Origin of the sequence: Pseudomonas sp. TNT2022 ID1044 (assembly GCF_028656895.1) — a bacterium.
Classification (GTDB): Bacteria; Pseudomonadota; Gammaproteobacteria; order Pseudomonadales; family Pseudomonadaceae; genus Aquipseudomonas; species Aquipseudomonas reinekei.
Window position 1 is genome coordinate 1 of the sequence record NZ_JAMDHB010000014.1, and the last position, 56,695, is coordinate 56,695.

General features: G+C 60.6%; 52 protein-coding genes and 3 pseudogenes. 29 read left to right on the plus strand and 26 right to left on the minus strand.

Annotated elements, in window-relative coordinates; all coding sequences use genetic code 11:
• Positions 1–204 (minus strand): annotated as a pseudogene (locus M5G20_RS17975) (hypothetical protein); the annotation flags it as partial.
• 777 nt (positions 205–981) lie between these two features.
• Here M5G20_RS17975 and M5G20_RS17980 point away from each other — a divergent pair.
• Positions 982–1,455 carry a helix-turn-helix domain-containing protein gene (locus M5G20_RS17980; protein WP_273920181.1) on the plus strand — a complete coding sequence of 158 codons (474 nt, stop codon included), beginning with the start codon at positions 982–984 and terminating at the stop codon, positions 1,453–1,455.
• Positions 1,456–1,522: 67 nt separating this feature from the next.
• On the opposite strand, the gene M5G20_RS17985 is transcribed toward M5G20_RS17980, so the two are convergent.
• Positions 1,523–2,443 carry a DUF808 domain-containing protein gene (locus M5G20_RS17985; RefSeq protein ID WP_273920182.1) on the minus strand — a complete coding sequence of 307 codons (921 nt, stop codon included), beginning with the start codon at positions 2,441–2,443 and terminating at the stop codon, positions 1,523–1,525.
• A gap of 399 nt (positions 2,444–2,842) precedes the next feature.
• Positions 2,843–3,166, minus strand: a pseudogene (locus M5G20_RS17990) (calcium:proton antiporter); the annotation flags it as partial.
• Positions 3,167–3,452: 286 nt separating this feature from the next.
• On the opposite strand from M5G20_RS17990, the gene M5G20_RS17995 reads away from it, so the two are divergent.
• The 3 genes from M5G20_RS17995 to M5G20_RS18005 all read left to right on the plus strand — a co-directional run bounded on the left by M5G20_RS17995 (position 3,453) and on the right by M5G20_RS18005 (position 6,608).
• Positions 3,453–4,535 (plus strand): BMP family ABC transporter substrate-binding protein, encoded by a 1,083-nt coding sequence (locus M5G20_RS17995; RefSeq protein WP_273920183.1) that lies wholly within the window; start codon positions 3,453–3,455, stop codon positions 4,533–4,535.
• Positions 4,536–4,605: 70 nt separating this feature from the next.
• Positions 4,606–5,571, plus strand: coding sequence for a 2-oxoglutarate and iron-dependent oxygenase domain-containing protein (locus M5G20_RS18000; protein WP_150735663.1), 966 nt, complete (start codon positions 4,606–4,608; stop codon positions 5,569–5,571).
• An 83-nt stretch (positions 5,572–5,654) separates the two neighbouring features.
• Complete coding sequence (locus tag M5G20_RS18005; protein ID WP_273920185.1) at positions 5,655–6,608, plus strand: adenosine deaminase; 954 nt, start codon at positions 5,655–5,657, stop codon at positions 6,606–6,608.
• Between the two features lie 63 nt (positions 6,609–6,671).
• Here M5G20_RS18005 and M5G20_RS18010 read toward each other — a convergent pair whose 3' ends face one another.
• Together M5G20_RS18010 and M5G20_RS18015 are read right to left on the minus strand one after the other, a co-directional pair.
• The gene (locus M5G20_RS18010; protein WP_273920186.1) at positions 6,672–7,406 is read right to left on the minus strand and encodes an ArsR/SmtB family transcription factor; all 735 of its coding nucleotides are present in this window, start codon (positions 7,404–7,406) and stop codon (positions 6,672–6,674) included.
• A gap of 315 nt (positions 7,407–7,721) precedes the next feature.
• Positions 7,722–8,651 carry a LysR family transcriptional regulator gene (locus M5G20_RS18015; protein ID WP_075947872.1) on the minus strand — a complete coding sequence of 310 codons (930 nt, stop codon included), beginning with the start codon at positions 8,649–8,651 and terminating at the stop codon, positions 7,722–7,724.
• A 114-nt stretch (positions 8,652–8,765) separates the two neighbouring features.
• Here M5G20_RS18015 and M5G20_RS18020 point away from each other — a divergent pair, with 114 nt between their 5' ends.
• From M5G20_RS18020 to M5G20_RS18030, 3 genes are all read left to right on the plus strand, one after another.
• The gene (locus tag M5G20_RS18020) at positions 8,766–9,059 is read left to right on the plus strand and encodes a putative quinol monooxygenase (RefSeq protein WP_273920187.1); all 294 of its coding nucleotides are present in this window, start codon (positions 8,766–8,768) and stop codon (positions 9,057–9,059) included.
• Positions 9,060–9,091: 32 nt separating this feature from the next.
• Entirely contained in the window at positions 9,092–10,105 is a 1,014-nt protein-coding gene (locus M5G20_RS18025) for a zinc-binding alcohol dehydrogenase family protein (RefSeq protein ID WP_273920188.1), read from the plus strand.
• A 169-nt stretch (positions 10,106–10,274) separates the two neighbouring features.
• Positions 10,275–10,448, plus strand: coding sequence for a hypothetical protein (locus M5G20_RS18030; RefSeq protein WP_273920189.1), 174 nt, complete (start codon positions 10,275–10,277; stop codon positions 10,446–10,448).
• Between the two features lie 7 nt (positions 10,449–10,455).
• Here the strand turns inward: M5G20_RS18030 and M5G20_RS18035 are convergent, their stop codons facing one another.
• Positions 10,456–11,652: a multidrug effflux MFS transporter gene (locus M5G20_RS18035; RefSeq protein WP_273920190.1), complete on the minus strand. Its 1,197-nt coding sequence runs from the start codon at positions 11,650–11,652 to the stop codon at positions 10,456–10,458.
• A gap of 90 nt (positions 11,653–11,742) precedes the next feature.
• Positions 11,743–11,940, minus strand: a complete 198-nt coding sequence (locus M5G20_RS18040) for a heavy-metal-associated domain-containing protein (protein WP_150735670.1) — start codon at positions 11,938–11,940, stop codon at positions 11,743–11,745.
• Between the two features lie 160 nt (positions 11,941–12,100).
• Between M5G20_RS18040 and M5G20_RS18045 the strand changes: the two genes are divergently transcribed.
• From M5G20_RS18045 to cueR, 3 genes are all read left to right on the plus strand, one after another.
• Positions 12,101–12,484: a hypothetical protein gene (locus M5G20_RS18045; RefSeq protein ID WP_273920191.1), complete on the plus strand. Its 384-nt coding sequence runs from the start codon at positions 12,101–12,103 to the stop codon at positions 12,482–12,484.
• A gap of 117 nt (positions 12,485–12,601) precedes the next feature.
• Positions 12,602–14,995, plus strand: coding sequence for a heavy metal translocating P-type ATPase (locus tag M5G20_RS18050; RefSeq protein WP_273920192.1), 2,394 nt, complete (start codon positions 12,602–12,604; stop codon positions 14,993–14,995).
• Positions 14,992–15,405, plus strand: a complete 414-nt coding sequence (cueR, locus tag M5G20_RS18055) for a Cu(I)-responsive transcriptional regulator (RefSeq protein ID WP_150735672.1) — start codon at positions 14,992–14,994, stop codon at positions 15,403–15,405. Before M5G20_RS18050 ends, cueR begins: the two co-directional genes overlap by 4 nt.
• A gap of 150 nt (positions 15,406–15,555) precedes the next feature.
• Here the strand turns inward: cueR and M5G20_RS18060 are convergent, their stop codons facing one another.
• A complete protein-coding gene (locus M5G20_RS18060) occupies positions 15,556–16,449 on the minus strand; it encodes a PA4780 family RIO1-like protein kinase (protein WP_075947864.1) in 894 nt (297 codons plus the stop codon).
• Positions 16,450–16,905: 456 nt separating this feature from the next.
• On the opposite strand from M5G20_RS18060, the pseudogene M5G20_RS30305 reads away from it, so the two are divergent.
• Positions 16,906–17,994: pseudogene (locus M5G20_RS30305) on the plus strand (cache domain-containing protein); the annotation flags it as partial.
• Between the two features lie 129 nt (positions 17,995–18,123).
• Positions 18,124–18,852 carry a methyl-accepting chemotaxis protein gene (locus M5G20_RS30310; protein ID WP_408002978.1) on the plus strand — a complete coding sequence of 243 codons (729 nt, stop codon included), beginning with the start codon at positions 18,124–18,126 and terminating at the stop codon, positions 18,850–18,852.
• A 119-nt stretch (positions 18,853–18,971) separates the two neighbouring features.
• Here the strand turns inward: M5G20_RS30310 and M5G20_RS18070 are convergent, their stop codons facing one another.
• Together M5G20_RS18070 and M5G20_RS18075 are read right to left on the minus strand one after the other, a co-directional pair.
• Positions 18,972–19,763 carry an AraC family transcriptional regulator gene (locus M5G20_RS18070; protein WP_273920194.1) on the minus strand — a complete coding sequence of 264 codons (792 nt, stop codon included), beginning with the start codon at positions 19,761–19,763 and terminating at the stop codon, positions 18,972–18,974.
• A 190-nt stretch (positions 19,764–19,953) separates the two neighbouring features.
• Positions 19,954–21,231, minus strand: a complete 1,278-nt coding sequence (locus M5G20_RS18075; protein WP_273920195.1) for an acetyl-CoA C-acetyltransferase — start codon at positions 21,229–21,231, stop codon at positions 19,954–19,956.
• 194 nt (positions 21,232–21,425) lie between these two features.
• On the opposite strand from M5G20_RS18075, the gene M5G20_RS18080 reads away from it, so the two are divergent.
• The 4 genes from M5G20_RS18080 (at position 21,426) to M5G20_RS18095 (ending at position 27,323) form a co-directional block, all read left to right on the plus strand.
• Complete coding sequence (locus M5G20_RS18080) at positions 21,426–22,778, plus strand: 3-oxoacyl-ACP reductase (protein ID WP_273920196.1); 1,353 nt, start codon at positions 21,426–21,428, stop codon at positions 22,776–22,778.
• 2 nt (positions 22,779–22,780) lie between these two features.
• Positions 22,781–23,635, plus strand: a complete 855-nt coding sequence (locus tag M5G20_RS18085; protein WP_273920197.1) for a MaoC family dehydratase — start codon at positions 22,781–22,783, stop codon at positions 23,633–23,635.
• A gap of 355 nt (positions 23,636–23,990) precedes the next feature.
• Positions 23,991–25,514: a collagen-like triple helix repeat-containing protein gene (locus M5G20_RS18090; RefSeq protein WP_273920199.1), complete on the plus strand. Its 1,524-nt coding sequence runs from the start codon at positions 23,991–23,993 to the stop codon at positions 25,512–25,514.
• A gap of 138 nt (positions 25,515–25,652) precedes the next feature.
• Positions 25,653–27,323: a ShlB/FhaC/HecB family hemolysin secretion/activation protein gene (locus tag M5G20_RS18095; protein WP_273920200.1), complete on the plus strand. Its 1,671-nt coding sequence runs from the start codon at positions 25,653–25,655 to the stop codon at positions 27,321–27,323.
• A 522-nt stretch (positions 27,324–27,845) separates the two neighbouring features.
• Here M5G20_RS18095 and M5G20_RS18100 read toward each other — a convergent pair.
• Both M5G20_RS18100 and M5G20_RS18105 read right to left on the minus strand, forming a co-directional pair.
• Positions 27,846–28,259 carry a response regulator gene (locus M5G20_RS18100; protein ID WP_150735680.1) on the minus strand — a complete coding sequence of 138 codons (414 nt, stop codon included), beginning with the start codon at positions 28,257–28,259 and terminating at the stop codon, positions 27,846–27,848.
• 85 nt (positions 28,260–28,344) lie between these two features.
• Complete coding sequence (locus tag M5G20_RS18105; protein WP_273920201.1) at positions 28,345–28,542, minus strand: Flp family type IVb pilin; 198 nt, start codon at positions 28,540–28,542, stop codon at positions 28,345–28,347.
• A gap of 324 nt (positions 28,543–28,866) precedes the next feature.
• Between M5G20_RS18105 and cpaB the strand changes: the two genes are divergently transcribed.
• From cpaB to M5G20_RS18145, 8 genes are read left to right on the plus strand one after another with little or no spacing between them, the layout of a single operon-like run.
• Positions 28,867–29,814, plus strand: a complete 948-nt coding sequence (gene cpaB, locus M5G20_RS18110; RefSeq protein WP_273920202.1) for a Flp pilus assembly protein CpaB — start codon at positions 28,867–28,869, stop codon at positions 29,812–29,814.
• 21 nt (positions 29,815–29,835) lie between these two features.
• Positions 29,836–31,107 carry a type II and III secretion system protein family protein gene (locus tag M5G20_RS18115; protein WP_273920203.1) on the plus strand — a complete coding sequence of 424 codons (1,272 nt, stop codon included), beginning with the start codon at positions 29,836–29,838 and terminating at the stop codon, positions 31,105–31,107.
• On the plus strand, positions 31,104–32,291 hold the full coding sequence (locus M5G20_RS18120; RefSeq protein ID WP_273920204.1) for an AAA family ATPase: 1,188 nt from the start codon (positions 31,104–31,106) through the stop codon (positions 32,289–32,291). Before M5G20_RS18115 ends, M5G20_RS18120 begins: the two co-directional genes overlap by 4 nt.
• A complete protein-coding gene (locus M5G20_RS18125) occupies positions 32,288–33,568 on the plus strand; it encodes a CpaF family protein (RefSeq protein ID WP_150735685.1) in 1,281 nt (426 codons plus the stop codon). Before M5G20_RS18120 ends, M5G20_RS18125 begins: the two co-directional genes overlap by 4 nt.
• A 10-nt stretch (positions 33,569–33,578) precedes the next feature.
• A complete protein-coding gene (locus tag M5G20_RS18130) occupies positions 33,579–34,463 on the plus strand; it encodes a type II secretion system F family protein (protein ID WP_273920205.1) in 885 nt (294 codons plus the stop codon).
• 8 nt (positions 34,464–34,471) lie between these two features.
• The gene (locus M5G20_RS18135; protein ID WP_443218307.1) at positions 34,472–35,350 is read left to right on the plus strand and encodes a type II secretion system F family protein; all 879 of its coding nucleotides are present in this window, start codon (positions 34,472–34,474) and stop codon (positions 35,348–35,350) included.
• Between the two features lie 10 nt (positions 35,351–35,360).
• Positions 35,361–36,074: a hypothetical protein gene (locus M5G20_RS18140; RefSeq protein ID WP_273920208.1), complete on the plus strand. Its 714-nt coding sequence runs from the start codon at positions 35,361–35,363 to the stop codon at positions 36,072–36,074.
• A 12-nt stretch (positions 36,075–36,086) separates the two neighbouring features.
• The gene (locus tag M5G20_RS18145) at positions 36,087–36,362 is read left to right on the plus strand and encodes a DUF3613 domain-containing protein (protein WP_273920209.1); all 276 of its coding nucleotides are present in this window, start codon (positions 36,087–36,089) and stop codon (positions 36,360–36,362) included.
• 77 nt (positions 36,363–36,439) lie between these two features.
• On the opposite strand, the gene M5G20_RS18150 is transcribed toward M5G20_RS18145, so the two are convergent.
• A complete protein-coding gene (locus tag M5G20_RS18150; RefSeq protein WP_273920210.1) occupies positions 36,440–37,231 on the minus strand; it encodes a response regulator transcription factor in 792 nt (263 codons plus the stop codon).
• 116 nt (positions 37,232–37,347) lie between these two features.
• Positions 37,348–37,818 carry a prepilin peptidase gene (locus M5G20_RS18155; RefSeq protein WP_273920211.1) on the minus strand — a complete coding sequence of 157 codons (471 nt, stop codon included), beginning with the start codon at positions 37,816–37,818 and terminating at the stop codon, positions 37,348–37,350.
• Positions 37,819–37,893: 75 nt separating this feature from the next.
• On the opposite strand from M5G20_RS18155, the gene M5G20_RS18160 reads away from it, so the two are divergent.
• Both M5G20_RS18160 and M5G20_RS18165 read left to right on the plus strand, forming a co-directional pair.
• Positions 37,894–38,334 (plus strand): TadE/TadG family type IV pilus assembly protein, encoded by a 441-nt coding sequence (locus M5G20_RS18160; RefSeq protein ID WP_273920213.1) that lies wholly within the window; start codon positions 37,894–37,896, stop codon positions 38,332–38,334.
• Complete coding sequence (locus M5G20_RS18165; RefSeq protein WP_273920214.1) at positions 38,331–41,084, plus strand: ATP-binding protein; 2,754 nt, start codon at positions 38,331–38,333, stop codon at positions 41,082–41,084. Before M5G20_RS18160 ends, M5G20_RS18165 begins: the two co-directional genes overlap by 4 nt.
• Here the strand turns inward: M5G20_RS18165 and M5G20_RS18170 are convergent.
• The 5 genes from M5G20_RS18170 to M5G20_RS18190 form a co-directional block, all read right to left on the minus strand.
• The gene (locus tag M5G20_RS18170) at positions 41,069–42,994 is read right to left on the minus strand and encodes a pilus assembly protein TadG-related protein (protein WP_273920215.1); all 1,926 of its coding nucleotides are present in this window, start codon (positions 42,992–42,994) and stop codon (positions 41,069–41,071) included. The two genes, M5G20_RS18165 and M5G20_RS18170, sit on opposite strands and share 16 nt — an antisense overlap.
• Before the next feature lie 158 nt (positions 42,995–43,152).
• On the minus strand, positions 43,153–43,710 hold the full coding sequence (locus M5G20_RS18175) for a DUF4136 domain-containing protein (RefSeq protein WP_273920216.1): 558 nt from the start codon (positions 43,708–43,710) through the stop codon (positions 43,153–43,155).
• 54 nt (positions 43,711–43,764) lie between these two features.
• A complete protein-coding gene (locus tag M5G20_RS18180) occupies positions 43,765–44,388 on the minus strand; it encodes a DUF4136 domain-containing protein (protein WP_273920217.1) in 624 nt (207 codons plus the stop codon).
• A gap of 12 nt (positions 44,389–44,400) precedes the next feature.
• On the minus strand, positions 44,401–45,150 hold the full coding sequence (locus M5G20_RS18185) for a methyltransferase (RefSeq protein ID WP_273920218.1): 750 nt from the start codon (positions 45,148–45,150) through the stop codon (positions 44,401–44,403).
• Positions 45,150–45,452, minus strand: coding sequence for a MazG-like family protein (locus M5G20_RS18190; RefSeq protein WP_056852476.1), 303 nt, complete (start codon positions 45,450–45,452; stop codon positions 45,150–45,152). Before M5G20_RS18190 ends, M5G20_RS18185 begins: the two co-directional genes overlap by 1 nt.
• Positions 45,453–45,621: 169 nt before the next feature.
• On the opposite strand from M5G20_RS18190, the gene M5G20_RS18195 reads away from it, so the two are divergent.
• Positions 45,622–45,915 carry a hypothetical protein gene (locus M5G20_RS18195; protein ID WP_273920219.1) on the plus strand — a complete coding sequence of 98 codons (294 nt, stop codon included), beginning with the start codon at positions 45,622–45,624 and terminating at the stop codon, positions 45,913–45,915.
• A gap of 160 nt (positions 45,916–46,075) precedes the next feature.
• Positions 46,076–47,422, plus strand: coding sequence for an MATE family efflux transporter (locus tag M5G20_RS18200; RefSeq protein ID WP_273920220.1), 1,347 nt, complete (start codon positions 46,076–46,078; stop codon positions 47,420–47,422).
• Positions 47,423–47,465: 43 nt separating this feature from the next.
• On the opposite strand, the gene M5G20_RS18205 is transcribed toward M5G20_RS18200, so the two are convergent.
• From M5G20_RS18205 to M5G20_RS18235, 7 genes are all read right to left on the minus strand, one after another.
• Positions 47,466–48,269 (minus strand): DUF4123 domain-containing protein, encoded by an 804-nt coding sequence (locus M5G20_RS18205; RefSeq protein WP_273920221.1) that lies wholly within the window; start codon positions 48,267–48,269, stop codon positions 47,466–47,468.
• A complete protein-coding gene (locus M5G20_RS18210) occupies positions 48,266–49,588 on the minus strand; it encodes a type VI secretion system Vgr family protein (protein WP_273920222.1) in 1,323 nt (440 codons plus the stop codon). The genes M5G20_RS18205 and M5G20_RS18210 overlap by 4 nt, the downstream gene beginning before the upstream one ends.
• A gap of 232 nt (positions 49,589–49,820) precedes the next feature.
• A complete protein-coding gene (gene speA / locus M5G20_RS18215; protein WP_273920223.1) occupies positions 49,821–51,734 on the minus strand; it encodes an arginine decarboxylase in 1,914 nt (637 codons plus the stop codon).
• 219 nt (positions 51,735–51,953) lie between these two features.
• Entirely contained in the window at positions 51,954–52,325 is a 372-nt protein-coding gene (locus M5G20_RS18220) for a translation initiation factor Sui1 (RefSeq protein WP_007914613.1), read from the minus strand.
• 176 nt (positions 52,326–52,501) lie between these two features.
• Positions 52,502–53,059: an NUDIX hydrolase gene (locus M5G20_RS18225; protein ID WP_273920224.1), complete on the minus strand. Its 558-nt coding sequence runs from the start codon at positions 53,057–53,059 to the stop codon at positions 52,502–52,504.
• A gap of 3 nt (positions 53,060–53,062) precedes the next feature.
• Positions 53,063–54,130 (minus strand): DUF2333 family protein, encoded by a 1,068-nt coding sequence (locus M5G20_RS18230; RefSeq protein WP_273920225.1) that lies wholly within the window; start codon positions 54,128–54,130, stop codon positions 53,063–53,065.
• Between the two features lie 26 nt (positions 54,131–54,156).
• On the minus strand, positions 54,157–54,492 hold the full coding sequence (locus tag M5G20_RS18235; protein WP_273920226.1) for a hypothetical protein: 336 nt from the start codon (positions 54,490–54,492) through the stop codon (positions 54,157–54,159).
• A gap of 74 nt (positions 54,493–54,566) precedes the next feature.
• Here M5G20_RS18235 and gcbA point away from each other — a divergent pair, with 74 nt between their 5' ends.
• The gene (gene gcbA, locus M5G20_RS18240) at positions 54,567–56,237 is read left to right on the plus strand and encodes a diguanylate cyclase GcbA (protein ID WP_273920227.1); all 1,671 of its coding nucleotides are present in this window, start codon (positions 54,567–54,569) and stop codon (positions 56,235–56,237) included.
• The last annotated feature ends 458 nt before the right edge of the window (positions 56,238–56,695 follow it).

The window sequence follows — 56,695 nt, forward strand, 5'->3', positions numbered from 1 at the left end:
GTTTTCGGTCAGCGGCAACACACCGTAGAATTCATGATTGCCGCACACGTAGATCACAGGACATTGGAATACCTCGTTCGCCCATTTCACTCCACGCGATTTGATATCAACGTCACCCGCAAGAATGACTACGTCCGCATCGGTTGGGGTGGGATCGAATTGAGCAAACTCGAGGTGCAAATCTGAGTAGATTCGAAGCTTCATCGAAGTCACCTGCTATTCAGTGCTCGGCACATTCCTGAACTGGTGAATGAGCACTCTTCGTATCCTCGTAGATTGTTCGAGTGTTGGTGAGCAAACTGACATCGAGACAATTGTGAGCGCTGCTGTACACAGCTCCGCTAGCGACCTTGTGAAGCAGAACGCGCCCTCTATTTTGGTGGTAACCAACCACCAGACTGGTCAACGTCTCCATGCGGTCAGAAGTAGTTCCATTCACATGGGGCGCGGTCACAACCTGCACCTCTTCGATCATGTGATCTGGACTCCGCAGCGAAAGTAAGTGCTCCAGAACGGAGGCGTCTGCTGGCATACACCATTTAGGCCAAGATCGGCCTCCGTCACGAATCCGCCAGCGGACGTGGTACCAAGGAACCTCCAATTCTCGCTCGACCATTCGCCAAGCCGACTGGCCTGGCCCTGGGAATCCGGGCGGGCCAATCGAAAAAGTTTTATCTGAAATAAACATGTGCGTTTTCCTTACCGTGCAGAGATCAACCCCAGTCGACCCCTTGCGAATTTTCATGCCTTGGCTTTCCGTAGACTCCTTCGATATCCAACCAAAGAGCGCCTGACAATACATGTGATATGTTTGAAGCTCAGGTCTCCAAAACTGCCTGATCCCTATCTGCATAAGACCCTAAATCTATGGTTTTGCGACTTGGCTCTGAGAAGGCGTCGCCGCATATTTCCAATACTACCACCAAACGTGGTTTATCGGAAATAAGGCGATATGGCTCTATCCTCGTTTTTGGGTAGATTATGTCGCTTAAGAATGAGATCGCCGGGGCGCTCAGGGCAATCAGGACAATCCGAGGCTTTGACTACGGTGATTTGGCAGACGTCAGTGCAAAAGCAAACATAGGAAAGCTGGAGCAAGGGAAGAGCAACATCACGGTTGCGAAACTGATCGAGCTAGCGGAGGCTCTCCAGTTCGATCCTATTGCCTTAATGGCCCTCTGCGTCGCTATCCAGAAGGATGAATCTACCGACACCACTCTAGAGCGAGCACGTGCAGAACTTGACTCATTCAAAGCAGAAGGAGGAGAGCAGCTTGTTCGGAGTCAGTTTGTGGGCAAAGAGCTGAAAAAGAGACCTTCAGGTAAACCTGGCAAAACCGAGAATGCCGATGCCGTGAGAGAACTGAAAGCGTTAGGATTGAGTCAGGCTGAGGTGGCGCGGAGGCTTGGGTTGGCGAGCTCAACGGTATATCGGTACTGGCAGCAAACTACGTAACGTATTTACAGGAGCAAGACTTGCGTGATCTCTGAAATTGGAGATCATGCAACGGTCAGCGCACCTGCTAGCGTGTTGCTTTATCGGAAATGGTCGAGACGATTTTGACCAGCGCAACAGCTGTCATACCAACCAAAGCTCCAATTACACAGTGAACTCCCAAAGTCACAACTAGCTCCCAATCTCGCGCCCCCTCAACGAAACCATCCACAAAACTCTTGAGAGGCTCGATGCCGTCGGTTACGAACGCACCACCGACTAAGAACATCGCAATAGTCCCGATCCAGCTCAATGACTTCATCAGCTTGGGTGCAGCGGAAAGAAGCACTCCACCTAACCCTCTGACAATTGTTCCCCATGCTCCTTGCACTAGTGATTTTTCAAGAACAAGCCCTGCATCATCCATCCTGACAATACCCGCGACTAAGCCGTACACCCCAATCGTCATCACGACCGCGATGATGATCAATGTCAGGATCTGCTGCAGTAGAGATGCATCGGCGACGATATTCAGGGTTATGACAATAATTTCAGCGCTGAGGATAAAATCAGTACGAATTGCCCCACTGATCTTTCTCTTCTCAAACGCAGCTACTTCTTCAGGGGTTTTGGGCTTAGTCGGCTTTTTCGTTCCTCCCCCATCGTAACGATCACGAGTGAGCTTCTCTTTTATGGCCTCGAATCCTTCGTAGCAAAGGTAGGCACCACCGGCCATCAGCAACCAATGAACAGCTCCTGGCAGCACAGCATTTAGTATCAGAGCACATGGGACAAGGATGGCTTTGTTCCTCATCGACCCTTTGAATACAGCCCATACCACCGGCAGCTCTCGATCAGCCCTCATCCCAATGACCTGCTCAGCATTCACCGCTAAGTCATCACTAAGAACGCTCGCTGATTTTTTCGCAGCGACCTTACTCATAAGAGAAATGTCATCGAGCAGAGTAGCGATGTCGTCCAATAGTGCGAAAAGACTACTACCAGCCATTTACGGCTCCTTAACCCTTGCAAAAGTCACCGATGTATTTGACGCATGTTGGCATCAAATTAGGATGTGGTAGCAACCCGTCACAAAGCAGGACGGCGTCCTCGAACATCTCTCAAAATTTTTTTGGATTGCTAACTAGACCATCAGTGACCCTAGCTGTTCGATTTAAGATCACCAGTCGATGCCGGTCGCAGGGATAGGCATTTAAGCCGAGGCGTCCGGGGTAGGCCTTAGATAGGGGTGTGTCAGGGATATCAAGCCTAGAGCACTCCCAATCAAAAGCTCTTTTTAAGCTTTCAAGGGCAAGGGCAAGGGCAAGGGCAAGGGCAAGGGCAAGGGCAAGGGCAAGGGCAAGTCAAAGCCTAAGGGCTTTGACACCAAGGCGGTGTCTGTCTAGAAAATCACCGCCGAGTAAATCGTGTCGCGCACCAACGTCGCAGAGGCTTCGTTGCTCATCATGATCGCCAGGATCACCACTTCCACCAGCACGGCGGCCAGGGTCAGGATCATGGTGCCGTAGGGGTCGCCGACTTTTTCGGCGAGCAGTTCCGCCTGATGGGCGACACGCATGGACGCGGCGACGATGAAGCCAATCAATACCAGCCCGCCGATCAGCGCGACGGTCTGGCCGCTGTGCAGCAGCCAGTGCTCCAGCGCATAGGCCACGCACGCGGCGATCAACGCCAATAGCAGGAAGCTTTCTTGTTTGAGGACGGTGAGCATGTCGGGCCTTGAGCAGTGGGGAGCGGATAAGCGACTGACTGCGGCGCGGCGCTAACGTTTCGTTACACCTTAGCGCACCAAGAGCATGCAGCCGGTTTGGCCGCTGCCCTTTTATCGGCCTTACCGATCCCATCGCTAGCAAGCCAGCGCCTGCAGGATTGGCGCAACGCCTGTAGGCGCTGGCTTGCCAGCGATGGCCTCACTCCGATTTCAGAGCGTTTGTTGTCTTGTTGGTCAGCAATTTGCATTGCCCCTGCCCACACACAACAAAATGGAGTTCGAATTCATGCACAAACGTCCGTTGAAGAAGCTGCTTTGCGCCGTTGTCGCGGCTATCGGTCTTGGCGCCAGCCTGGCCGCCAGTGCTGCCGATCCGCTGAAAGTCGGCTTCGTCTATATCGGTCCGATCGGTGACCACGGCTGGACGTATCAGCATGAACAGGGGCGCAAGGCACTGGCGGAAAAACTCGGTTCGCAAATCACCACCAACTATGTGGAAAACGTCGCTGAGGGCGCCGACGCCGAGCGGGTGATCCGCAACATGGCCAAGGACAAGTACGACCTGATTTTCACCACGTCTTTCGGCTACATGAACCCGACACTGAAAGTCGCCAAGCAGTTTCCCAATGTGATTTTCGAACACGCCACCGGCTACAAGCAGGACAAGAATCTGGGCACCTACCTGGCGCGCACTTATGAAGGTCGCTACGTTGGCGGTTTCCTCGCGGCGAAGATGACCAAGACCAAGAAAATCGGCTACGTCGCTTCGTTCCCGATCCCGGAAGTGATCCGCGACATCAACGCCATTCAACTGGCCTTGAACAAGTACAACCCCGGCACCGAGATCAAGGTGGTGTGGGTCAACTCGTGGTTCGATCCGGGCAAAGAGGCGGATGCCGCCAACGCGCTGATCGACCAGGGCGTGGACGTGGTATTCCAGCACACCGACAGCCCGGCGCCGATCCAGGCTGCCGAGCGTCGCGGCGTGTATGCCGTGGGCTACGCTTCGGACATGGCGCACTTCGGGCCGAAAGCGGTGCTGACGTCCATCGTCAACGATTGGGCGCCGCACTACATTCAGGCGACCCAAAGCGTGATCGACCGCACCTGGAAGTCCCAGGATTATTGGGGCGGTCTGAAGGAAGGCACGGTTGAACTGCCAATCAGCGACCTGGTGCCGGCCGCGGTAAAAACCGAAGCCGAGCAGATCATCGCCGACATCAAGAGCGGCGCGCTGCATCCGTTCACCGGGCCGATCAAGGATCAGGCCGGGGTCGAGAAAATCCCCGCCGGTGTGAGCGCGACCAATGCGGAACTGGCCTCGATGAACTATTACGTGGAAGGCATGAAGGCCGACATGCCGAAGTAAAACACCGCACCCTGCAGGCGCTGCCGCAGCTTGCTCCTGCAGGGACTCTCTGCGTTTTCAAGGATTGTGTATGAACAGCCTTCCCATCATCGACATCGCCCCGCTCTACAGCGATGATCAATCCGCCTGGCCCGCCGTGGCGCAACAAATCGACCGCGCCTGCCGCGAGTGGGGATTTTTCTACATCAAGGGTCACCCGATCAGCGCCGGACGTATCGATGCGCTGCTCGACAGTGCCAAGCGCTTCTTCGCCCAACCCGGCGCCGAAAAGCTCAAGATCGACATCACCCAGACCCGCCATCATCGCGGATACGGCGCCATTGCCACCGAGCAACTGGACCCGAGCAAACCCAGCGACCTGAAAGAAACCTTCGACATGGGCCTGCACCTGCCCGCCGACCACCCGGACGTGCTGGCGGAAAAACCCTTGCGCGGGCCGAACCGTCATCCGTCGCTGCCCGGTTGGGAAGCGCTGATGGAGCAGCACTACGTCGACATGCAAGCCCTGGCGCAAACCTTGTTGCGGGCAATGACCCTGGCACTGGGCATCGAGCGGGACTTTTTCGATTCACGCTTCAATGAGCCAGTCAGCGTGTTGCGCATGATTCACTACCCGCCGCGCCACACCGCCAGCTCTGAAGAACAGCAAGGTGCCGGTGCCCATACCGATTACGGCTGCATCACCCTGCTCTACCAGGATGCCGCCGGCGGCCTGCAAGTGCGCAATGTCAAAGGCGAGTGGATCGATGCGCCGCCGATCGAAGGCACGTTCGTGGTCAACCTGGGCGACATGATGGCGCGCTGGAGCAACGACCGTTACCTGTCGACGCCCCACCGGGTGATCAGTCCCCTCGGCGTGGACCGCTATTCGATGCCGTTCTTCGCCGAACCGCACCCGGACACGCGTATCGAATGCCTCCCGGGTTGCCAGGATGAGCTACATCCAGCGAAATATCCGACGACCACCTGTGCACAATTTCTGCTGTCGCGCTTCGCCGACACCTACGCTTATCGACGGGAGCAAGAAGCGGTGTAGTGAACCGTCTGGTCAGGTTTTGCCAATTGTTTCCACCAGCACCTGTAGAATGTCCGCCATCTGCACCTGATGAGAAAAGAATTATGTACGACTGGCTGAACGCCCTGCCCAAGGCAGAACTGCACTTGCACCTCGAAGGCTCGCTCGAACCCGAGTTGCTGTTCGCCCTGGCTGACCGCAACAAGATCGCCCTGCCGTGGAGCGATGTCGAAACCTTGCGCAAGGCCTACGCCTTCAACAACCTGCAAGAATTCCTCGACCTGTATTACCGGGGTGCCGATGTGCTGCGCACCTCCCAGGATTTCTACGACCTGACCTGGGCCTACCTGCTGCGCTGCAAACAACAGAACGTGATTCACACCGAACCGTTCTTCGACCCGCAGACCCACACCGACCGGGGTATCCCGTTCGAAGTGGTGCTCAACGGCATCGCCGCCGCGCTCAAGGATGGCGAGCAGCAACTGGGCATCACCAGCGGTTTGATCCTGAGCTTCCTGCGCCACCTGAGCGAAGACGAAGCGCAGAAAACCCTCGACCAGGCACTGCCATTCCGCGATGCCTTCGTCGCCGTGGGTCTGGACAGTTCAGAGATGGGCCACCCGCCGAGCAAGTTCAAGCGCGTGTTCGACCGTGCCCGTGACGAAGGCTTCCTGACCGTCGCCCACGCCGGTGAAGAAGGCCCGCCCGAGTACATCTGGGAAGCCCTCGACCTGCTGAAAATCCAGCGCATCGACCATGGCGTGCGCGCCATCGAAGACGAGCGCCTGATGCAGCGGATCATCGACGAGCAGATTCCACTGACCGTGTGCCCGCTGTCGAATACCAAGCTCTGCGTGTTCGATCACATGTCGCAGCACAATATTCTCGACATGCTCGAGCGTGGCGTGAAGGTGACTGTGAACTCCGATGACCCGGCGTACTTCGGCGGATATGTCACCGAAAACTTCCATGCGCTGTATACCGATCTGGGTATGACCCAGGATCAGGCCAAGCGTCTGGCGCAGAACAGCCTCGATGCGCGTTTGGTAAAACCGTAAGCATCACACTTCCCGGCAGGAGCAGGCGTGCCAGCGCCTGCCGGGTTTTGTGTCAAGTGAGCTCTACAGTGCCATTTCCAGTTCGGTTTGTTCGGCGAAACGGTGGATTTCACGCTGCCCCGCGGCGGTGACCTGCAAGGCACGCGAATCGTTGGGCAGACTCAACCAGCCTGACTGCATGAACAGCTGCAACAACGCTGCGCCCAATGCCCCGCCCATGTGGGGACGTCTTTCGCTCCAGTCCGGGCAGGCACACGTCGCCTTGCCTCGACGATGGGCAAGCGCCTGGATGTAGACGCCACGTGTCGCCAGTTCAGTGGAGCCCTTGAGGGTGATGGTCACTCGCTGATCTAACTGCTCGATCCACCCCGCATCCAGCAACCGCTGATAAAGATCCGCCGCCAGGGTTCCGCCCAGATGGTCGTCGCACAGTCGTGCGCGCAACATGGATGAGCGCAGTGCCTGCGGTTTGGCCAGGGGTACCGGGCGTTTGAAAATGTCTGGAATGTCTTGCGGCGCGCTGGCCAGCGTTGCACTGGCCAGAGCCTCGATCGCGGCGCCGACTTCAGGGGCTGACAGACGGAAAAACCGCTTGCGCCCGCGGGACTCGACTTTCAATAGCCCCCCGGCGGACAGACGTCCCAAGTGTGCACTGGCCGAAGACGGTGACAGGCCGGCCAGCAAGGCCAACTCTTCGGTTTGGCGCGCCGAGCCATCCATCAAGGCCCACATCATTGCGCTGCGCTTTGGGTCAGCCAGCAAGGTGGCTATCTGGCTGATGCAAGGTGCATGTTCCATGTATTCACTCCCTGTTGAATCGTTTCGTCTACTGCTCAGAGACATCTTGACCAGTAATGTGTCGTCGGCCAAGACGCAGAAACCGCCATGAACCGGGCAAAGTCTTTGCTCACCCATGCCATCACCGGGGCGTCTGTCGCAGAGGGCAGGCGTAGGCACACGGGAGCAGAACGACGCCAGCGGGGCCTCGCCATTGCGATCGACGGTGGGTATTTCGGGCGAGCGCTAGTATAGGCGGGTTAACCGCCGGTTCCTGCCCTTCGCAAACCGTTGGTGGTGATAGTTCCTGAGGGAAATTTCGCTTTTTAACTGCGACTAATCATCGATACCCGCCAACCCCGGAAAATGACTGCTCAATCGAGCGCATCGGCTGGCAAGCATTTCCCGCAACAGGTTCACAGGCTTACTCAATTGTGCGCGATGGGCGCACAACAGATTCAGCGGTGCGCGCTCACAAAGCAGTTCAGGCATCAGGACTTTCAATCGACCGGCGAGCACATCCCCGGCCACATCCAGCCACGACTTGTAGGCGATGCCCGCCCCGGCGACCGCCCAAAGCCGCACGACATCGGCATCGTCGCTGAAACGGTCGCCGCTGACGGTCAGGCTGACCTCCCGCTTGCCGTCGTGAAAACTCCAATGGTCGTGAACGCGGCTGCCGAGCATGAACAGCAGGCAATTGTGCTGCGCCAATTGCTCCAGCTGCCGCGGCTCGCCATGCCGGGCGAGGTAACCCGGCGCGGCACACAGCACGCGGCGGTTCTGCGCGGCGATGGGCAGCGCCACCAGGCTGGAGTCCTCCGGCTCGCCGTAACGCAGGGCGATGTCCACCGGTTGCCGAAACAGATCGGCGATGCGGTCACCCAGCAGCAAGCGCACGGTGAGTTTCGGGTGCTCGCGCTGAAATTCGTCCAGCCACGGCAGCAGCAGGTTGCGACCGAAGTCCGACGGCGCCGAAAGCTGCAGCACGCCGCTGACCTGATCCTGACCGCTGGCCAACAAACGCCGACCCTCGTCGAGGTTGCTCAGGGCCGCACGGGCGTATTCGAGAAAGCCTTCACCTTCAGCGGTCAGGCGCAGGCTGCGGGTCGAGCGGGCGAGCAAGCGAGCGCCGAGTTGCTGCTCGATGCGCTTCAAAGCCGCACTGGCTACCGCCGCCGACATGTCCATCCCCCGTGCTGCTGCCGACAGACTGCCCAGGTCCGCCGCCCGAACAAACAACTGCAAGTCATCGAAACGCAGCATTCCACACCCGATTATCAAAAAAATATTGAAAGAGACTGCTCTTTTAACGGGTTTTATCTTCAAGAGAAATAGCCAATCATCTGCCCATCGAAATCACCCGCTCCGGAGTCGCCGATGTCCCAGCCCTTTACCGCTATCGCCACCCTCATCGCCAAGCCTGGCCAACAGGGAGCCCTTGAGCGACACCTGCGGGCATTGGTGGAACCGACCCGAGCCGAGGCCGGTTGCGGGCAATATGACCTGCATCAGGACCTGGCCAATCCGCTGGCCTTCTACATGATCGAACAGTGGAGCAGCGACGAAGCCCTGCAAGCCCATGACGACAGCGTGCACATCCAGAACTTTCGCGCCAAGGCTCCTGACTTTCTCGAACACTTCGAACTCACGCGCCTGCGCTCCATCGCCTGATTCCTTCTTCTATAACCGTTGCGGAGCCCTACATGAAAGCCATCGCCTATTACGCGTCCCTGCCGATCAGCGACGAAAAATCCCTGCAAGACATCGAACTGCCTGAGCCGGTCGCCGGACCGCGGGATCTGTTGGTGGAGGTCAAAGCCATTTCGGTCAACCCGGTGGACACCAAGGTCCGTCAGAACGTCCAGCCCGAAGGCGGCGCAGCCAAGGTGCTGGGCTGGGATGTGGCCGGTGTGGTCAAGGCGGTCGGCAGCGAAGTGACGCTGTTCAAGGCCGGCGACAACGTGTTCTACGCCGGGTCCATCGCCCGCGCTGGCGGCAACAGCGAACTGCATGTTGTCGATGAGCGGATTGTCGGCCACATGCCTAAAACCCTGGGTTTCGCCGAAGCGGCTGCCCTGCCGCTGACCGCAATCACCGCGTGGGAATTGCTCTTCGAGCGCCTGCAAGTGCGCGAAGGCAAAACCGATGAAGGCCAGAGCCTGCTGATCGTCGGCGCGGCCGGTGGCGTAGGTTCGATCCTCACGCAATTGGCCACGCAGCTCACAGGACTGAATGTGATCGGCACCGCCTCACGCCCACAAACCCAGCGCTGGGTGAAGGACCTGGGCGCTCACCATGTGATCGACCACAGCCAGCCGCTGAGCGAAGCACTCAAACGTGCGGGCCTTGATCAGGTCACCCACGTCGCCAGCCTGACCCAAACCGATCATCACCTGGATCAATTGGTCGAGGCATTGGCGCCGCAAGGCAAGCTGGCGCTGATCGATGACCCCAAATCCCTCGACGTGACCAAGCTCAAGCGCAAGAGCCTGTCGCTGCACTGGGAGTTCATGTACACCCGCTCGCTGTTTGAAACGGCGGACATGATAGAGCAGCACCATTTGCTCAACCGCGTGGCGCAGTTGATCGATGCCGGCACGTTGAAAACCACGGTTGGCGAGCATTTCGGCCGCATCAATGCGGCGAATCTGCGTCGTGCACATGCGCTGCTGGAAAGCGGAAAATCCAAGGGCAAGATCGTGCTTGAAGGGTTTTGAAATCCTGAAAAAAACATCGCAGGCCGCGCTAGAGCCTGCGATGTTTTTTGTTACACGCCGTCAGTCCGACAGTTTCCCCTTGTCACATCAGCGATCGTATTCGGGTCTACAATCGAATCTCCTGCGAGGCTTCCTTCTACGAAACATCTTTTACGAGAGGCGTTCGACGATGAAGATCCTGATAAAAGAACTGGCAAAATCCCAGTGGCAAGTCCGCCTGGACCAGCATGCCGTAACGTTCCGTAGCGAAGCCGAAGCCTTGGCCTTCACGCGCATCCTTGAAGGGCGTATTCAGGCCCCTCACCAAATCCCGGTCCATCATCCGCAGCGCGCTGCCGGCTGATACGCCGTCAGGCCTGGGTGTTCGCCAGTGCCCGGGCATTTTGCAAGCGCCGGGTGAGCATCGCCACGCTCACGACCAGAACTGCACACAGGCTGATAACCATGGCCATCGGCATGGCACTGCCGTCGTGCAAAACACCCACCAGCGCGGCAGCACCGGCGGCCACGCTGAATTGCAGGCACCCGAGCATCGCCGAAGCGCTGCCTGCCCGAGCACCCTGGCCGTTCATGGCACAGGCCGATGCATTGGGAAGGATGCAGCCCAAGCTGGAAATGCAGACGAACAGCGGAATCAATAACGGCCACAGTTGCGCCGTGTGCAATGCGCTCACGCCCAGCAGGACAAGGCCGGCCCCCAGGTATACCCACACGGCACGCGCCAGCAGGAATGCCGGCCCGCGCTTGGCCAGCAAACGCGCGTTGACCTGCGCCACCAGAATGAAACCCGCCGCATTGGCACCGAAGAACCAGCCGAAGTGCTCGGCCGGCACGCCGTAGAGCTTGATGAAGACGAACGGTGAACCGGCGATGTAGGAAAACATCCCGGCGATAGCGATACCACCGGTCAGCGCGTGGCCGAGGTAAATCGGTTCTTTCACCAGTCGAGCGTACTGACGCAACGCCCCCGACAACGGTTGGCGCGGCACATGCGCAGGCATGCTTTCCGGCAAGCCGAGTGCCACGGCCAGGCCAGCCAATGCGCTGAAACCGGTCAGTGTCAGAAAAATCGACTGCCAGCCTGTGGTGTTGACCAACAGGCCGCCGAGCATCGGCGCCAGAATCGGCGCCAGGCCCATCACCAGCATCAGCTGCGAAAAGACTTTCGCTGAACCCACCGCATCGCATTTGTCGCTGACGATTGCCCGGGAAATCACCATTCCCGCGCACCCGCCCAACGCCTGGATGAAACGTGCGCCGATCAGCCAGTCGAGGTTTGGCGCATAGGCACACGCCAGCGACGCGGCGGTGAACAGACCCACGCCAATGAGCAACGGAATGCGCCGCCCAAAACGATCCGCCACCGGCCCGTAGGCCAGCTGACCGATGGACAGGCCGAGGAAATACGCCGCCAATGTCAGCTGAACATGTTTTTCGTCCGTACCGAACGCAAGCGCCATGGCCGGGAACGCCGGCAGGTAGAAATCGATCGCCAGCGGACCGAAAGCGCTCAACGCGCCAAGAATCAGAATGGTACGGAAGTTCATCAGGCATCCAGGAGCATAGTCGGCAGCCCGACAGTCTAGCCGCGCATGGACGCCTTGAACATTACGATAGCTCGCTAACTATTAAAAAGGTCAAGCCAGCTTGACGCCATAGCCCTCTTCGCTGATGGCCTCGATCACCTGCTGCTCAGTCAGTGAACTCTCGACGCCCACTTCTCTGGCAGCCAGATCGACGCGCACGCTGGCCGCCGGGTCTTTGGCCTGAACGGCCTGTGTGATGGCTCTGACGCAGTGACCGCAGGACATACCTTCAACATTGAACACTTGCATGGACAGACTCCTTTGATGAGGCTCTTGAATGAGGTTGAGTACAGTCTTGAGCTTGCCACCATGGCAAGGTCAAGTTCTGAAGTGTTCTGCCGGGCTGGCAATCGGCGCCGCGCTCGGCCAAGCTGCGATCATCAATGACTCGATCTCAGGAGATTCAGCCATGCGCTGGTCAGTTTTCAGCCTGTTTGGCTTCCTCAGCCTTTTCGCCGCCATGCCGTCGGCCAGTGCCGCCGGGGAGGACTATGGCGTGCTGATCATTTCCCGCGAGCGGCTGGAAGTCGCGACCAACTGCGAAATCGGCGTGTACATCCAGGACCAGTTGGCGGCGCGGCTGTTCCAGGAACAAAGCACCTCGTTCAATTTGCCGCCGGGCAATGTGTCCCTGCGCCTGAAACTGCTGCCGGGTCAGGTGCCGGGCTGCAACCCGGGCATGTTGGCGCCGGGCTCGCAGGACATCCAGCTCCGGGCGGGCGATGTGCTCAAGTACCGGATTGCGATGACGCAGGAAGGGATGTACCTGAAGCGCGCAGGCCTCGGCTACTGACACAAATCCCCCTGCTCGCTCCTGCAATCGGATTTTCGGTGAGTTTCAAAATGGCGCTTGACCTTGCCAACATGGCAAGGTTGATCCTGTAGGCATCTACTACAGGGAGTGCGACCGATGTCCGATTCCACCACGTTCGATCTGCCGATTGCCGGCATGACCTGCGCCAGTTGCGCTGGCCGTGTCGAGCGCGCCTTGAGCAAAGTCATCGGTGCCAGCGCCGTCAGCGTCAACCTCGCCACCGAACAGGCGCGGGTCCAGGCGCCGGCCGATAGCCTGCCGGCCTTGATGGAGGCCGTGGCAAAGGCCGGTTACAGCGTGCCGCAGCAGACCCTTGAATTGAGTATCGACGGCATGACCTGCGCGTCCTGCGTCGGCCGCGTCGAGCGTGCGCTGAATAAAGTACCGGGGGTGAAGAGCGTCAGCGTCAACCTGGCGAACGAACGCGCTCACCTTGAATTGCTCGGGCAAGTCGACCCGCAAACCTTGATCGCCGCCGTGACCAAGGCCGGCTACGCCGCCAGCGTCTGGGAAGCCGAACACCCGCAAACCGACAGTCAACAGACCCGCCTGCAACGCGAACGCTGGGCCTTGATCGCGGCCATTGCCCTCGCCTTTCCGCTGGTGCTGCCGATGCTGCTGCAACCGTTCGGTGTGCACTGGATGCTCCCGGCGTGGGCGCAATTTGCCTTGGCCACTCCAGTGCAATTCATCTTCGGCGCGCGGTTTTATGTGGCCGCGTGGAAAGCCGTGCGCGCCGGCGCCGGCAACATGGATTTGCTGGTCGCGCTCGGCACCAGCGCCGGTTATGGCTTGAGTGTCTATGAGTGGGCCACCGCTGCCGGACGCATGCCGCACCTGTATTTCGAAGCCTCGGCGGTCGTCATCGCCTTGGTGTTGCTCGGTAAATACCTGGAAAGCCGTGCCAAGCGCCAGACCGCCAGCGCCATCCGCGCCCTCGAGGCGCTGCGCCCGGAGCGGGCGATTCAAGTGATAGACGGTCGTGAACAGGACGTCGCCATCAGCGCCCTGCGTCTCAATGATCAGGTGCTGGTCAAACCCGGCGAACGCTTCCCGGTGGACGGTGAAGTGATCGAGGGCCAGAGCCACGCCGATGAAGCGTTGATCAGCGGAGAAAGCCTGCCGGTGCCGAAACAACCCGGTGACAAAGTGACCGGCGGCGCGATCAATGGTGAAGGTAGGCTGTTGGTGCGCACCCAGGCGCTTGGCGCTGAAACCGTGTTGGCGCGCATCATTCGATTGGTGGAGGACGCTCAAGCCGCGAAAGCGCCGATCCAGAAACTGGTGGATAAAGTCAGCCAGATTTTCGTCCCCGTGGTCCTGCTGCTGGCCCTGGCGACACTGGTCGGCTGGTGGCTGTATGGCGCGCCGCTGGAAACCGCGCTGATCAACGCCGTGGCGGTGTTGGTGATCGCCTGTCCTTGTGCGCTGGGCCTGGCCACCCCCACGGCGATCATGGCCGGCACCGGGGTGGCGGCGCGTTACGGGATTCTGATCAAGGACGCCGAAGCGCTGGAGCGTGCCCATGAAGTCAGTTCGGTGGTGTTCGACAAAACCGGCACACTGACCTCGGGCACCCCGCGCATCGCGCATTTGAGCGCGCTCGACGGTGACGAAGGCACCCTGCTGCAACAGGCCGGCGCCCTGCAGCGGGGCAGTGAGCACCCTCTGGCCAAAGCGGTCCTGGACGCCTGCGCTGAGCGCGGGTTGCAGGTGGAGGACGTCAGCGACAGCCAATCCCTGACCGGGCGTGGCATTGCCGGCACCCTTGAGGGACGGCGACTGGCGCTGGGCAACCGGCGTCTTCTGGAAGAAAGCGGCCTGAGCGCCGGGGTCTTGGCGGATTGCGCCACCGCGTGGGAAACCGAAGGCCGGACGTTGTCCTGGCTGATCGAGCAAAGCCCCGCGCCACGGGTACTGGGCCTGTTTGCCTTCGGTGACACGCTCAAGCCCGGTGCGTTGCAAGCGGTGCAGCAACTGAGCGCACTGCACATCAGCAGCCATTTGCTGACCGGCGACAACCGCGGCAGTGCCAAAGTGGTTGCCGAGGCGCTGGGCATCCGTGACGTACACGCCGAAGTGTTGCCAGCGGACAAAGCCGCGACGGTGGCGGCACTGAAACGAACCGGAGTGGTGGCGATGGTCGGCGACGGCATCAACGACGCCCCGGCACTGGCTGCCGCCGACATCGGCATCGCCATGGGCGGCGGCACCGACGTGGCCATGCACGCAGCCGGTATCACCCTGATGCGCGGCGACCCGCGTGTGGTGCCCGCCGCGCTGGAGATCAGTCGCAAGACCTACGCGAAAATCCGCCAAAACCTGTTCTGGGCCTTCGTCTATAACCTGATCGGTATTCCGCTGGCGGCGTTCGGCTTCCTCAATCCGGTACTGGCCGGCGCGGCGATGGCCTTGTCGAGCGTCAGCGTGGTGAGCAATGCGTTACTGTTGAAAACCTGGAAACCCGAGGATCTGGAGGAAAACCGATGAACATCGGCCAAGCGGCCCGTCACAGCGGCCTGAGCGCGAAGATGATCCGTTATTACGAATCCATCGGTTTGCTCAAGGCGGCCAATCGCGCCGACAGCGGTTATCGAATCTACGGCGATGACGACTTGCATACCCTGGCCTTCATCAAGCGTTCGCGGGACCTGGGGTTTTCGCTGGAAGAAGTCGGCAAACTGCTGACCCTCTGGCAGGACCGCCAGCGCGCCAGTGCCGATGTGAAGGCCCTGGCCCGGCAACATATAGATGAGCTGAACCAGAAGATCCGCGAGCTCGGACAACTGCGCGATACGTTGCAGGATCTGGTTGAGCATTGCCAGGGGGATCATCGGCCGGATTGCCCGATTCTCAAGAACCTTGAGTCTGGGTGTTGTGCTCCTTCGACCAGTGCCTAACTCCTGTAGGAGCAAGCTTGCTCGCGATGGCGGTGCTCCTGACACTTTGATTTTGAATGTGCCGATGCTATCGCGAGCAAGCTTGCTCCTACAGAGGATTTGCATTGCACAACAAAAAACCCGGCCGAAGCCGGGTTTTTGTTTAGCCGATCACTGCATCCATGGCGGAGGCGGTTCTTCGGTTTTGTTGGCGGGCGCATCGTCAGCGGCACGGGCCGCTTGCTTGCGTTCTTCATCCAGGCGCGCAGCCTCGATCTCACGCATGATGCCGCCCACGTCGGCCAACTCTTCCGGTTCGTCGAACTCACCGGTCAGGACGCTGGCCGGGTGCAAGGTGCCGGCCTCGTACAAGGCCCACATTTCCTTGGCATAACGGGTCTTTTTCAACTCCGGCGCAAACCGCCCGAAGTACGACGCCATGTTGCCCACATCCCGCTCCAGCATGCTGAAAGCGTGGTTGTTGCCCGCGGCATCCACCGCTTGCGGCAAGTCGATGATCACCGGGCCGGTCGGCGTCAGCAGTACGTTGAACTCGGACAGGTCACCGTGCACCAAACCGGTACACAACATCAGCACGATCTGCGAAATCAGAAACGCGTGATACTCGCGCGCCTGGTCCGGTTCCAGCACCACGTCGTTCAAACGCGGCGCGGCATCGCCGTACTCGTCGGCCACCAGCTCCATGAGCAGCACGCCTTCAAGGAAGTCATACGGCTTGGGCACTCGCACACCGGCACTGGCCAGACGGAACAGCGCCGCGACTTCGGCGTTCTGCCAGGCGTCTTCGGTTTCCTTGCGGCCAAACTTGGAACCCTTGGCCATGGCCCGGGCCTGGCGGCTGTTGCGAACCTTGCGACCTTCCTGATACTCGGCCGCCTGACGGAAACTGCGTTTATTCGCCTCCTTGTAGACCTTCGCGCAACGTAGCTGGTTGCCGCAGCGCACTACATAAACAGCTGCTTCTTTACCACTCATGAGTGGGCGCAGCACCTCGTCGACCAGACCGTCCTCGATCAGGGGTTCAATGCGTTTTGGAGTCTTCATCAGCTTTTATTGTGGGTCCTTTATTACCAAACACGCGAAAGTCATTCGTTATACGGCAATCCACTCACGGGGGGGAGGGGGTGCCGACCTATGAACACTGCCAGGAACAACAAGAAGCACACAATGTGCCGGATTCCTCACAAAAACCTGACGTCCTTCGTCGGGCGCCAACGATCATAGCCGAGCCGGCGTCACTTGTTCTGCAAGGCCTGCGAGGGCATTTGTGACAGAAGCTGACATCTCGCGCCCTGCACTGCGAAGGATTTTTCCTGGCAAGCCTCAATTTCCTCCGACAACAGCCGAAGTCCTAAGTGACAAAGTGATTTGTCCGACAATCGCTCCCCCAATAATAGCGATGCCGCACTCAAGGATCCGGGTTGACCAAGAACGTTTACGGCTGCCAAAAACCGCGAGTCATCTGCACTGCGTGGGCCTACAAGAAAATCTGGAGCGCGGATGAACATCAAACAGAAGTTGACCTGGGCGTTTGCAATCATCGCCTGCTTGCCCGTGGTGCTGGTCGCCACCCTCGTTGTGCTGAACTTGCGCAGTGATGCCAAGGACGGATTCATCGACAGCAGCGGTCGTGAAATCCGTCAGGTCAGCAATGCCATGCAACTGTTTTTCGACGGCATCAGCCAGAACGTCGAGTATCTGGCCAAGCAACCGCTGATCACCAATTCCGACGACAGCCTCAAGACCTACATGAGCGCCAACGCCGCCAGCGTTCCTCAAGGTGAGGCGGACAAGAAACTCTTCAGCTTCCTGCAGGACCTGGGCAACGCTCACCCGTCCTATGCCTACGCGATTCTCGGCACCGCCGCCGGCGGCTACGTGTCGTGGCCGGACGATGCCAAGCTGGCCAACTACGACCCGCGCCAGCGTCCGTGGTACAAGGCGGCCCAGGCCAAACCGGGCAAGCCGTTTCGTACCGAGGCCTATTACTGGGCTGAAAACGATACGTCCTACGTCAGCACCGTCCGCACCATCGACAACAAGCTGGGCACCAACGGCGGCGTGGTCAGTATCGACGTGTCGCTCAAACAGCTCACCGAACTGGTCAAACAGATCAAGCTCGGCGAAACCGGTTACCTGATGCTGCTGGAAAACAACGGCACCGTGCTGGTCGACCCGAAACAACCTGAAAACAACTTCAAGGCCCTGGGCAGCCTCGGCGAAGGTTATGCGCAACTGGCCAAGGCCGGCAAAGGCCTGGTTGAGGTCGAACTCAACGGCGAGCGCTACATGGCCAACGTCTGGCCGTCGGAGCAACTGGGTTGGACCTTCATCGGCCTGATCAAGCAAAGCGACGTGATGAGCACGGCGACCCAGTTGACCTGGTTGATCGCGATCATCGCCGCGGTGTTGGCCGTCATCTTCGCCGTGGTCGGCGCCAGTTTCGCCAGCGTCATCGTGCGTCCGATCCGCAGCGTGGCAGATGGCCTGGAAGGCATCGCCCAGGGTGAAGGCGACCTGACGAAAAACCTGCAGATCCGTGGCAGCGACGAAACCGCACAACTGGCCAGTTGGTTCAACCAGTTCCTCACCGCGATTCGCAACCTGATCCAGAGCATCGGCGGTGCCGCGACGAAGATTCTCGCCACGTCCAAAAGCTCGACCCAGGTATCCAGTGACATGGCCGAAGCCGCCGGTCGCCAGCGTGAGGCAGTGGACATGGTGTCCACGGCGTTCCACGAAATGGTCGCCACCGCCAACGAAGTGGCGCGTTCGTGCAGCCAGGCCGCCGAGTCCGCCGACAGCGGCCAGCGTCAGGCCCGCGAAGGCCAGCAACAGATCGACGCGGCGGTGAGCAGCGTCGATCGCCTGAGCCAGGAGATCGAACAGTCCGCGCAATCGATGCAACAGCTTGAGCGCGACAGCAATGACATTCAGTCGATCCTCGGTACCATCCGCTCGATCGCCGAACAGACCAACCTGCTGGCGCTGAACGCGGCCATTGAAGCGGCGCGGGCCGGTGAGCAGGGCCGTGGTTTTGCGGTGGTGGCGGACGAAGTGCGGGCATTGGCCAAACGCACAGCTGATTCCACCGCGGAGATCGACGGGCTGCTGGGCAACCTGGCCAAGCGCACCAGCCAGGTGACGCAGCAAATGCACGCGAGCCTGGAAGTGTCGCAACAGTCGGTGTCACGCATCGGCGAAGCCCGCAGCAGCTTCGGCCAGATCCGCGAGTCGGTGGATGTGATTCGCGACATGAACACGCAGATTGCAACGGCGGCGGAACAGCAGCATCAGGTCGCCGAAGACATCAACCGGCACATCAGCCAGATCCATGGCGATGCGCAGTTGGTGGCTGAGCTGGCGAACTCGGCGCGGCTGGATTCGCAAAGCCTGGCCGGGTTGTCCAATGAACTGGATGGCCTGGTGCGCCGCTTCCGCACCTGACCGGCGGACCGCTGCACGGTCAATCGCTGGCAAGCCAGCTCCCACAGGTTATGCGTCGAGCCGAAATCATGCGGCGCACATCATTCTCTGTGGGAGCTGGCTTGCCAGCGATGGAGCCCTCACTGCCGGAACAACTCTCCCGGGGTAAACCCGAACAGACTTTTGAACGCGGCAATAAACGCCGAGGTCGAGTCATACCCACACGCCAGCGCGACATTGGTCACACTGTCGCCCTCCTCCAGCAAACTCAACGACGACAACAGGCGCGCACGCTGGCGCCAGCCGCGGAAACTCAACCCGGTTTCCCGCTGAAACAACCGCATCAGGGTTTTCTCCGACGTTCCCAAACGTTCCGCCCACGCCTGCAATGTCACGTTACGCTCGGGATTTTCGATCAGCTCGTTGCATAGCCCCAACAACCGTTCATGGCGGGGCAATGGCAGGGAAAATCCGACTTCCGGTAAACCAGCCAGTTGATCCAGCAACACGCCCACCAGCCGTGCCTCCTGGCTATCGCCCTGTGGATATTCCACCGGCAGCAAACAGAAACTCTTGATCAACTCCCGCGCCAGCGGTGTCACTTCCAGCACCCGGCAACGCCCGTCCGCCCATTGGCAATCCTCACGGCGCACATACAGGCTGCGCATCTCGGCGCGCATCGACGTCACCACCTGGTGCTCAAGATCCGCCGGAATCCAGATCCCCCATTGTGGCGGTGCAAAAAAACTGCCCTCCGCCGTGTGCACGCCGAGAACGCCACTGATGGCGTAGGAAAACTGCACCCAATCGTGACGATGGGGCGGGGTCCACGAACCGGCGTTCAGGCTCTCGACCCGGGCAAACAGTGGGCGCGGCAGGACTGTAAGGGGCGGAATGGTTCGTTCGAGGGACATTTGTCCGTTAGTCGGCATTGACTGGCCTTGTGTTGCGAGACGGCAGATGGGCCGACGGTAGGCCATGTCGCCCGTCTATTCAATCACCGCCATCTCTGTAGGAGCTGGCTCGCCAGCGATAACAGTGTGCCAGGCAACAGGGATGTTGAATGGGCCGTCCCCATCGCTGGCAAGCCAGCGCCTACAGGATTCCATTCCGAATCAGAAATCAGCGTTCGATAATGGCGGTCACGCCCTGCCCACCCGCTGCACAAATCGAGATCAGTCCCCGCCCTTTCCCCGCCGCATCCAGCAACTTCGCCAGGTTGGCAACGATTCGTCCCCCCGTGGCAGCAAACGGATGCCCCGCTGCCAGTGAACTGCCTTTGACGTTAAGTCGGCTGCGATCGATAGAGCCCAGCGCTGCGTCGAGGCCAAGGCGGGTTTTGCAGTAATCCGCGTCTTCCCAGGCCTTCAGCGTGCACAGCACTTGCGCGGCGAACGCTTCGTGGATTTCGTAGTAGTCGAAGTCCTGCAAGCTCAGGCCATTGCGCGCCAGCAAACGCGGGACCGCGTAGACCGGTGCCATCAACAGACCTTCGGCACCGTTGACGAAATCCACCGCCGCCGCCTCGCCGTCACGCAGGTACGCCAGAATCGGCAAGCCGCGCTCGTTGGCCCATTGCTCACTGCCCAGCAACACCAGAGACGCGCCATCGGTCAATGGTGTGGAGTTGCCCGCGGTCAGCGTGCCCTTGGCACTTTTTTCATAGGCCGGTTTGAGCGAGGCAAGCTTTTCCAGGGTCGAATCCGCACGCAGATTGTTGTCGCGGGTGAGGCCGAGGAACGGTGTCATCAGATCGTTGTGCCAGCCTTCGGCATAGGACGCCGCCAGTTTCTGATGACTTTCCAGGGCCAATTGATCCTGTTCTTCGCGGGCAATGTTCCAGGTTTGCGCCATCAACTCGCAATGTTGACCCATCGACAACCCGGTACGTGGCTCGCCGTTGCGCGGGAACTCGGGGATCAGATGGTGCGGCCGCAATTGCAGGAAGGTTTTCAGTTTGTCGCCCGTGCGCTTGGCGCGGTTGGCCTGCAGCAGGATTTTGCGCAGCCCTTCACTGACGCTGATCGGCGCATCGGAGGTGGTGTCGACGCCCCCGGCGATGCCGCACTCGATCTGTCCCAGTGCAATCTTGTTCGCCACCAGCAACGCCGCCTCCAGCCCGGTGCCGCACGCCTGCTGGATGTCATAGGCCGGGGTGGCGGGAGACAGGCGCGAACCGAGTACGCATTCGCGGGTCAGGTTCATGTCCCGCGACAACTTGAGCACCGCGCCGGCGACCACTTCGCCGATGCGCTGACCGTGCAGGTTGTAGCGCTCGATCAAGCCTTCGAGCGCGGCGGTGAGCATCACCTGGTTACTGGCCGTGGCGTAAGGCCCGTTGGACCGAGCGAAGGGAATCCGGTTACCGCCGATGATGGCGACGCGACGCAGTTGAGTCATGAAAAGCCCCTGATGAAATGTCCAATGTAAACACCGAACCCTGTGGAGCGAGCGCGCTCACAGGGTCCGCGTACCCCAAAGTTCCTGCGACAAACTACGCTGCTGTGATCAAGCGTAGGCCTTATCTCGTGGATCGAACGACTGATTGCCATTCGTGGTCCACACTTTGAACCCCAGCTTCCGGAGCGCGTTCCATGTCTGACCGCTATATCGACTTTGCCAATTCCTCCATCGGCCATCGTCTGGTCGGGGCCTTGGGCTTGCCTGCACCCACCCGGCTGGAGCGCTGGCAAGCAGGCCGGCTGCGCCCGGTCGACGGTGCGTTGCTGATCGGTGGCGGACCGTTGGCGGAGAACGTCAGCGCCTTTGCCAATCGCCTGACCGATGCGATCTACGGCTACGGAACCGAGCCTTCGATGGCGACGCAATGGATTCCCGGCCACGGCCCGAAACTCAAAGCGGTGGTGTTCGACGCCAGCGATCTGCTGCACACCGATCAGCTCAAACAGCTGCGCGAGTTCTTCCAGCCACTGATGAAAAACCTCGATCACTGCGCGCATCTGGTGATTCTCGGTCGTGACCCGCAGACCTTGAGCGATCCGTTCGCCGCCAGTGCCCAACGCGCGCTCGAAGGTTTCAGTCGCTCACTGGCCAAGGAATTGCGCAGCGGCGGCACCTTGCAACTGATCCACGTCGGCGAAGGCGCCGAGGATCAACTGGAAGGTCCGCTGCGGTTTTTCCTCTCACCGAAAAGCGCGTTCGTCTCCGGGCAAGTGATTCGCCTGACCCCCTGCGATACGCCCGTGACGGACTGGACGCGACCGCTGGCCGGACGCAAGGCACTGATCACCGGGGCAGCGCGGGGCATCGGCGCATCCATTGCCGAGACCCTGGCCCGTGACGGTGCCGACGTCATCCTGCTCGACGTGCCACCGGCCAAAAATGATCTGGAAGCCCTCGCCGCACGCTTGGGTGGACGCAGCGTCACGCTGGACATCTGCGCTGAAGACGCTGCCACGCAACTGGTTGAACAGTTGCCCGACGGCGTCGATATCGTGGTGCACAACGCCGGCATCACCCGCGACAAAACCCTGGCCAACATGACCCCGGAATTCTGGGACGCGGTGCTTGCGGTCAACCTCAACGCGCCACAAGTGTTGACCAAAGCGTTGCTCGACAATGGCACCCTGCGCGACAACGGACGGGTGATTCTGCTGGCCTCGATCAGCGGCATCGCCGGCAATCGCGGGCAAACCAACTACGCCGCGAGCAAGGCTGGCCTGATCGGGCTGGCGCAAGCCTGGGCACCGCTGTTGCAGACACGGGGCATCACCATCAACGCGGTGGCGCCCGGTTTTATCGAAACCCAGATGACCGCCCACATCCCGTTCGGCCTGCGCGAGGCCGGGCGGCGCATGAGCTCACTGGGCCAGGGCGGCTTGCCGCAAGACGTCGCCGAAGCGGTGGCCTGGCTGGCTCAACCGGGCACCGGCGCATTCACCGGGCAAGCCTTGCGGGTTTGCGGGCAAAGTGTGTTGGGGGCTTAGGCATGACGATCGACTGGCACACACTCAATCGCGAACCCGGCCTGCCGGGGCTGTATGCACACGCGGCAACGCGTCGGAAAATCACCGGCACCACCCTGCCGACCTCGGGCTTGCGCTGCTGGGTGGATGTCGATGCGAAACGTCTGGCGGCCTATCGCAAGGTCTGCGGTTTTACCGACAACGGCCTGCTGCCTCCCACTTACCCACACATCCTCGCCTTCGCTTTGCAGATGCAACTGCTCACCGCCAAGGACTTTCCGTTCCCGCTGCTGGGGCTGATTCACCTGAGCAATCGCATTCGCGTGTTGCGCCCCATGGGTGGGGTGAGTCGGGCGCGGGTCAGTGTGCACGTGCAAAACCTGCAACCTCACGCCAAGGGTGCGACGTTCGATCTGGTGACCACCCTGGATGATCAACTCGGCGCGCTGTGGGAAGCTGAAAGCCAGATGCTGTGCCGAGGGGTCAAGCTCGAAGGCGAGTCCATGGAGGACCTGCTCGCGTCGACGTTGACGCTCACGCAAGTGGCGCAATGGAAAGCACCTGCGGATATTGGCCGGCAATACGCCAGGGTTTCCGGCGACTACAATCCGATTCACCTGAGCTCGGCCAGCGCTAAATTGTTCGGTTTCCCATCGGCCATCGCCCACGGGCTATGGAACAAGGCTCGCACACTGGCCGCGCTGGCCGATCATTTGCCGGCGGCGAACATCGAGATCGCGGTGCAATTCAAAAAACCGGTACGCCTGCCCAGCGAAGTGGCGCTACTGGCTAGCGCTGCGGGGTCCAGTGGTGAATTGCAGTTGATCGGCGCTGGAGATCTTGAACACATGGTCGGGCACTGGCGGCCGGTCACCTGACAGATAAAAAATTGCAGCTTTCGGCGATACCTGCAGTGGAACGGATCCTCTGCAGGCGCTGCCGGAACATCGTTAATTGTGTATATATCACTTAAGTTTTCAGCGCCCTCGCCTCTGCCCTCTGCAACTACACCCTCATTGATTTCAAAAGCCTTTTTATCCGCGGCTATACCCTAGGTATTAGCCCTTAGGCAGCACGCGCGCGCGTTAATCAAAGGGCTTAATACCAAGTGGAGAGTGGCGCTGTAGAGCCCTTGCGATTGTTATGTGGACAACGGACGAAGGCATGGCCGGCGACAGAACCGGTCAGCCATCGAAGACAACGACGTTGTTACAGGTGCAAGGAATTTTACTTATGAAAGCTCAAGTTTGGTGCAAATCAGCAACCGCATTGGCGCTCGTTCTCTCCCTCGGCCTCGCCGGCTGCAGTAGCGGCGGTGGCGGTCATCACAGCAGCTCCGACAGCTCCTCACCCGACGGCCAGACCGCTGCGGGCGCTGGTGGTGCAGCCGGTGGTTCAGACAGCACCGCAGGCTCAGGCGGGACAGGTGGCACGGGCGGTGGCGGCACCACTGACCCAACCAATCCAACCAATCCAACCAACCCGACAGACCCCACCAATCCGACCAATCCAACAGGCACGCCGCTGGTAACCACCACCCTGATCAAGGATGTCGGCACCACCGTCGGTGGCGTCGGTGACGGAGTCGGGCAGATCGGCGATTCGCTAGGCTCGGTTCCGGTGGTCGGTGGTGTCGTGCAAAGCGTGGTGAACACCACCGGCAATGTGGTCAGCACACTGGGTGACGGCGTGGCCAATGGCTTGGGCCAACTGGGCACCGACCCGAACGGCCTGGGCGTTACCGCCTCCTCCGTGGGTGGCGTGGTGCAGGATCTCGGTAACGGTGTTTCCGATGTCAGCGGCAAACTTGCGACCACCACCAGCAGCATACCGGTGGTGGGTGGCGTAGTGACCCGGGTGGCCCCGGTGCTCGATGGCGTCGGCGAAAAAGTCACCATGCTCGGCGACACCCTGAGCACCGCGACCACCAGCGGCCCGCTGGGCTCGGTGACCCGGGAAGTCGGCAACAAACTGGTGCCGGTGATCGCCATGGTCGAGAGCACCACCGACAAGATCGGCGACGCCACCGGTTTGGGCGATCCGCTCAAGGGTATCGTTCAGAAAGTCGGCGACACCGTGAATGGCGTAGGCGACAAAGTGACCGATGCCGGCAATGGCAACCCACTGACCAACACCGTCGGTGGCGCGCTGAGCAACACCGGCACTACGGTTGGCAAAGTCGGAGGCCTGGTGGCCAACGGCAGCGGATCTGGCGGCAGCGGCGGCCTGGGTGGCACCGGCCTGCTGGAAACCGTCGGTGGCGCGGTGGTCAACGTCGGCAGCGGACTCAACATCGGCAACACCAACGGCGTGGTCAGCGCAGCCGGTGTGAACGGCGTTGCCGGCGGTAATCTGATCGCGTCGGTGGGAGGCGCACTGGGCGGTAGCGGTATCGCCAACACTGGCCCGACCGCAGCGCTTGCCAACGTCGGCACCTTCGTCGGTGGTGCCATTAATCCAGTCACTACCGGCGTGTCCGGGCTGACCCAAACCATCGGCAGCGCCACCGGCATCGGCGCTCCGGTCGCCAGCCTCACTGGCCAGGCCGGCGGCGCCGTCGCCAGCCTCGGCGGAGCGATTGCCGGCAGCACCGCCAACCCGGTGGTGACGGCAGTCGGCAACACGGTCACCACCGTGGGCGGCACCGTCGCGGCAGTCGGCGGGCTGGTCAACGGCGGCACCGGCACTGGCACCACAGGTGGCCTGGGCGGTGTGTTGGGTGGGTTGACCGGCGCACTGGGAGGAAAGAATCGCTGAATTGCACCTGGCCGATTCGACGGCCTTACCTACAGCGCCTACGCTTGGTTGGAGGCGGAAGATTCCAGTCAGTCTTCCGCCTTTTTCTTTGGGTCACGGAGATCCTCGCGATACCGCGGATTGAACAGGGAGAGTCTTATGCGCATTGTTGCTTGCCTGCTGTTACTGCCCCTCAGCTGCACCGCCTTCGCCGACACCCTTCCCAGCTTTCTCAATAGCAACGACACCATCCGCAACCTGCCCGTACCGAACCTGCCCGCTGACGCCTACCGCCCGACGGCCGCGCCTCTGCAAGTGCCGGAACCCGGCGCCGCGCAAGCGCAACCGTTGATGATGGGCACCAAAGTCAATCTCAAGACCGTGCAGATCGAAGGCGGGACCATCTATCCGCTCAGCGAACTGGCCGCGATCTACCAACCGCTGCTGGGCCACGAATCCAGCCTGGCCGACCTGATCGAAGCGACGCGCAATATCACCCGTCGTTATCAACAGGATGGCTACCTGCTGTCCTACGCGTTTCTGCCCCAGCAGACGTTCGATAACGGCGTGGCGCGGGTAGTGTTGGTGGAAGGCTATATCCGCAATTATCAACTGCAGGGCGACGTCGGGCGGGTCAAAGGCCTGCTCGACAAACTGGTGGCCAAACTCCAGGCCGAACGGCCACTGACCCGCAAGACTTTCGAACGCTACACCACGCTGATGAGCCGCATCCCCGGCGTGACCTTGCAAGCACAAGTACCACCACCGGGCACCACCGATGGCGCAACCGACCTCATCGCCCAGGCCAGCCGCAAACCGTTCACCAGCAGCCTGAGCACCACCGACGACAACCGCAACGGCACTCAGGCCTTGCTCGGCGTGAGCAGCAATTCACAAACCGCCATGGGTGAACAACTGAGCCTCAGCGGCCTGTTTCCCCCGGGGGATGACGATGAGCATTACTACCGTCTGGACTACAACCAGTTCCTCAATGCCGAAGGCACGCAACTGGCGCTATCCGCCTCACGCTACCGCGCCGACCCGGGTACCAATGTGCAGCTCGACAACGGCATTGAACTCAAACCCCATCGGGAAAACGACCGCTATTCAATCGGCTTCAGCCATCCGGTCATTGCCTCACCCAACGAACTGCTCAGCGCCGGTGCGCGGTTATACGCCGTCAACGACAAGACCCGCTACAAAGTGGTGGGCTTCCCGCTGAGCGTCGAAGAACGCACCGACATCCGCGCGCTGGCGTTCGAAAGCGACTGGCGCAAAGCCGATGCGCAACAACTGCGCATCCTCAGTGGCGGGCTGTATCAGGGCCTCGACAGCATGGGCGCCGAAACCAACAACAGCGCGCTGGACCTGGACTTCTTCCGGCTGCGTTTGTCAGGGGTGCAAAGCGATAAATTCTTCGACAACTGGCAAGGCGTGGTATCGGCCGCGTTGTACTGGAGCGACGACACCCTGCCCGACAGCGAACGCGCCGTGTTCGGCGGACAAAACTTCGGCCGCGGCTACCCCGACGACCAGGCTTCGGGTGACAAGGGCTGGGGGGTGGCTTACGAGGTGAACTACAGCTTCAACCGCGACTGGAAATGGCTCAGGGTCCTGCAACCCTATGTGGTGCTGGACCGGGCCAAAACCTGGTTCAACGAACTGCCGGTCAAAGGTAATGACATGTCATCGGCGGCGGTGGGATTGAGATTTGGCGATGCCAGGTACTACAACATTGCACTGGAAGCAGCCAAACCCATGTCGGATGAAGCGCTGGACACGTTCAATCGCAAGCCGCGGTACAGCATTAGTTTCAGTTATCAGCTGTAGGGTGGATGGGGTGTATCCGGGAGGGATTGGTTGGTTGTCAGGACGCCATCGCCAGCAAGCCGGCTCCCACAGATTCCTGGGCGTATCTGCGAGAAACTGGTCGGCAATCAGGCCGCCATCCAGCAAGCCGGTTCCGAGTACCCCCACGCTCTTCACCACTCCACAGGCCGAGCGTTAGCTCGCCTGCCGCTTTTGATCTTGATCCACCCGCCCCCTCGGCAGGCTGAGTGGAGGCGTTTATCCGGGGGTGGGCGCGCAGCGCCGTGCGGCGAAGCCGCACACATCGAGAGGAGGTCGTCGCGAAGCAGACCGGAGGCGATGCCCCCGGATGAATGCCGGAGCGAAGGAACACCGAGCCTAAGCGAGGGGCCGTACGAAAGGGGCGAGACTTTTTGGTTCCTTTTGTGGCGTTTGACAAAAGGGACTCGCCGTAAGGGCGAAACCATAAGCCGCCGTTACCGCAGCAACGGATATACACACAAAACCCAACAGCACTTGGTCGGCTACAAGGCCGCCAAGTCCTCACCCCTTGACCAAATAAACCTGCGGCAAAGGAAAAAGATTATTCAACGTCTCCAACAACCTCACGTGATAAATCGGCTTGCGAAACAAATCCAGCACCTGCAACCGCAGCATGTCACTGACATCATCCATATCCGCATGCCCCGACATCACAATCACCGGCAAATGCTGACGCGACGTATGCTCACGCAACCGCTTGATCAACGACATGCCACTCTCCTCCGGCATGCGCAGATCCGTGATGACCAGCGCAATATCCGGATGCCGCGTCAGGTGTTGCAGCGCCAGCTTGACCGATGTCGCCGTGAAGCAATTGAACCCCTCACCCTCCAGCAACTCCGCCAACTCAAGCACTGCATCCTCCTCGTCATCGACCAGAAGAAGTTGTTGGCGTGACTGTCCTGGAGCACTCATGGGCAACACCTGAAATGGATTAAGCACGGACATCGGAACCCGCCTTCAGCAATGCAAAATTGCCGAAACGAACTCGCGTAATCACTCACAAGGCGTCTTTGATTTTTCCGAACACCGATGTGATTTCAGTGCCGATGTCGCCACTAAGTCCGGCGATAACCACCGCGACCATGGCCGCCACAATCGCATACTCAATACCCGAGGCGCCCTCGGTATCCTTGGCCAGACCTTTGTAAAAAACGACCTCGGATTTGACCTTCTGAATCAGCTTGGCAATAGACATGACAGTTCTCCCTGAGACCACGGGTGTTGCACGGTCGCAACATGATTCCCCTATGCCAGCATCAGCATTGTCGGCATTCCGGGTACCAACAACTGTAAAAACGCATTAATACGAAAGTATTAGTCGTTTCGTTGACGCCAAAAAGCCTTGCATTTCATCGTAATGTTTTACTTTCAATGGATTTTTCGCTCTGGGTAATGGCGTTTTGCTCTAGCTGGACTACGGTCAAATAGCGAAATCGTTTTATGTTCATAGCTGCCTGATTGCGAAGTTTTCTCGTTGAAATAGAACGAGTCTTCGAGCAGCAGGAAAGGGAGAGCCGTCATGAACAGCCGTGTCATCCTCGGTCTTGCCGGATTGTCTCTGGTGGGTGCAGTCATTGCCGGGTATTGGGGTTTCACACTGACCCGCCAACCCGTCGCCGCACCCGTTGCGCAAACCGGGAGCGTTACGCCCGCTACCAGCGTTCAACCACTCGTGCCCCTCGAAGAAGACCCCACCCGCAAACCGGTCGTGGTGCTGCAGCGGGACGTCGCGCCGTATATGCCAATCACCGCCGCCGACGTGGCCCTGGAAAAACTCCTCACGGTCCCGGCGGGCAGCCTGACTCGCCTCGATCAAGCCATCGGCCGCGCACCATGGCGCGCCCTCAGCGCCGGTAGCTGGCTCAGCGACGAAAGCTTCGAGGCCGGCAGCAAACTGGCGCGGATGATTCGCCCCGACGAGCGCGCCCTGGCCGTCGCCGTGGATGAAGTGATCAATGCCGGCGGGCAACTGACACCGGGCGACTACGTCGATGTGCTGCTGTTTTTGCGCCTGGACACCAACAACCCGCAGCCCTCGGCGCAACTCGTGGTGCCAGCCTTGCGTGTGCTGGGGGTGGGCCAACAGATGGGTTTGACCAATGACGGTCAACCCGCCAGCCCGACGCACAACAGCGATGAAAAAACCCGCCAGGAACAGCGCGCCAGCGCCCGCACCGTGCTGCTCGCGGTGCCCGAACAACTCATGAGTCGTCTGATGCTCGCCGCGCAGGCCGGGGTATTGCGCCTGGCCGTGCGCAGCGCCGAAGAAAAACGCTTGTCGCGCTACTGGGCCGGAGAGAGCGAATCACCGGCCAATATCGCCAACGCCAATCGCGAACTGGTGCAGTTCAACCAACTGGCCATGACAGCACCGCCCAAACCGATCGCCAGCCGTGGCGCAGCCGCCCCCCGCAAGGCCGGTGTGGAAGTTATTCGCGGCAATGAAATCACTCAACAAACTCCCTGAATCGAGCAAGGACGCACTTTAATGCGCAGACGTTTTACGCCGTTGTTCAGCGGCTTGATCTGGGCCACCTTGCTGGGCAGCCTGCCGGCCTCGGCCGCATTGGCTGCCAGCAGTCATTGCACGGCACTGGGCTCGTTGCCGGCGGTGCTGGAAGTTGGCGAAGGCCAGCAACAGGAACTGCAATCGCCGGTCGCCATCACCCGGATCGCCGTAGGCGACCCGAAAATCGCCGATGTGCGGGTCAATGGCAATCAGGCTTTTCTGCTGACCGGCGTGGCTTCCGGCGCCACCAGCCTGATGGTCTGGACGGCCTGCTCCAAGGATCCGCGTCAAAGCATGGTGTTCGTTCAAGGCCGTGCGACCGCCGCCATGACCAGCGCCGCGCGGATGCCATCGGACGACCCGCTGTTGCCTTCGCAAGTGCAGACCGATATCCGCTTCGTCGAAGTCAGCCGCACCAAGCTCAAGGAAGCCGGGACGTCGATCTACGGCAAGGGCTCGAACAACTTCCTGTTCGGTGCGCCCGGTACGGTGCCCAACACCGGCGTCACCCCGGGAGTGGTGCCGCTGTTCAACATCGACCCGCGTATCGCCGCGCCGAGCATTCCCTTGGCCAACGACATGTTCAACATCGTCTGGGGCGGCGGCAGCAGCAAGTTTCTTGGCATCGTCAACGCCCTGGAAGGCAGCGGCTTCGCTTACACCCTGGCGCGGCCAAGCCTGGTGGCGCTCAGCGGGCAGAGCGCAAGCTTCCTGGCCGGTGGTGAAATACCGATCCCGGTACCCAGCGCCAACAGCAACAGTTACTCAATCGAATACAAGGAGTTCGGGATTCGCCTGACACTGACCCCTACCGTGGTCAGCAATGACCGGATCTCCCTGAAGGTCGCCCCCGAAGTCAGTGAGCTCGATTACAACAATGGCGTGACCATCGGCGGCACCACCGTCCCGGCCTTCACCATCCGCCGCACCGACACCAGCATCTCGCTGGCCGACGGCGAGAGCTTCGTGATCAGCGGTTTGATCAGCACGCAAAACGCGTCGCAAGTCAGCAAGTTTCCGGGACTGGGCGACATCCCGATTCTTGGCGCGTTTTTCCGCAACTCCTCGATCAACCGCGAAGAACGCGAGCTGCTGATGATCGTCACGCCGCACCTGGTTCAACCGCTGGCCGCCAATGCGCCATTGCCGTCATTGCCCGGTGAAAAACTGCGCAATTACGACCCGAACTGGTATCGCCTGTACTTCCTCGAAAACGGCAACTTCGATAAACGCAGCGGGTTATCGCAATGAGCCAGAACCTCAGTCAGACCTTTCTTGCAATCACGCGCAACAGCACCGATCTGGAGTGGCTGCAGGGCGCCCTCGCCCCGTTGGGCCAGGTCGTCAGTGCCGGTGCCGGAAGCCTCGACGAACTGCTGGCGCTGGTGGACGTGACATTCGCCAACCTGGTGTTCGTCGGCCTCGACCGTGAACACGTGGTCGCGCAGTGCGCATTGATCGAAGGCGCGCTGGAAGCCAAACCGATGCTGGCCATCGTTGCGCTCGGCGACGGCATGGACAACCAACTGGTCCTCAACGCCATGCGCGCCGGCGCCCGGGATTTTGTCGCCTATGGTTCGCGCTCCAGTGAAGTCGCCGGGCTGGTCAGGCGCCTGAGCAAGCGCCTGCCCGCCGTGGCGCCGAGCAATCACCTGGGCGGCCTGACCGTGTTGTACGGCGTGCAGAGCAATGCCGACGGTGCGCTGCTGGCCAACCATATGGCGCAAGTGGTGCAGAAGAGCGGCCAGCAAACGCTGCTGCTCGACCTTGGACTGCCTCGCGGCGACAGCCTGGCCTTGCTCGGCCTGGAAAGTTCGTTTCATTTCGGTGATGCCTTGCGCCATGTCCGCCGCCTCGATGCGACGCTGATCGACAGCGCCTTCACCCGCTGCGAAGTCGGGCTGAGTATGCTCGCCTATGCCAGCAACGATGAACCGCTGGAACACACCAGCGCCGCCGAGTTGTACATGCTGCTCAGCGCCCTGCGCCAACACTTCCAGCACATTGTGGTGAACCTCACCGGCCAGCCCGACAGTGAAGCCCTGCGCACCTTCGTCAGCCACTGCGACAAGCTGTTGTGGTACACCGACCAGAACGTGCTCGACTGCCGCCGCAACCTGGCGGTGCTCAACCTGTGGCGTGAAAAAGGCATGAAGCTCGATCACGCCAAGTTGCTGGTCGATCGATACTTGCGCACCGTGGCGCCGGATTCACAAGCCCTGGGCAAAAGCTTCGGCATGGAAATCATCGCCACCCTCGCCTACAGCCCGGAGGTGCGCCTGAACGCCAAGAACCAGGGCGTGACCCTGTTCGAACTGGCGCCGCGAGAAGTCCTCACCCAAAGCCTGCGCGTCCTCGGTGAGCGCTTGGCCAAACGCTCCGAAAGCCTGGCCAAACCCAAGTCCTGGTTCAGTCGCTTGAGAGGTGCGCAATGAACGCAGAAAAACTGTTCGGCGCCAGCCCGCGCGCGGTGACCGGCAATACCGATCACGAAGGCCTGAAACTGGTGCTGCACCGCTACATCATCGATGCCATCGAAGAGTCGGGCAAAAACCTGCTGGAAGGCTCGCGGCAAGTGCTGTCGCAGTTCGTCATCGACAAAGTCGCCGAGTATATCGCGCGCCTGCACCTGGCGATTTCCCGTTACGAGATGGAGCGTCTGGCCGAAGAAATCGTCGACGAGCTCACCGGTTTCGGTCCGCTGGAAGTGCTGCTGCGCGATTCGGCGGTGACCGAAATTCTGGTCAACGGCCCCCACCGGGTGTTCATCGAGCGTGACGGCGTGCTGCACCAGAGCGACTTGCGTTTCATCGATGCACACCACGTCGAGCGTGTCATCCAGCGCATTCTTGCGCCGCTGGGCCGCAGGCTCGATGAGTCTTCGCCGATGGTCGATGCGCGCCTGCCGGACGGCAGCCGGGTCAATGCGATCATTCCCCCGATTGCGCTGGACGGTCCTTGCCTGTCGATTCGAAAATTCCGCCAGGACATGCTCAAGAGCACCGACCTGATGGCCATGCAAACCATCGATCAGTCGATTTACGAGTTCCTCCAGGAAGCCGTGGGCAAGCGCTGCAATATTTTGATCAGCGGCGGCACCGGCACCGGCAAGACCACGCTGCTGAACATTCTCAGCCAGTTGATCAACCCTCATGAACGCCTGGTCACCATTGAAGACGTCGCCGAACTGCAACTGGGCCACCCGCACGTGGTGCGTCTGGAAACCCGTCCGCCGAATGCCGAAGGCCATGGCGAGGTGAAGGCCAGCGACCTGATCCGTAACGCCCTGCGGATGCGCCCGGACCGGATCATCCTCGGCGAGATCCGCGGTGTCGAAGTGGTCGATGTGCTGACCGCGATGAACACCGGCCACGACGGCTCGATGAGTACCGTACACGCCAACAATGCCCAGGACGCCTTGCTGCGCCTGGAAACCCTGGTCGGCCTGACGGGGCGCAGCATCGCCGAACGGACCTTGCGCCAGATGATCTGCGCGGCGCTCGACGTGGTGATTCAGTTGACACGCATGCCCGATGGCCGGCGCTGCGTCAGCGAAGTGGTGGAGGTGATCGGCATCCGCGAAGACGTATACGTGACCAACACGCTGTTCCGCCTCGACCGACGCAACGGCTTCGGTTTTCTGCGCGAGGCGATCAACCCTGCCGGTGACAAACTGCGTCGCGAGTCGGCGTTTTCTCCCACGGCGTACTGAAGGCCACGGCATGCTCAAACCGCTGCTGCTCATCCTCGTTTGCCTGCTCTTGCTCGGCCTGTCGGCGCGCCTCCTTTATCGCGGCTTGCGTCAGCCCGGCACCCAGCGCGTGCTGGAACGCTTGAGCCAGGGGCAACCGGAACGGGTTGTGCAGAAAACCTCATGGACGGCGCTGGAGCGGGCCTTTTTGCGCGCCGGCCTGGGACGGCCGACTGAGCGGATTGGGCAGTGGCTGGCGCTGTGGGGGCTGCTGGCTTTAATCGGTGGAGTGGCGGGCGGCTGGGGCGGTTTGCTGCTGGCGTCGTTGCTGCCACCCCTGCTGCTGAGGGTGTTTATTCAATGGCGTTATCAACGCCGACTCAAGCGCATGATCGAACAGCTGCCGTCACTGCTCGATCACACGGTACGCAGCCTGAAATCCGGACGCACCCTCGCCGACGCCGTGCTGGGTGCGATCAATGCCGCCGAGGATCCGCTGAAAAATGCCTTGGGCCGGGTGCAGCGCAACGTGCAGTTGGGCGTCAGCCTGCCCGACGCCACCTCGGACTTCGCCGAGCTCTACGACAAAGATGAACTGCGTCTGTTCGCCCTCGGGCTGAAGGTCAACCATCGCTACGGCGGCAATGCCAGCGAGCTGCTGGAGAACCTGATCAAGATGATCCGCGAACGCGAGCAGGCGGCGCGCCAACTGAGCGCCATGACCGGCGAAACCCGCGTCACGGCGGTGGTTCTGGCGGCGATGCCAGTGGCCCTCGCCGGTTATTTCCTGATCTCCAATCCCACGTACCTGCTGGCCATGTGGAACGACGGCTCGGGGCAAACGATGCTGATCGCCGCGCTGGGCTTTCAGGTGTTCGGCTGTGTGGCGCTGTGGCGGATGTTGCGAAGCCTATGAACCCGTCAATGCTGCTGAGCTCGCTGCTGTTTCTGCTGGCATCGCTGATGCTGTTCAGTGTCGTGCTGGAGCTGCGTCGGCGTGCTCGCCAGGTGGTGCAAAGGCTGGATGGCAAGGCTCCGGTCGACAACCGCCTCAGCCAATGGCTGCATGCGCTGGGCAGCAGCCGCGTCGGCCAGCAATCGGTCAGGCTCGATAACGAAACCCAAACGCTGCTCAATGCTCTCGGCTGGCGTACCGCACGCAAACGCGCGATCTTCGCCGCGTGCCAGGTGGGTGTTCCGGTGCTGGCACTGGCCCTGAGTGCGCTGATCCAGGGGCTGTTCTTCCCGCAAGTGGCCAACCAGTGGATCGTCCCGGCGTTCGCCCTCGGCATCGGTTATCTGTTGCCCAAACGCCTGCTCGCCGCCGCCGCCCACCATCGGCAGAAAAAACTGGCGATCGAGATTTCCACCTTTATTCCGCTGCTGCGCATTCTGTTTGAGTCGGGCATGGCCGTGGAGCAATCGCTGCGTGTCCTGAGCAGCGAAGGCAAGCAACTGCTACCGATCCTGACCCATGAATTGCGCCTGGTATTGACCCGCGTCGACTCGGGCCTGGAACTGGCCGAAGAACTGAACAAGGCCTCGCGCCTGCTCGCGGTGGATGAGTTCACCGACACCTGCGTGATCCTGCAACAGCTGATTCATCAGGGTGGCGGCGCGATGAAATCGCTGCTGGCGCTCAAGCAGCTGCTCGATGACCGGCGCCTGACACGTCTGCAGGAATACATTTCCAAGATGTCCGCCAAAATGTCCGTCGTGATGATGTTGTTCCTCTTCCCGGCGTTATTGATCGTCCTGGCCGGCCCGGGGCTCACCGCCCTGGCCCGGGCTTTTGCTTCGTAGAGGGATCGTGATGAAAGCAATGATTGCCGGTTTGAGTCTGCTGTTGCTCAGCGGTTGCGCAAGCACCGGTCAAACACCCTGGAGCGCGCTGACCGATTCCGCCAGTTGCGGCAAGCTGAGCTCCGATCAACAGCTGTCGCTGAACCTGGCCGATGACATGGCCAAGGACGGCAAACTGCACGCCAGCCTGGCCAACCTGCAAAGCCTGCCGGACAACCTCGCCGACGTGCGCCTGCGCAAAGCCAAGGTCTACCGATTGCTCGGCCGCAGCGAAGCCGAGCCACTGTACCGCAGCCTGCTCGGCAGCTGCCTGGCCGCCGAAGCCGAACACGGCCTGGGCCAACTCGCCGCCGCCCGGGGCGACAACGGCTTGGCGCAGGCGCACTTGCAACGAGCCTCGCGACTGGCCCCCACCGACGAAAAAATCCGCAATGACCTGGGCGTGGTGTACCTCAACCAGCTGCGGGTGGAAGACGCCCGATTCGAATTCCTCACCGCCATGGAGCTCAGGCAAGCCGACACCCTGGCCGCGCAAAATCTGGTGACGCTGCTGATTTACCAGGATGACTGGAGTCGCGCCGCCGAACTGGTCAGCCGCCTCGGCCTGAGTCCGGCCCAGGTCACCGAAGCCCAGGCCCGTGCGGAAAAACTCAAGACCCCAGCCAAACCCGCCTCGACCGCCGCCGCGCAAGTCGCTGCTGTCACCCCTGCGACCCTTCAATAAGGAGATTCAAGGATGAAACCCGCCACCCTCTGCTGCCTCGGTCTCCTGGCCTTGCCCCTCACCACCCACGCCATCGACCCCGGCCCCGCCTCACCGCAACAACAGGAAACCGAAGGCTGGCTGCAACTGCAAAGCAGCAACGCGGCCGCCTCGCAAAAAAAACAGACTGCCACCGCGACTGAGCGGGAACTGAGCATGCAACGCTGGCTCAAGAGCTATCAGCATGAGATTCCGGAGTTTTTTGATCAGGATGCCGGGGGGGCGGTGGACAGTGGGTCGGGGCAATAGACCGGGATGGCGGTGCCAGGCAGGCCGCCATCGCCGGCAAGCCGGCTCCTACAGTTGATCAGTGTACAAACAAGAAATCAGTGCGCCGTAACCCTTTGCCGCATCCCCGAATTACTGGGCGACAACGCCAAAGCCAGCTGCGTCCGATTATGCATATGCGTCAACCGCAAAACCTGAGACACATATAACTTCACCGTGTTCTCGGTAATCCCCAGCTCACAGGCAATCTGATAGTTGGTCTGCCCCTTGCCCACCAGCCGCGCCACATCCAGCTGGCGAGGCGACAGCTGATTGAAAATCGCCGGGATCTCCACCTGATCGGCCTCACTGACCGCGCCATCTTCCGAATCCACGGTGCCCGACACAAACGGAGCACGCCGAACCCGGTCGAGGTCCTGATACAGGTCATCGATCGATTCAGACAGATACTGCAACTTCTGATTCAGATGCCCCAGTTGCAACGTCTTGTGCCGCTCCTGCAAGGCCACTTCCTGACGCCGCAAGCCTTCGAGCAATTCATCCAGGTCAATCGGCTTCTGGTAGTAATCGGCAATCCCGGCGCGCAGCGCCTTGATCACATCCTGCTTGTCCGCACGCCCGGTGAGCATGATTGCTTCGAACGCACGGTGCTTGCCGGACAGGCGTTGCAGTTCCTGAACCAGTTGAATCCCGTCCAGGCCAGGCATGTGCAAATCGCAAAGCACCAATCCGATATCGGTGTCTTCATTGAAACGTTCGATGGCTTGATGGCTGGATTCACAAGGCACACAACGGTAACCGCTGTCCTCGAGAAACTCGCAGAGTTCCTCAACGATCAATGATTCATCGTCGACCACAAGGATTTTTACTGCCGAGGTACGCTTGTTCACGTGCAACTCCCTGCATGGTCAAAGGCTGACCGTTCCTGTACCCACAGCCGCTGGCTGTACAACGTGTTGTTGTATGAAAGTAGTCGTATTTTTTGACTCTGTACAAAACCGCACGACTAGCGGAGCCAGGCAAATGTGAGCAACAACCCTATCAACAGGAAGGGCGCGAAGGGTTGTTTTTTTGACATTCCGGGTTGCAGATAAAGCAGACGATCTCTAAGCCCTTGACCGATATAAAGCCAGACTCTTGGCGCCAGCAGCAGCCAACACACACTGGCCAAGCCTGCGCCGATAAATACGCCCAATACATGCCGACCGTCGGTCGCGAGCCCCAACGCAATCATGAGTTTCACATCGCCGCCACCGAGCCTTCGCAGCGCGTAACCGGGTAACGTGAATGCCAGCGCGAGCAACGCCGCCCAGCCGCCCTGCTCCGCGGGGGCGCCCAGCCAGGTGCTGCCGCTCCACAGCAGATACGCCAATGCGAATGCCCCTGCGCCCACGGTCAAACCATTGGCGATGTGCCGTTGTCGTGCATCCTGCGCTGCGCATAGCGTCAGCCAGATCAGTAAGACAATGCTCTGCATCCGGTAAAAAACGTCCGTTTTGGCTGAATGATTCTATGCTGACATTACCTCGTGATGGTCAGGGTAGACGCACTCATGAAAACCAGCCTCCCCCGCAAACAAAAAGGCGCCGCCGCGATTGAATTTGCCTTGGTGTTCGTCATCTTTTTCGCGGTGTTCTACGGAATTGTCACGTACAGCCTGCCGCTGTTGCTGATGCAGTCGTTCAACCAGTCGACCGCCGAAGCCATACGCCGCAGCGTGGCGCTGGACCCGAACACGCCGGGTTATGAAGCGGCACTCAAAACCGTCGTCAAAGAGGAACTGACCCGGCAACTGGCGTGGATTCCGGCCGGGCTGAACTTCAATGTCGACACTGATGCCACCACCACCTACACGGCCGGTGTGCTGAAGGTCAGCATCAATTACCCCACCAACAAACTCAGTGCGGTCATCCCGTTCCTGACGTTGCCCGGGATCGGCAAGGTGCCTGATTTGCCTGCGACGCTCACCGCCAGTTCGAGCCTGCAGTTTTGAGTGCCGGCGACAAACTCTTCGGGCGTCTGCTCAATCGCCATCCGCCAGTGCCTCAGCCACTCCCGGAGCCGCCGAGCGTGCACGGCATCGGCCTGCAGATGCATCTGGATGCCGAAGGACGCGTATTGCATCTGACCGGCCCGTTACGGCATTCGCTGGCGCAGCAGACGCCCACCGCGCGCGCGCCGCACCTGCTCGATTTTCTCCTGCCCCATTGCAGCCTGGTGGTCGAGGGCGTGCCCGCTGATTGGCAGGGGCAGAATCTGGATCTGGATTTTTACAGCCTCAGCGGCCAGCCGTTGCACCTGCGCGGCTGGATTCAGCCCCAGGCCGATGCCTGGCTCCTGCAGTTGCTGGACATCGGTGACCTGCTGGTTGACCGCCGCCAATCGCGTCTGCGTGAGCAATGCCAGTTGCTCGCGGTGCACATCGGCGAGCAATTGCGCCTGTGCAGCCTGTCGCGTTTACCCGATGTACTGACCGATCAACTGCAAAGCCTGGCCCAGCGTTTTCACATCCCGTGTATCGCCCTGGCGTTGCTCGATGAAGAGGAACAGGGCTGGCAGATCCATCAGCACTATGCAGGGTTCGATGCGCCCCGCCTGTGGCAAAACGCTCAGCGCCTGGGCACCGGCCTCGATAGCCTGAACGGCTCCGCGCCTCAAGCGCTGAACCCGATCGAACACCCTCGCCTGCAAAGCATCTTTGGCAATGCCGAGGGTTTCGCCGTGCCTTATCACGATGCCCAAGGCGTGGTCGCCTGGCTATTGTGCGGCTGCTACACGGTGCAACAACGAGCGCCGGACGTCGGCGAGCGCGACTGGTTGCAGTTCGCCGCAGCCCTCGCCAGCCCGCTGCTGGAGCGCCTGCGCGAGCACCGCCATCATCTGCAACTGGAGCGTCTGGAATCGCTGCAAGCCCTGCTCGGCACGGGTTGGTGGGAGATGTTCAGCGACACCGCTCAGGTGCAACTGGCACCTTCCCTGGCCAGCGCCCTGAATCTTGTCGATACCCGCTTGCCGTTGCACGACTGGCTTGACCAAGTGCATCCCGCCGACCGCGAAGAATTGCGCAGTCGCCTGCAAGCGTTGCAGGACGAAAGCCTCCCTCTGTTGCTGTGCGTGCGCCTGTATCGCCCCGATGCAGCAGCCACCCCGGTCTGGTATCGCCTGCAAGGCCAGGCGCTGGGTGTCGGCAAACATCGTCGCCTCGTAGGGTTCATGCTCGACATCAGCGATATCAAGAACCAGGAGCAACAAGCAGCCACCGCTCATGCGCGGCTGGACAATCTGATCGCCAGTTCCCCGGCCGTGATTTACGTGCAGCAGTATGTCGAGGGCGCGCTGCAACCGACCTTCTACAGTGACAGTCTGCTGCCGCTGCTCGGCTGGGCGCTCGCCGATTGTGCCGGTGCCGCGCTGGTGGACAAGGTGCATCCCGAAGACCGAGACCGCTATTTCGAACGTAGCCGTTTGCTGCTGCGCGAAGGGTCGGTGCGCGTCCGCTATCGGTTGCGCGACCATCGTGGTGATTACCACTGGATCCTCGACGAAGCCAAGCTGCTGCGTGATGACCTGGGCCTGCCGGTGGAGGCCGTCGGCTTGTGGCTGGACGTCACCGAAGTCACCCTGGCCACCGAGCAAATCAAGCAGAGTGAAGAGCGCTACCGGATTCTGGTGGAAGACTCTCCGGCGATGATCTGCCGCTACCGGCCGGACCTGACGCTGACCTTCGGCAACCGGCCACTGGCGACCTATCTGGAGTGTGCGCCCGAGCAATTGCCGGGGGTTAATCTCGGTAGCTGGATGTCCGCGCAACAGCGTGAGTCCTTCCTCCAGCGCCTCAGCCAACTGAGCCCGGAGTTCCCGGTCAGCACCGCGGAAATCAATCTGCAACTGCCGGGCCGGGAGCACGCCTGGTGGGTCTGGTCCGATCGCGGGGTGTTCGACGCGCACGGCCAGTTGCTCGAAGTGCAGGCCGTGGGCCGCGACAACACCGAAGTGCGCCGCGCCCAACAGCAACTCACGCAAAGCGCGAAAATGGCCACGCTGGGCGAAATGGCCACGGGCCTGGCCCATGAAATCAACCAGCCGCTGAACGTGATGCGCATGGCCATCGTCAATGTGCTCAAGCGCCTGAGCAACGGCGACGTGCAGGTCGACTACCTGACTGACAAGCTCAACCGCATCGACACGCAAGTGCAACGCGCCGCGCGCGTGGTCGACCACATGCGCGTGTTCGGCCGTCGCTCGGAGATCGAACAACACCCGTTCAACCCGGCCCAGGCCATCGAAGGCACGCTGTCACTGCTGGCCGAGGGCATGCGCGGCAAAGGCGTCGATCTGCGCATCAGCGAAACCGCGTTTGAAGTGCAGGTACGCGGTTATGTCGATCAGCTCGAACAAGTGCTGATCAACCTGATGGTCAACGCGCGGGATGCATTGCTCGGCAAACGCGAAAGCCATCCTGAATTCAAACCATGGATTGCGGTGTACGCCGAGCGGCACGAGCAGTCGGTGCGACTGTGGGTCGAGGACAATGGCGGCGGCATTGACGAGCGTTTGCTGGAAAGGATTTTCGAACCGTTCTTCACCACCAAACCGGTGGGCGTCGGCACCGGCCTGGGGTTATCGGTGAGTTACGGCATTGTCGAGAACATGGGCGGCAAACTCAGCGTCAGGAATTCCACCGAGGGCGCGCGGTTCTGCATCGAACTGCCGGTTGTGCCGGCGGATCAGATTACCAGGTAGGCTTTGCCTTTCTCGCCGCAGGTCAGGTTGAAGCCGACGTCGACCTTGTTGACGTCGATGCCCAGGTTCACCAGCAAGCTGTCGACAATCGGGTCGACCAGCGGCGCGAGCAAACCGCTGATGGCCGAAGCCAATAGACCAATAACATCAGAGAGCGCCGACGACAATGTGCCGAGCAGAGCACCCAGCAGACTGCCGAAATTCGGCTTATGTTCAATCAAATCGACGCCCCCCAAAGTGCTTTTCAAGCTGCCCACCACTCCAGAGATTGTCACGGAGTGAGTAGGGATCGGTGACACGTTGATCTCATGGGGGTTGATAAAGGTGTAATTGGCCTCAGTTTTTCCGGCAATCGGACTATCGATCATAATTTCGCTTCCACCACCGCCGAAGGGTATTCTCGGATCGCAGTCAGATAGGCTTCTGCAATTTTGTGTACCGATATCGACCAAGGCCAAAGGTGACAGGCTTGTCGCCGAGGAAGATGAGAGCCAGATCGCGTCGTTGATCTGTCCGACTTTGACTTGCAGGGTCGAAATCTCAGTGGTGGCAGTCAGACTTTTGCTTGTCGGGGTGGCGCAGGAATAGTCGGTGACATAACTAGTGCCTTTGCCGACCTCCAGTCCGAGATCGAGGCTCAAGCCATTGGGTAGTAGTTGCAAGTCTGTCTGAGTGCAGTCGCCGAAAATACAGCCAGGTGCCAGCAACGTGTTAATCAGAGCCACAATCGGCTTCAATATCAAGTTGATTGCCTTCATAACGTCATCGATCAATGACAAATCAACCGCTACCAAAACACGAATCTGTGCCGTACTCACATAAATCCTGTTCACCCCCAGCGGCGCGACTTTCGCTAGCGCCGGGTCACCCACCGCAGAGAACTGCGGCGGCTGAATGACTTTTATGTAGGTCGTCACGCCTGCCAGGCCCAACAAGTTCACCGGTAACACGGCGTTCACCGCACTGTTCTTATTGGCCAGTTGAACGAAACCCTGAATCAACTGAAACAGCTGTACCGTGGCATCCAGTCCCGCCTCTTGCGTACCGGTTTGCAGCGTCAGTAAATCACCCAGTTTGATCGGCGAAGCGCCGGTGGCCGCCACTTGCAGGTTGGTCAGGGCGGTCTTGACCTCAGCCGAGGCCCCGTTGAGGTTCACCACGTTGGCGGCTGCCTTGATGAACTTGGTGACGGAACCTTGCGTGTTCAGCAGCGCCGTGTAGTTTCCCGCCGACACGCCCAGTTCGATGGCGAGCTGGTCCATGAATTTCAGCAGGTTGATATCGGTCTTGACCAAGCCGTCCCAGCCGCCAACGGTCAGGTTGACGTTGCCTCCCAATAGCGTCGAGAAGAGCGGGTTCAACAGGTTTGATCGTGCACTGTCGACGCTCAACAGGGTACTGCGAATACTCAGTTGCGCCAGGGTGATCTTCGGTTCGGCGGCGACAGCGGTGGCATCGAGTCGGGTCGTGAGGCTGACCGGTGCACCGGAGAGCAGCGCCCCAATACCGGCCGCAATACTGGTGGTGACGGGGCGGCTGACGATGACCTGGACCGCAGCGGTTTTAGTGGCGTCGACGACAAACGCGCGAAGATTTTCTGCACCGGTTTGCAAGGTGCCGCAACTGACGATCAGCGTATTGTCCGCGCTCACGGTAAAACCGTTGCGGGTCGCGCTTTGGGTGGCGTAGGTGGTCGCACTTTGCCCGGACTTGCAGTTGCCATCGCGGCTCACGGCTTCGAGTGCTGCAGTGTCCGCCACCCGTTGCAGCTTTCGCTGCTCCATGTACAGCCTGCCGGTATCGATCACCAGCAGCGTGAACCCCAGCGCCAGCGCCAGGGTGCCGGCCGCCATCAAACCGATTGCCCCCCGTTGCCGGGCCGGGCCGCGAAACTGCATGCGGGGAGACATGGCGCACTCCTTTGCCGGCGCGTTGCCGAGCGCAACCTCCATTGGTCAAAACAGTGTAGACAAGGGTTGGCGAGACTGCTGGCAACTCGCCATTTCTGCGACCGAAAAACAACTGCAGGAGCGAGCCTGCTCGCTCCTGCAAGGTTTGCCTGGTGTTTTTACCTGGGTGGATAGTTGGCCAGGATCCGGGTGACGGTTTCGCGAATCGCATTGCTGCGATCCGTTGGATTCGGCGTGCGGCTGAGCATCTGTTCGTCACTGCCGCGCCACACCAGTTTGCCGTCCTTGCCATCGAGCAGGTCGATCTGAAGGGTCGCCACCTTGTAGTTAACCAGACGGGTTTCGTTGTACATCGGCGCGCCCCAGTAGCCGTTCCACGGGTTACCCCAACCGCCGCCGTAGTTGGTGGTCACCTGTTGCTGACGCTCTTCGACAATCAGGTAGGTCTGCACACTCAAGTCACCCTTGGCGCCGGCGGCAGCCTGGCGCAACCCGCGCTGATCCAGCTGTTCGCTGACCGACTGGCGAATGCGTTGCTCAGTCAGGTCGCTTTTGATGCGTGGATCATCGGGGCGGTATTGCAAGACGGGGTCTTTCCAGCTCCAACTGCGATAGGCCGCAAAATCGCGGCTGGCGTCGAAGTCATGATTGACCTGGTTGGCGGCGCAGGCACTGAGCAATGCGATCACTGCCAGTAAAGCGAAACGGCGGAACATGATGATTCTCCGATTGAAGACATGATCCTGCGAAAGGCTTCTTATCGACAGAAGCTAACTGGGAGGATACGCCGACATGGCCTTTTCTACAGCTTCCCGTATGGCATCCACTTGCTGGCTCTGGGTGCCCCGGTTGCTGGTTTCAGCGCTGGAACTCCACACCGGTTGACCGCTTTGCGCATCGAACAGATCGACACGCACCACCACGACCTGTTCCTGATAGGTGCGGATGATCGGGACTGTGGCATAGGCGCCGCCGTAGCCATTGTTGTAGCGGTTGTAACCGCCATAACCGCCGTAATAGCCACCGTTGTAGTAATCGTCGCGAACCTGACGCAAACGGGTTTCCATGCGCAAATCGGCGCTGACGAACAGGTCCGCCGCCCGATTGTCATGCAACGGGCGCAAGCCACGCTGATCCAGCGCGCTGCTGACGGCTTCGGCGACCTGGGCCGAATCTGCCCACGCGGTGCCCGGCGGCATTTGCCCGTTGAGCCAGGCCCAACTGCGATAGCGCCCGTAGTCACGCGGCGGTGCCGGATAAGCGCTGCGGTCAAAGGTGTTGGCCGCTTGCGGTGGCGCCGGCGGGATGGGTTTGGAGGACGCCACATACGGGTTGCTGCCCTGACAGGCAGCCAACCCCAGACACAACAGCAGTAACCCTGAACGAGTTTTCATTTCGCGCTCCGATCAGACCGGCCGGCAGATCCAGTGCAAGTAACGCCCAAGCCCGGCAAAGCTTGGGTGGCGACGGTGGGCCAGCTCCATTTCCAGCAAGTCCACCAATTCGGCGCGGGCCTGGAACTCCACCGGCATGTAATCGTGAAAAACCCGCACGCCACTCTGGGTTTCGACCCGCCACAGACCTTCAAGTTGCGCCGCCAATTCCCGTGGATCAAGGGGTTGTTGCGGGGTCAGACTCTGCTTCTCGCCGGCCATGTCGTTCTTGCGCATCTTACGGAAATGGCCCTTGAGCAAATTGCGATAAATCAACGCATCGCGGTTGTAGAACGCCAGGGAGAGCCAGCCATCGGCCTTGGTCAGTTGATGCAGCACCGGCAGGATCGCGTGGGGTTCGGCCAGCCACTCCAGCACGGCGTGGCACAGCACAAGGTCGTAAGGTTCGGAGAGTTGGCCCAACAGGTCCTGCCACGGCGCCTGAATGAATGTTGCGCTTTGCCCGGCTTCGGCGAAGCGCTGGCGGGCGCCGTCGAGCATCGGTTCGGCGGGCTCGGCCAGCGTCACCTCATGCCCGCGCTCGGCCAGCCACAACGACATGTGGCCCAGGCCGGCGCCGATATCCAGCACTCGCAGCGGCCGGTCCGGCAGGGCTTCGGCCAGGTCGGCCTGGAGCACCGCCAGACGAATTGCACCTTTGGCACCGCCGTAGATTTTTTCTGCGAAACGGGTCGCCAGTTGATCGAAATGACGGTCGCTCATCAGCTGAATCTCCGCTCGCTGTCGGCCAGTTTGCTGCGCACCACGTCATTCATGTCCAGCCCCAACTCCCCGCACAACAATAATAGGTAGAGCACGATGTCACCGATTTCCTGGCCGGCATGGGCCAGTTTGTCCGCCGGCAACTGCCGCGACTGGTCTTCGGTCAGCCACTGGAAAATCTCTACCAGCTCGGCCATTTCGACACTGGCGGCCATGGCCAGGTTTTTCGGGCTGTGAAATGGCTGCCAGTCATTGCGGTCACGGATGGCGTGCAGGCGTTCGGTCAGTTCAACAAGGTTCATCGGGCTCTCCTGAAGGCGTATAGCTTCGGGGGGATCACAGGTGAAGGCAAGTGACAAAGATCGGGCGGCAGGCTCGCGCCCACAGGTCATGCACAACATTCTATGCTTGTGGGGAACTCGCCACCGCGATCCATGGCCCAACGCTCGAACTTATCAGGACGATCATTCCATGCAGGTAGAAGGTTTTTTCGAATGGCTCGGTCAGGCCCTCGGCTCAGTCATCCGTTTTATCGTTGACGCCCTCAGTGGCCTGTTCCAGCTGGTGAGCCGTGCCAGCAGCAATTTTGTCGAAGGTTTGTCCCGGGCGCTGGGCATGGACACCTCGATCGTCAGCATCGTTATCTTGATCCTGGGGCTGGTGCTGCTGTGGTCGGCGATCCGTGCGTTCATGAATGCGTCGATCATCATGGGGATCATCTGGTTGATGCTGGGGTTGTGGTTGCTCAGCTGGATCATGCACTGACTCGCCTCGATCCCCTGTGGGAGCGAGCCTGCTCGCGATAGCGTCCGAACAGTCGATATCAATTTCGCCTGACACACCATCGCGAGCATGCTCGCTCCTGCAATCGAACGCGGCAGAGGGTAAATGTGTCGCTACAATGCCCGCTCCCCAAGGAGCCTGCATGTCCAAGCTGATTGCCGACTGGCGCGACCGTCCTACCCATCGTCGGGTCTGGGCGCTGGCCGCGCCGATGATTCTCTCGAATATTTCCGTACCGCTGGTGGCGCTGGTCGACAGCACCGTCATCGGTCACTTGCCCCATGCCCATCAGCTCGGTGCCGTCGCGGTCGGCGCCAGTCTGTACACCTTCCTGGCCTGGGCCATGGGCTTTCTGCGCATGGGTTCCACCGGGTTTGCCGCCCAGGCTGCCGGGCGTGGGGATGGTGCGGCACTGCGGCAGATTTTATTGCAGGGCCTGTTGCTGGCCATGGGGCTGGCGTTGGTGCTGGGCGCCGTGGGCGTGCCGTTGAGTGGGGTCGCGCTGCATTTCATGCAGCCGTCGGCGGAACTGGATCAGATGACCCGCGAGTTTTTCCATACGCGGTTGTTCGGGCTGCCCGCAGCGCTGGCCAGTTATGCGCTGGTCGGCTGGTTCCTCGGCACGCAAAACGCTCGCGCGCCGCTGGCGATTCTCCTGAGCACCAACCTGGTCAACATCGCCCTGAACCTGTGGTTTGTGCTGGGCCTGGAATGGGGCGTGGTCGGCGCCGCCCGGGCTTCGGTGATCGCCGAATGGACCGGCGCGCTGATCGGCCTGTTGATGACCCGTCAGGCGTTGCGCGCCTACCCCGGCCATATCGTCTGGGCAGCCTTGGGCTGGTGGCAGAGCTGGCGCCCTTTGCTGGCGGTCAACCGTGACATTTTTATCCGCAGCCTGGCCCTGCAATCGGTGTTTTTCCTGATCACCGTACAAGGTGCGCGATTGGGTGACGCCACTGTCGCGGCCAACGCCCTGCTGCTCAATGGCTTGCTGCTGACCGCCCACGCGCTCGATGGCCTGGCCCACGCCGTGGAGGCCCTGTGCGGGCATGCCATCGGTGCCCGCGACCGAGAGGCGCTGCGTCGTTCTCTGGTGGTGGCTTGCGGCTGGTCGTTGCTGGCGAGCCTGGGGTTCGCCGTGTTGTTCCTGTTTGCCGGGCACCTGTTCATCGCGATGCAGACCGACATTGCCAGCGTGCGCGATACCGCCTTCGTTTACCTGCCTTACCTCGCCGCGCTGCCATTGATCGCGGTCTGGAGTTACCTGCTCGACGGCCTCTTCATCGGTGCCACCCGTGCCCGTGAAATGCGTAACGGCATGCTGCTGACAGTGGCCTTGCTGGTGCCCTTCGCCTGGGCGCTACAAGGGCTTGGCAACCACGGCCTGTGGCTAACCTTTCTGTTGTTCATGTTGCTGCGCAGCCTGACCCTCGGCGCCATCGCCTGGCGCCTGCGCCGCAACGATGGCTGGTTCGCTCGGGCTCATTGATCCGCTGTCATGCTGGGCAAGGGTGCGACGTCAACCTCGAGCGTCATGCCCGGGGATCGTCGCCCTGCCAGCGGTTGCGCAGGTTATCCAGGCGCTCCTGCTGCGTGTTGCCCAGCAGCGGCAACCGGGGCTCGGCAACAGGGTATTGCAAGCGCAACCACAACCAGCCGTCCAATACCGGCCGTTCGCTGAAACCCAGCGCCAGGCCATCCTGCAGATGCGACCACAAGCGGGTGTAATCAGAGCCGGTGGCCTGGCTCCAGTGCCAGGCATGATGTTCCAGCAGGCAGGTTTGCAGGTTTTCCCGTTGCCGCGCACTGAGGTCCTCCTCTTGCGCCAAAGGGCGCACGGCCAGCCCCGGGTTGAGCACCTGCTGCCAGCCCAGGCTGCCGATCGCCCGGTCAGCCCAGGTCCCGCCGAACCAGCGCAATTGGCTGACCGGCCCCAGCCAGCGAGTCAGCTCCCCGGCATCGCAGGCGTCGAAAAAGTAACTGGCGGTCTGCGGGTTGTAGAAGCTCAGCAAGGCCCGATGATGCAACCCGAACGAGACGGTCAGCATGCGCCGCAAGTGCGCGAGCAATGTCGTCGCGCCAGCCTCACTGGTCAGCAGCAAACCTCGCCACTGCTGCACATCGTGTCGGCAAGCCTCTGCCAGCGCCGGGCAGGTGCGCAGATCGATCAACAGCGGACCGTGTTCACGCAGGGCATGCCATTCAGTCCCCTCGAGCAGTGAAAACTGATTCGCCTGCGCCAACGTCTGTTGCACGGTCACACTCGCCTGCGGCGCGCCCGGTCTGTCCAGCAGCAACCATTGCGCGATCGCATCGGGCATGTGCACGTCGATCATGCGGCACCGCTCCGGCCAGATTGCGTCAACGCCCGACAGGTACAGAGCGCCTGCGCACAATGATTGAAGCTACCGCCACCGGGCAGCAGACAGAGCAACAACAAGGGCTCACCTGAGCGCAGCCAGTCCTGCACGCCTTCGGGTGGGTCTTCATCGCGGCTCGACGCCTCCGTCGCTTGCTCTTTCATCACACTCGCCGGCTGGTGAATGACCCCGGTAATCAACGGCTGGTCCGGATCGCCTTCGATAAAGCTCACCACCACCTCCGCCCCCTCGCTCAATGGTCCGACCCCGGCTGACTCAAGCTCCGGCGCCAACGGCAACCAACAGTGGCTCGGCGCCGCCCCTTCGCCTTGATAGAGCCAGTCAAACTGCACCGCCACCGGTCGGGATGGATCTGGCTGGTCTTCATCGACATCCACCACCCAGGCACGCTGCAGGCTGTGCATCCGGGGTTTGACTACGCAATGCGGCGGTTCAAACGGCGCTTCGCAGTGGATCGCCCGTACTTGGTTGCTGTAAGGCACCAGCCAATCCTGGCTGCCCTGATGCTCAACGTGAGTGAGTAACCACAGATGGTTCCACTGGCGCACGGGATGACCGCACAACGGCATCAGCTGACCACTGCGCAGCGTCGCCAGATCCGAATGCCCCTGTGCGCTCTGCAATGTGCTGTCCACACAACGTTGCACTTCGAATCGACGCAGCGCCGGTTGATTGCCCTCGGCGCGAAAATCAACCGCCTCCCTCTTGCAGAAATGTCCTTGGCCATCGGCAAACACCACGCAGTGCCCATGCGACCGGTGTTCGAAGTGGTAATGCAGCCGCTGCTGGGCGCACAAACGTTGAATGAATTGCAGATCCGATTCGCGGTACTGCGTGCAGTAATCGCGCAGCGGGTAATCGCGCTCCAGTTCGAAGCGCCGGTTCTGGCCGACAATGCCGTGCTCCTTGAGCACCTGATCGAGAATCTGCGGCACCGTCCTGGCGCTGAAAATCCGCTGGCTGAAACGCTGGGCCAGACACGCCAGCCTCGGACCAAGACGCACGTGACAGAGCCTGAGCGTTGACCCATGGTCGCGCTGGACAAGTTCCTGCAACTGGCCATGGATACTGTTTCCCTGCGGCCCGAAATGCAGGGAGGCCGAACGGTACAACAGGCTGGCGAGGTCGAGCGCCGGGTCATCGACCAGCAATTGCAGGTCGAACACGAAGGGCTCGCTGATGGCTTCTCTACCGGTAAAGGCCAGGACCTCGAAGGCGTCGGACAGACCTGCTACGTCCAGACGAAATTCAGGTTCGTTGACTGGATCGAACATCGGCGATTCTCTACAGGAGGGGCGGCCGGGGATTCTCGCCGAGAGACATGGCCGAGTAGAGAGGCGAAGTACAACTTAGGAAATGACCTACGCGAAAAGAAGACCAAATGACTTGGATAGCCGAGGACGTAGGCCGTTTCGCTTGGAAAAAGAGAGTCGCCGCACCAGGTCATCTGAAATTTCCGCAGCGAGCGGAAAATTTTCAGACAACCTGATGAGCGTGGTGCTTACCTCAGGAAGACAGGTAAGACGAACGGGTCAGCCCCAGGCGCAAGGCATCAAGGAACTGGGTGCGCTCGGAGGCACTGATGCGGGCACTGGCGCACTTGTCGCGGTAGTGGGTCATCAGTTCTTCCGGCGACAAGTGCACGTAACGCAGCATGTCTTCGATGGTGTCGTGGGTTTCGATACCGGCGTGGTACACGCTGCCGTCGGCGTTCTGGTAGATGTTCACCGAATCGGTGTCACCGAACAGGTTGTGCATGTCGCCGAGAATTTCCTGGTAGGCGCCCACCAGGAACACGCCCAGCAGGTAGTCCTCGCCTTCCTTCAAACCGTGCACCGGCAGGCTGGTTTCGATGCTCTGCTCGTCGACGTACTGGTTGATCTTGCCGTCGGAATCACAGGTCAGGTCTTGCAGCACCGCACGACGCAGCGGCTCTTCGTCGAGGCGATGCAACGGGATGATCGGCAGGACCTGGTCGATGGCCCAGGTGTCCGGCAGGCTCTGGAACACCGAGAAGTTGCAGATGTACTTGTCGGCCAGCTTGTCGTTGAGTTCGTCCAGCACCTGACGGTGGGAACGTTGACGCGCCTTCAACGAGTTGTGCAGGCGACGGCACACGGCGAAGTAGCATTGCTCGGCCAGGGCTTTCTCGGCCAGGGTCAGCTTGCCGTCGGCGTACTGGGCAGCGACATCGCTCATGTAGTGCGTGGCGCGCCAGTAGGTTTCGGTGACCATCTCGATGTCGGTCGGCCCCAGCAGGTCCACCAGCCACTGCACGGTTTCCGGCAGCGCTTCCTTGTTTTCGATCTGCGGCACGTCGTCGTTGTGTTTCTCGACGTCAGTCACCTGGATCACCAGCATGGCGTGGTGCGCGGTCAGGGAACGGCCGCTTTCGGAGAAGATGTTCGGGTGCGGCAGGCTCTGCGCGTCGCAGAACTCCTTGAGCATTCCGACCACGACACCGGCGTAGTCGTCCATGTCGTAGTTGATCGAACTGGCGTTACGCGAGTGCGTACCGTCGTAGTCCACGCCCAGGCCACCACCGACGTCGATGTGATCCACCGGCAGGCCGAGGTTGCGCAGCTCGCCGTAATAGCGGATCGCTTCCTTGAAACCGTGCTGGTAGTCGGCCAGGTTGGCGATCTGCGAACCCATGTGGAAGTGCAGCAGACGAATGCCCTGGTCCAGACCGGCCGCGCGGAAGCGCTCGACCACCGACAGCAACTGCGCCGCGGACAGGCCGAACTTGGATTTCTCGCCACCGGTGTCCGCCCACTTGGACGAGGCCAGGGACGACAGACGTACGCGCAGACCGACCTGAGGCTTGACCTTGAGCGAGTTGGCTTCTTCGATCACCAGGCCGACTTCGGATTCTTTCTCGATCACGATGAAGACGTTGTGGCCAAGCTTCTGGCCCATCAGCGCCAGACGAATGAATTCGCGGTCCTTGTAGCCGTTGCAGACGATGGTGCCGCCCTTCGGCGCCAGCGCCAGCACCGCCAGCAGTTCTGGTTTGGAGCCGGCTTCCAGACCGATGGAAACGTTCTGGGTGGCAATGATGTTCTCGATCACCGCTTCCTGCTGGTTCACCTTGATCGGGTACAGCGCGGTGTACTTGCTCTGGTATTCCAGGCGCTCGATGTTGGCGTCGAACGCCCCCGTCAGCTGACGCACGCGGTCTTGCAAGATGTCGGGGAAGCGCACCAGCAATGGCAGCGACAAGCCGCTCTTGCGCAGTTGATCGACTTGCTCGAACAGGTCGATGGGCGAACTGCTCGGGCCGTTCGGACGAACTTCGACGCGACCGGCGTCATTGATCGCGAAATACCCGGCCCCCCAATGGCGGATCCCGTAAACACTGCGGCTGTCCGCAACTGTCCATTGGCTGCCATCGTCTTTGCGTGTGCGTCGTACGGACATCGAAGTCCCCTATAAAGAAGTCATAGTGCGTCGCCTGGATTCAGGCCGGCGCAGTCTAAAGAATGAAAATGACGGTTCGTCAACGAGGGGGTAGACCCCGCCGACCGCAACGAGTTTAGAAACCGGTCATGAACAGGCTCTGTGAAAACCATGGTGACGACGCCAGGCCTGAAGGCAATCAGGGCTGGATCAAGCCGCAGGTGGTTTTCACAGAGGCTGCTAGCCGCCGGACTTCTTCGCCTTGAAACCGTGTTTGATCAGCTCAGCCAAGAGTAGCTCGACATGATCGCCCTGGATTTCAATGATCCCGTCTTTCAACGCCCCGCCGGTACCACAGCGTTTCTTCAACGTCGTGGCCAGTTCCTTGAGCGCGTCTTCAGCCAACGGCACGCCGGTGATGGTGGTCACCGTCTTGCCGCCACGGCCCTTGCTTTCGCGACGCACGCGAGCGATGCCGTCGCCGGCCGGGATAACGGTCTGTTTGCAGATGCAGGCGTCCACCGGTTTACTGCATTCCGGGCAATGACGACCTGCGTCGGTGGAAAATACCAGGCCACCAAGGGCGGCGAAGGATGCGGCTTTTTTGGCCACCGGCAATCCTCTTGGGAGGACAAAGACTGGTCGCGGCACTCGGGAAGTGCCCTCGACCGCGAAGCCCCACTCAGGCAGGGGCAGCGCTACTGAGCCAGGCAATACCGGTTCAGCTTGAAAAGGTCGCGCAGTGTAACGGCAAAAACGCCGATTGCTAAGAGCCAATCGGCGCCAATTTATGCCTCTTTTGCGACGTCGTCGCCACGTGAGCGCAGATAGCGCTTGAGCGCGGCCAAAGAGTCCGGGCAGTAAGGCTTTTGCTCGATTTCGCGCATGACCTGATCGATGGGGATAAAGCGCGCTTCCAGCACTTCTTCCGGCTGCAGGATCAACGGGCCATCCCAGACCGCAGAAAACGCCGAACACCACAGGCGATTGCCGGTGTCCTCGAAGAAAAAGTGGTCATGGGCAGCCAGTTCCACGCCACTCACGCCCAATTCCTCTTCCAGCTCCCGGGCCGCCGATTCGGCGTAGGTTTCGGTCGCCAGCACCATACCGCCCGCCGCCACGTCCCAGTAGCCCGGATAAATGGCCTTGCTCAGGGTGCGCCGATGCACGCACAACTCACCGGCGGAGTTGAACAACATAATGTAGGTGCCGCGGCCGATCAGCCCGCGCTCGCGCAGATCGCTGCGTACCAACGCGCCGAGCAGGTTGTCCTGTTCATCGACCCAGGCGATTTGCTCGGCATCCGAGGCCGCCCGGTGGGCAGCCTCTTTGGCGCTATCGACCATGACTCAGCCCTGATTCAGCAGTTGACGCAAGTCGATCACCGCCGCGTTGGCCCGGGAGATGTAGTTGGCCATGACCAGCGAGTGGTTGGCCAATACGCCGAAGCCGCTGCCATTGAGAATCATCGGACTCCATACCGCTTCCTGCGACGCTTCCAGTTCACGAATGATCTGACGCACGCTGACCGTGGCGTTCTTCTTGGCCAACACATCGGCGAAGTCGACTTCAATGGCGCGCAGCAAGTGCGACAAAGCCCAGGCCTGGCCGCGAGCCTCATAGAACACGTTGTCGATCTGCATCCATGGGGTTTCGACGACTTCTTCGTCGACCTGCGGCGCCACACCCGGGACCACGACCTCGGTCTTCAGCGCGGTGTTGAGCTTGACCCGGCCAACACTGGCCGACAGGCGTTGCGACAGCGAACCCAGACGTGTGCCAACGTCGCCCAGCCAGTTGTTCAGGTTATCGGCGCGGGCATAGAACAGCGCGCTCTTCTGGTTCGGATCGGACAGACGCGTCTGATAACGGCTCAGGGAGTTGATGCCTTCCTGATACTCGGACTCACTGGACGGCAGCACCCAGCTCTTGTTGTCGAAGTTGAAACGCGGCTCGGCCTTGGCCAGATCGGCGTCTTCGGCGGACTGCGACTGCGAGCGGGCGAAGTCTTTGCGCAACGCGCGGCTCAGGTCGCGTACCTGTACCAGCACGCCATATTCCCAGCTCGGCATGTTGTCCATCCACAAGCCCGGCGGGAAGCGGTCGTTGGAAATGTAGCCGCCCTGCTTGGTCAGCAACGTGCCGGCAACGGTCTTGAGGGTTTCGACCGTGGTGTAGCCGACCACCATTTGCTTGCCTTCTTTCTCGGCAGCCATTTGCGCCGTTTGCTGCACCGGGAACAGTGCGGGTTCCTGGCTCCAGTACCAGCCCAGGGCAATCGCCACCAGCAGGTAGAGACCGATCAGCGTGGCCAGCGCGCGGCTGAACAGCAGGCCGCCCAGATAACTGCGGGTGGCCGACTTCGGTTCGGCGGCACGTTCAGGCGCACTGCCTGCGCGGTTTTTCCAGTTCAGCATGGCGATATCCTTTCAATCACTTGAGTTCATCGGTTCGACCACAACCATACAACAACGTGCCTTTGCCCGGCACCCGCCGTGGCGTGGATACGGAAAATTACCGCGTCAGCGGACAAAAAGCCGTTTCGGGAAACCTGCAGGAGCCGGCTTGCTGGTTCCTGCAGGTGTTGCGTTGCCGCATCAGGGAATCCCCTAGCCCTGCCCTCCAGAAAATTAACCTGAAACTGGCAAAGCACCACACTGCTTGCGTAACCGCCGAGGATGGGGCGCGACGCCGCCATCACGCTGACCTTAAAGGCCAGAGCCGACTCATCGGTCACAAACTGAATGGGGTCGCTTTGCAGTTTATTGACGTACAGCACTCATGTCATCGCAAAGTGGTGCTAGCATAGAGCCACCATTCGATCTCAGTGTCCCCCCTAATAGTAGTCAGGATATGACCGAGCCAGAAGATCCCAGCCGCGAGCGCCTCAAGCACCACTTTGCCCAGCGGGTAATTCATCAGGCACGTCAGATTCTTGAGATATGGCAGCGCCTGCAACGCAGCGAGTGGTCCATCACCGATCTGTCGGAATTGAGCGAGGCCAACCTGCGTCTGCTGCGCTTCGCCGAGCGTTTCGAACAGCCGGAACATACGCAACTGGCACGCCACATCAGTCAGTCACTGGAAGCCGTCGACGCCAACCGCGGACGCTTGAGCAGTAGCCTGATCACTGACCTCAACCGCTTGATGCAGCGCCTTTCCCGCACTGGCCTGCGCCATGGCGACCAACTCGACCAGACGTTCCTGCCGCCGCTGCGCAAGCCGATCTACGTGATGCTGCAGGATCACGACCGTGGCGAGCGCCTGGCCAAGCAACTGGAATTTTTCGGGCTCAGCGCCCAGTCCCTGGACAGCGTATCGGCGTTTCGCTCTTCGATGGTCGAGCGCCTGCCGGCGGCGATTGTCATGGACGTCGACTTCAGTGGCCCCGGCATCGGCCTGAAACTGGCCGCAGAAGCCCAGGAAGGCCTCGATCATCAGCTGCCGCTGCTGTTCTTCAGCCTGCACGAAACCGATACCCCGACCCGACTCGCCGCCGTGCGTGCCGGCGGCCAGGAATTCCTCACCGGCACCCTCGAAGCGTCGAGCCTGCTGGAGAAAATCGAAGTCCTGACCTGCGTGGCCCAGTACGAACCTTATAAAGTGCTGATCATCGACGACTCGCGCGCCCAGGCCCTGCACACCGAGCGCCTGCTCAACAGCGCCGGGATTGTCACCCGCACGCTTATCGAGCCGATCCAGGCCATGGCCGAACTGGCGGATTTCCAGCCCGACCTGATCATCCTCGACATGTACATGCCAGCCTGCACCGGTACGGAACTGGCCAAGGTGATCCGCCACAACGACCGTTATGTCAGCGTGCCGATCATTTACCTGTCTGCCGAAGACGACCTGGACAAGCAGCTCGACGCCATGAGCGAAGGCGGCGACGACTTCCTGACCAAGCCGATCAAGCCCCGGCACCTGATCACCACCGTGCGCAATCGCGCGGCACGGGCGCGTAACCTCAAGGCGCGCATGGTCCGCGACAGCCTCACCGGCTTGTACAACCACACCCACATCCTGCAACTGCTCGAAGACTGTTCGTTCCGTTCCCGACGCGAGAACAAGCCGCTGAGCTTTGCCATGCTCGACATCGACCACTTCAAGCGAGTCAACGACAGCCACGGTCACCCCATGGGCGACCGGGTCATCAAGAGCCTGGCGCTGTTTCTCAAGCAGCGACTGCGCAAGACCGACTTCATCGGACGATACGGTGGCGAAGAGTTCGCCATCGTCATGCCGGACACCGACCTTGAGGCGGCCTACAACGTCCTCGATGAAATCCGTCAGCGCTTTGCCGAAATTCACTACCCGGCCCAACCCCACGACCTGTGGTGCACCTTCAGCGCCGGGGTCGTGCAGTTGTGTGAAACCTCCGACAGTCTGTCGATGGCCAGCCAGGCGGATGAAGCGCTTTACCGTGCCAAAGGGGCCGGACGCAACCGTGTCCAGGCCGCGGAGACGTCAAAGCAAAGTGCCACTTTTTCATCACAATTGACCCCTACGGTCATAACCTTGTAATAGAAACGCAATAACTTCAGGCGCTTACCATTTCTGCCGTTGGTAGTCCGTGATGCGCCTCAAGCTGCTGACCAATCTCAACACCCTCCTTTTAGTTGCCGTGTGCGTGGCCCTTGGCGCCACGCTGTGGTGGTCGCAAAAGGCCCTCGAACGCCCCTATCTATTAATGGAGCGGTACCTGGGTTTGTCGCAACAGTTTCAGAATCAAGTGGCGCGCAATATCGAGGATTACCTCGCCAGCGGCGATGCCCTGCGCCTGAGCAGCGCCAGCCAGACCATTGACGAGCTGCAAAAAGAACTCGGCGAGTTGCCACCGGCGCTGGCCGAGACCCTGCGTCCAAGCCTGTCGAACCTCAGTGATTTCAGCAAAACCGACCTGCTCGCCGCGGGCAAGCTCGCGGGCGATCCCCAGGCCTTGCTGCTGCAAGCCGAGCGCGAACTGAGCGCCAGCCTCGACC

Bases quoted from the DNA above. Each gene is read 5' to 3' on its own strand.
- M5G20_RS17980 (WP_273920181.1), top strand. From the start codon at position 982: ATGTCGCTTAAGAATGAGATCGCCGGGGCGCTCAGGGCAATCAGGACA.
- M5G20_RS17985 (WP_273920182.1), bottom strand. From the start codon at position 2,443: ATGGCTGGTAGTAGTCTTTTCGCACTATTGGACGACATCGCTACTCTG.
- M5G20_RS17995 (WP_273920183.1), top strand. From the start codon at position 3,453: ATGCACAAACGTCCGTTGAAGAAGCTGCTTTGCGCCGTTGTCGCGGCT.
- M5G20_RS18000 (WP_150735663.1), top strand. From the start codon at position 4,606: ATGAACAGCCTTCCCATCATCGACATCGCCCCGCTCTACAGCGATGAT.
- M5G20_RS18005 (WP_273920185.1), top strand. From the start codon at position 5,655: ATGTACGACTGGCTGAACGCCCTGCCCAAGGCAGAACTGCACTTGCAC.
- M5G20_RS18010 (WP_273920186.1), bottom strand. From the start codon at position 7,406: ATGGAACATGCACCTTGCATCAGCCAGATAGCCACCTTGCTGGCTGAC.
- M5G20_RS18015 (WP_075947872.1), bottom strand. From the start codon at position 8,651: ATGCTGCGTTTCGATGACTTGCAGTTGTTTGTTCGGGCGGCGGACCTG.
- M5G20_RS18020 (WP_273920187.1), top strand. From the start codon at position 8,766: ATGTCCCAGCCCTTTACCGCTATCGCCACCCTCATCGCCAAGCCTGGC.
- M5G20_RS18025 (WP_273920188.1), top strand. From the start codon at position 9,092: ATGAAAGCCATCGCCTATTACGCGTCCCTGCCGATCAGCGACGAAAAA.
- M5G20_RS18030 (WP_273920189.1), top strand. From the start codon at position 10,275: ATGAAGATCCTGATAAAAGAACTGGCAAAATCCCAGTGGCAAGTCCGC.
- M5G20_RS18035 (WP_273920190.1), bottom strand. From the start codon at position 11,652: ATGAACTTCCGTACCATTCTGATTCTTGGCGCGTTGAGCGCTTTCGGT.
- M5G20_RS18040 (WP_150735670.1), bottom strand. From the start codon at position 11,940: ATGCAAGTGTTCAATGTTGAAGGTATGTCCTGCGGTCACTGCGTCAGA.
- M5G20_RS18045 (WP_273920191.1), top strand. From the start codon at position 12,101: ATGCGCTGGTCAGTTTTCAGCCTGTTTGGCTTCCTCAGCCTTTTCGCC.
- M5G20_RS18050 (WP_273920192.1), top strand. From the start codon at position 12,602: ATGTCCGATTCCACCACGTTCGATCTGCCGATTGCCGGCATGACCTGC.
- cueR (WP_150735672.1), top strand. From the start codon at position 14,992: ATGAACATCGGCCAAGCGGCCCGTCACAGCGGCCTGAGCGCGAAGATG.
- M5G20_RS18060 (WP_075947864.1), bottom strand. From the start codon at position 16,449: ATGAAGACTCCAAAACGCATTGAACCCCTGATCGAGGACGGTCTGGTC.
- M5G20_RS30310 (WP_408002978.1), top strand. From the start codon at position 18,124: ATGGTGTCCACGGCGTTCCACGAAATGGTCGCCACCGCCAACGAAGTG.
- M5G20_RS18070 (WP_273920194.1), bottom strand. From the start codon at position 19,763: ATGCCGACTAACGGACAAATGTCCCTCGAACGAACCATTCCGCCCCTT.
- M5G20_RS18075 (WP_273920195.1), bottom strand. From the start codon at position 21,231: ATGACTCAACTGCGTCGCGTCGCCATCATCGGCGGTAACCGGATTCCC.
- M5G20_RS18080 (WP_273920196.1), top strand. From the start codon at position 21,426: ATGTCTGACCGCTATATCGACTTTGCCAATTCCTCCATCGGCCATCGT.
- M5G20_RS18085 (WP_273920197.1), top strand. From the start codon at position 22,781: ATGACGATCGACTGGCACACACTCAATCGCGAACCCGGCCTGCCGGGG.
- M5G20_RS18090 (WP_273920199.1), top strand. From the start codon at position 23,991: ATGAAAGCTCAAGTTTGGTGCAAATCAGCAACCGCATTGGCGCTCGTT.
- M5G20_RS18095 (WP_273920200.1), top strand. From the start codon at position 25,653: ATGCGCATTGTTGCTTGCCTGCTGTTACTGCCCCTCAGCTGCACCGCC.
- M5G20_RS18100 (WP_150735680.1), bottom strand. From the start codon at position 28,259: ATGAGTGCTCCAGGACAGTCACGCCAACAACTTCTTCTGGTCGATGAC.
- M5G20_RS18105 (WP_273920201.1), bottom strand. From the start codon at position 28,542: ATGTCTATTGCCAAGCTGATTCAGAAGGTCAAATCCGAGGTCGTTTTT.
- cpaB (WP_273920202.1), top strand. From the start codon at position 28,867: ATGAACAGCCGTGTCATCCTCGGTCTTGCCGGATTGTCTCTGGTGGGT.
- M5G20_RS18115 (WP_273920203.1), top strand. From the start codon at position 29,836: ATGCGCAGACGTTTTACGCCGTTGTTCAGCGGCTTGATCTGGGCCACC.
- M5G20_RS18120 (WP_273920204.1), top strand. From the start codon at position 31,104: ATGAGCCAGAACCTCAGTCAGACCTTTCTTGCAATCACGCGCAACAGC.
- M5G20_RS18125 (WP_150735685.1), top strand. From the start codon at position 32,288: ATGAACGCAGAAAAACTGTTCGGCGCCAGCCCGCGCGCGGTGACCGGC.
- M5G20_RS18130 (WP_273920205.1), top strand. From the start codon at position 33,579: ATGCTCAAACCGCTGCTGCTCATCCTCGTTTGCCTGCTCTTGCTCGGC.
- M5G20_RS18135 (WP_443218307.1), top strand. From the start codon at position 34,472: ATGCTGCTGAGCTCGCTGCTGTTTCTGCTGGCATCGCTGATGCTGTTC.
- M5G20_RS18140 (WP_273920208.1), top strand. From the start codon at position 35,361: ATGAAAGCAATGATTGCCGGTTTGAGTCTGCTGTTGCTCAGCGGTTGC.
- M5G20_RS18145 (WP_273920209.1), top strand. From the start codon at position 36,087: ATGAAACCCGCCACCCTCTGCTGCCTCGGTCTCCTGGCCTTGCCCCTC.
- M5G20_RS18155 (WP_273920211.1), bottom strand. From the start codon at position 37,818: ATGCAGAGCATTGTCTTACTGATCTGGCTGACGCTATGCGCAGCGCAG.
- M5G20_RS18160 (WP_273920213.1), top strand. From the start codon at position 37,894: ATGAAAACCAGCCTCCCCCGCAAACAAAAAGGCGCCGCCGCGATTGAA.
- M5G20_RS18170 (WP_273920215.1), bottom strand. From the start codon at position 42,994: ATGTCTCCCCGCATGCAGTTTCGCGGCCCGGCCCGGCAACGGGGGGCA.
- M5G20_RS18175 (WP_273920216.1), bottom strand. From the start codon at position 43,710: ATGTTCCGCCGTTTCGCTTTACTGGCAGTGATCGCATTGCTCAGTGCC.
- M5G20_RS18180 (WP_273920217.1), bottom strand. From the start codon at position 44,388: ATGAAAACTCGTTCAGGGTTACTGCTGTTGTGTCTGGGGTTGGCTGCC.
- M5G20_RS18185 (WP_273920218.1), bottom strand. From the start codon at position 45,150: ATGAGCGACCGTCATTTCGATCAACTGGCGACCCGTTTCGCAGAAAAA.
- M5G20_RS18190 (WP_056852476.1), bottom strand. From the start codon at position 45,452: ATGAACCTTGTTGAACTGACCGAACGCCTGCACGCCATCCGTGACCGC.
- M5G20_RS18195 (WP_273920219.1), top strand. From the start codon at position 45,622: ATGCAGGTAGAAGGTTTTTTCGAATGGCTCGGTCAGGCCCTCGGCTCA.
- M5G20_RS18200 (WP_273920220.1), top strand. From the start codon at position 46,076: ATGTCCAAGCTGATTGCCGACTGGCGCGACCGTCCTACCCATCGTCGG.
- M5G20_RS18205 (WP_273920221.1), bottom strand. From the start codon at position 48,269: ATGATCGACGTGCACATGCCCGATGCGATCGCGCAATGGTTGCTGCTG.
- M5G20_RS18210 (WP_273920222.1), bottom strand. From the start codon at position 49,588: ATGTTCGATCCAGTCAACGAACCTGAATTTCGTCTGGACGTAGCAGGT.
- speA (WP_273920223.1), bottom strand. From the start codon at position 51,734: ATGTCCGTACGACGCACACGCAAAGACGATGGCAGCCAATGGACAGTT.
- M5G20_RS18225 (WP_273920224.1), bottom strand. From the start codon at position 53,059: ATGGTCGATAGCGCCAAAGAGGCTGCCCACCGGGCGGCCTCGGATGCC.
- M5G20_RS18230 (WP_273920225.1), bottom strand. From the start codon at position 54,130: ATGCTGAACTGGAAAAACCGCGCAGGCAGTGCGCCTGAACGTGCCGCC.
- gcbA (WP_273920227.1), top strand. From the start codon at position 54,567: ATGACCGAGCCAGAAGATCCCAGCCGCGAGCGCCTCAAGCACCACTTT.